The following is a 57,145-nucleotide window of genomic DNA, read 5'->3' as shown; positions in this document are numbered from 1 at the left end:
TCCCAGCGCACCCTGGTCAGCGCCCTCGTGGCGAGCGGAGTCCCGGTGATCACGATCGCGATCCGGAACCCGTACGACATCGCCCGGCTGCCCGCCCACGCGGCGAGCCTGGCCGCGTACTCCTGGACGGATGTCGAACTGCGCGCCGCGGCCCGGGTGATCGCGGGCCGCGCCGAACCGGAGGGCCGACTGCCGGTGCCGGTGCAACAGGCGGACGATCCGACGCAGGTGCTGTACCCGGTCGGCTACGGCCTGACGTATTAGACCGACCGGCGTGTGCCCGCCCCGGCGGGCCACGCCGGGGCGGACGCCCTCGGATCCGGCGGGGGTCACATGTGTGAGCGGCACCGGCTGATCTGTAGGTACGGCGGGGCGGGAAAAGGCCGGTGGGCTGCGCGCGCCGGGTCTGAAGGCATGTTCCAGACCCGGCCCGCACAGCCCACCTCACTGCTCCTGGAGCTGCTTACGGGCGCAGCGCGGGGCCCTGCCTGCGCTCGCTCGTCACGTCCCGCTTGTCGAGCCGCGCGTCGTACGGCGCGAGCGGCTTCGCCTTGGCCGGGTCCGACTGCACGGCGGCCGGGGCGACGCCCGCCCAGCGCAGGATGTCGGCGGTCGCCTTCGCCTGCTCGTCGGCGGCGAGACCGGCCACCTTGGAACCGTGGTTGCCGCCGGCCACCGTGTAGATGTAGCTGTCCTGGGCACCCTTGCCGAGGTGGAAGCGTTCCGCACCCCACGGGTCGTTCTCCCCGTACACCCACATCATCCGGGTGGCGTTGTGCTTCACCCAGGTGTCGACGTCCCGCATCGCCGACGGCTGGAACTTCATCGGGATGGAGCTCGGTACGAAGTTACGCGGCGGCTGGTACCCGTAGCGGCTGAGATTGCCGAGCCACGGCTGCTTGATGTCCGGCGAACCGAGCTGGGTGCCCGCCTGGTAGTAGTACGGCGTGTACGTGTTCAGGCCCTGGTCCGCGTAGGCGGAGAAGCCCGAGATGTTGTCGATCGAGTCCCAGATCGCCTGGTCGGGTGCGGTCTTGGCATCGGCGGGGATGGTGTCGCAGTCGGCGAGCAGGCTGTACTGCCAGTACGCCCAGACGTAGTCCATGACGACGGCTTCGTACGCCTTGTCGAGGGATCCGACGGTGTTGAAGGTGTAGCCGTTCGTTTCGGCGTACTCCTTGTACTTCTTCTCCAGCGGATCGCGGCGGATCAGCGCCTCGCGCTGCACACCCTGGAGCCGGTCGCGGCACTCCTTCGTGCCGACGTTCTCGAAGAACCGGTCGTACGCCGAGTCCTCCTTGTTGACCACGTCGTTCGGCGCGACATACGCGACGACACCGTCCATGTCCTTCGGGTAGAAGCGCTCGAAGTACGTGGCGGTCATGCCGCCCTTGGAACCGCCGGTGCTCAGCCAGTTCTCGGAGTAGATCTGCTTCAGCGCGGTGAAGACGCGGTGCTGGTCGCTGGCCGCCTGCCAGATGTCGAGCTTCGACCAGTCGGCGGGGGCGGGGCGGGACGGGGTGAAGAAACGGTACTCCAGCGAGACCTGGTTGCCGTCGACGATCCGGGTCGGCTCGGAGCGGCTGGGGTTCGTGGAGACGTTGTACCCGCTGGTGTAGAAGACCGTCGGGCGCGACGTGTCCTTGTGCAGCAGGGTGATGCGCTGCTGGAACGTGCCCTTGGACGGGTTCCGGTGGTCGATCGGCTGGGTGTAGTTGAGAACGAAGTAGCGGTAGCCCGCGTACGGCTTCTCCTCGATCAGACTCATCCCGGGTATCGCCAGGATGCGGTCCTTGATGTCCGCGGTCGCATCGGCGGACCGGTCGGCCCCGGCGGACCGGATCGCGGTCGCGTCCGCGGCACTGGCCGCACCGACCGAGGCACCCGTCGCGCTCACCGTGCCTATGAGCACCGCGAGCGAAAGGAAACCTCTGAGCGCCTTGCGCATGCACCCTCCCGGGGAATTCACCTGGATTCACAAGATTCATCGCGAATCTAGCGGTGCAACACGCGGCTGAACAGACCCTCTTGTCACATCGTCAGAAATATCAGCAGAGTATCCAGCCCGTGGCGCCGGATTTTCCGGCGACCGAACCCGTGGCCCGGACACATCGGTGCAGTGCGTGGACGGTCACCCGGCCGGTCTGCTTGGTGAACCTGCCGCGGTCGGTGACGGGCCGGCCGCCGCGCGCCTGGATCATGACGGACATCTCGCGGCGCGGGCCCGACTTCTTCGCGACCGTGATCGCGCAGGCGTAGGAGCGGCTCTTGTAGACGCGCACCTCGCCCGTGGAGAACGTCACTGTCTTCGCGAGCCGTCCGCCGCAGGACGATGCGGCGTCGGCACTGCCGGCCCCGGGACCGCCGAGCACCAGCCCGACGGCGGCCACCAGCGCCAGGACGAACACCCGGACCAGGACGAACACCCGGACCAGCGCCCGCCGTCCGGCGCCGCCGTCTCCGGCGGTTTCCCCATTCCTGCTTCCCAGCAGTTCCCTCACCGTTCCTGGGCAGTGAGCAGGAGTGAGTCCCGGCTCATCGGTACGCCCCGAACGGTCTTGGGCGCACTGGTCCTCCGCTTTCGCGTCCCGGGCGGCGACGCATATCCCGTATGCGGTCTGTCCCGGGCGGGCGGAATTCCTGCGACCTGGCCATATGGGTGTGGCCAGAGGCGACGGGGAGGCCCCGAACCATCTCGCTGGTGATACGGGGGCCCCGACTGCTGACGCCACCCCCGGCGTCCCAGATCGCACCAAATGCGTTACGCACACCCCGCCGGGCATACCCGCAGCTTGCGACATCGTTCACCCAATCGTGTCCATGTTCGCCAAAACGATGTGCTTGCTCAGCAGTTGTGAACCTCATCGAACACTCTCGCGCCCGCCCGGCTCATACGCGCACATGCGTACGACGCAAAGGGCCATCCGAAGGTTGCATACGGCGCGCTCCACATCCCGCGCAATCGAACCTCCACAGCATGGGTCAAATAGGTCAGAGACATATGAAAGGCAGGAACTGCCGTGATCCAACCCCGTAATGCGCCCAGCCCGCGCGGCCGCCGCACCGCCGGCCGCACCCTTCTCGTGACCGCTCTCCTCGCCGCCGCCTCCGTGGTCCCGGCCGCCGCTGCCGCGCCGCAGGCCCCGGTGCCCGCGACGCGGATGCGCAGCACCCACTTCATCCCCGCCCATCAGCAGGTCGCCCACTTCTACGGCGCCTATATCGACGCGGTCACGGCCGAGGGCGGCGGCAAACTCGCCACCGCCCTCCGGTCCTTCTACCTGACGCCCGGGCTCCGCTCACAGTTGCGCACCTGGGAGGCGCGCAACCACGCGGACGGGGTGCTCCGCGCCCAGAACACACCGCTCGCCCTCAAGGTCACCGCGGGCGACAGCGGCGCCGGTCACACCTGGTCGAAGGTGCGGCTGACCTGGAGCGGCGGCAAGCACCCCAGGTACACCTATCTGACCGTTCAGTCGGACCTGCAGACCGGCAGGATCTCCGGCATCCGCTGAGACCCCCGGTTCAGACTCCCGCCGGCTCGTCCTCCCCGATGAAGGTGCGCCACAGCACGGCGTAATGCCCTTCCCCGGCGAGGAGTTCGTCATGCGTGCCGTCCTCGACGACCCGGCCGTGGTCCATCACCACGACCCGGTCGGCGCGGGCTGCCGTGGTCAGCCGGTGGGCGACGACGAGGGTGGTGCGCCGGCCGGTCAGCCGGTCGGTCGCCTGGTTGACCAGGGCCTCGCTGGCGAGGTCCAGGGAGGCGGTCGCCTCGTCGAGCAGCAGGATGTCGGGGTCGACGAGTTCGGCGCGGGCGAGTGCGATCAGCTGGCGCTGGCCGGCCGAGAGGTTGCGGCCCCGCTCGGCGACCTCGTGCAGATAGCCGCCGTCCAGCGTGGCGATCATGTCGTGGGCGCCGACCGCCCGCGCCGCCGCCTCCACCTGTGCGTCGGTGGCGTCCGGCCGCCCGTACGCGATGGCGTCCCGGACCGTACCCGCGAAGAGGTACGCCTCCTGCGGTACGACTCCGAGCCGGTGCCGGTACGCGGTGAGGTCGAGGCGGCGCAGATCGGTGCCGTCCGCCGTGACCCGCCCGCCCGTCGGGTCGTAGAACCGGGCGACGAGCTTGACCAGGGTGGACTTCCCCGCGCCGGTCTCCCCGACGAAGGCGACGGTCTGCCCGGCCGGGATCCGCAGGGTGATGCCGGTGAGTGCCTCTTCCTCGTCGTCGCCGGAGCCGTACGCGAAGGTCACGTCCTCGAACGCGATCTCGCCGCGCAGCGACAGCACGTCCAGCGGCTTCTCGGAGTCGGCGGTGGAGGTCGGCTCCCGGAGGAGTTCCTGGATACGGCCGAGGGAGACCGTGGCCTGCTGGTAGCCGTCGAAGACCTGCGAGAGCTGCTGCACGGGCGCGAAGAACAGGTCGATGTAGAGGAGATACGCCACGAGGGCGCCGGTGGTGAGCGTGCCGTTGTCGACGCGGCCCGCGCCGACGATCAGTACGGCGGCCGCGGCCACCGACGACAGCAGCTGCACGAACGGGAAGTAGACCGAGATCAGCCACTGGCCGCGCACCCGGGCCTCGCGGTAGTGGTCGCTGCGGTCGGCGAACCGCTCCGCGCCGTCCTTCTCGCGGCGGAACGCCTGCACGATCCGGAGCCCGGAGACGGACTCCTGGAGGTCGCCGTTGACGACACTGATCCGCTCCCGGGCCAGCTCGTACGCCTTGACGCTCTTGCGGCGGAAGAAGAACGTACCGATGACCAGCACCGGCAGGGTCGCGAAGACGACGAGCGCCAGCTGGACGTCGAGGACGAGCAGCACGCCCATGATGCCGAAGAACGTGACGGCGGAGACGAAGGCCGTGACCAGACCGGTCTGCAGGAACGTGGACAGCGCGTCCACGTCCGTCGTCATCCGGGTCATGATGCGGCCGGTGAGCTCGCGCTCGTAGTAGTCGAGACCGAGCCGCTGGAGCTGTGCGAAGATCTTCAGCCGGAGCGAGTAGAGCACCCGCTCTCCGGTGCGGCCCGTCATCCGGGTCTCGCCGATCTGCGCCGCCCACTGCACCAGCACGACGAGCAGGGCGAGCGCGGACGCCGCCCAGACCGCACCGGTCGCCAGCTGTGTGACGCCCTTGTCGATGCCGTGCCGGATCAGTACGGGCAGGAGCAGGCTCATGCCCGCGTCGACGGCGACGAGCGCCAGGCTGGCCGTCAGCGGAAGTCCGAAGCCGTGCAGCAGCCGGCGCAGCCCGTACGACTCCTCTCGCCGGACGGCGCGTGTCTCGTCGATCCCGGGGGTGTCGGTGGCCGGGGGAAGCGCCTCGACCTGGGCGAGCAGCTCGGGCGTGGCGGGCATGCCTGCCGTGCCGGTGTCGCGGGGCTCCTCCTTGCGGACCCAGAGTCCGGGGCTGATGCCGCGCTCGGCGTCGAAATCGGCTTCCAGCTCGTCCTGGAGCGCCCGGTCGTCCTCGACGGTCGTGCCGGCCATCACCGGCTGGTGGCCCGGGGAGGTGCCGCCCAGCTCGTCCGGGTCGGTGAGCAGACGCCGGTAGAGGGCGGAGCGGCGCTCCAGCTCCTCGTGCGTGCCGATGTCGGCGAGTCGGCCCTTTTCGAGTACGGCGATGCGGTCGGCGAGGCCGAGGGTGGAGCGGCGGTGGGCGATGAGGAGGGTCGTCCGCCCCTCCATGACCCGGGCGAGGGCCTCGTGGATCTCGTGCTCGACGCGGGCGTCGACGGCGGATGTGGCGTCGTCGAGGAGGAGCAGCCGGGGGTCGGTGAGGATGGCGCGGGCGAGCGCGACGCGCTGGCGCTGGCCGCCGGAGAGGGTGAGCCCGTGCTCGCCGACCTTGGTGTCGTAGCCGTTCGGCAGATCGGCGATGAACCGGTCCGCCTGGGCGGCGCGGGCGGCCTGCTCGATCTGTTCCTGGGTGGCGTCCGGGTGCCCGTAGGCGATGTTGGCGCGGACCGTGTCGGAGAAGAGGAAGCTGTCCTCCGGTACGAGGCCGATGGCGGCCCGCAGCGAGTCCTGGGTGAGCTCCCGGACGTCGTGGCCGCCGACCAGGACGGCGCCGTGCGCCACGTCGTAGAAGCGGGGCAGGAGGAGGGAGACGGTGGACTTCCCGCTGCCGGAGGCGCCGACGACGGCGACGGTCTCGCCGGGCTCGATGGTCAGCGAGAACCCGTCGAGCACCGGGCGCTCGGGGTCGTACCCGAACCGCACGTCGTCGAACTCGACGCTCGCCGGGGCGTCGGCGGGGAGCTCCACCGTGCCGTCCTTCATGGTCGGCTCGGTGTCGATCAGCTCGATGACCCGCTCCACACCGGCGCGGGCCTGCTGACCGACGGTGAGGACCATGGCGAGCATCCGGACCGGCCCGACGAGCTGGGCGAGGTAGGTCGAGAACGCGACGAACGTACCGAGGGTGATCTCGCCGCGGGTGGCGAGCCAGCCGCCGAGCGCCAGCATCGCGACCTGGCCGAGCGCGGGGACGGCCTGGAGGGCGGGGGTGTACCTGGAGTTCAGCCGGATCGTGCGCAGCCGCCCGGCGAACAGCTTCCGCCCGACCTCGCGCAGCTTCCCGGTCTCCTGCTCCTCCTGCCCGAACCCCTTGACGACCCGGACCCCGGATACGGCCCCGTCGACGACTCCGGCGACGGCGGCGGCCTGCCCCTGGGCGTACCAGGTGGCGGGGAAGAGCCGGGAGCGGGAGCGGCGGGCGATGAACCAGAGCGCGGGGGCGACGGCGATCGCGACCAGGGTCAGCAGCGGCGAGAGCCACGCCATGATCACCAGGGAGATGAGGAACAGCAGCACGTTCCCGATGGTCATCGGGAGCATGAACAGCAGCCCCTGGATCAGCTGCAGGTCGCTGGTGGCGCGCCCGACGACCTGCCCGGTGGACAGCTGGTCCTGCCGCCTCCCGTCGAGCCGGGTGAGCGTCCGGTACATGTCGGTGCGCAGATCGTGCTGTACGTCGAGGGCGAGCCGGCCGCCGTAGTAGCGGCGGATGTAGGTCGATATGTACACCAGCACGGCGGTGGCGATCAGGAGGCCGGTCCAGACGCCGAGGGAACGCGTGTGGTTGCCGACGACATCGTCGATGATCACCTTGGTGATCAGCGGGACGACTGCCAGCACGGCCATCCCGGCGAGCGACGAACCGAGCGCCAGTAGGACATTGCGCCGGTAGCGCCATGCGTAACCGGCCAGTCGCCGCGCCCAGCCCTGCTGTGCTGTGTCCGTGTCCCCGTCCGTCACTGGTGCCTCCCGTTCGACCTCGTCTACCGGAAGGCACCAACGCGATCAGCTGCGGATTTCATCCCGCTGTTACAAAGACGGTCCCATCGGAGTAGGACCGGCGTACGTCGTCCGACGGAGCGCACCTGGGGACGGGGCGCGGTTCGGGGGCGCTCTACGACCCGGGCGTCGCCGTCAGCATCGGCACGGCGGGGGCCTCCGGCACCGCCGGGACCGCCTCCTGCGGCGTGGCCGGCGGGGCGACGGTCGTCGCGGCCAGGGCCGCCGGGTTCAGGTCCTTGTGGATGGCGCGGGCGACGGCCTGGATGGTGTTGACGCCCTCGTTCATCGTCTTGTTGTCCTGCGTGAGCACGGTGATGCCGTAGTCGTGCCCCTTCCCGGTGAACGCACCGATGCTGTGCACCCGCCAGCCGTGCGTGGCACGCGGCAGCCAGCCGTTCTTGACCTGGACGGTCACCCCGGACGGGGCTCCGGCGGGCGTTCCCCAGCGCTGCGAGGAGATCACCTTGCGCATCAGGCCGAGTTCGTACGCACGCGCGTTGTCGCTGAGTACGGAGTTCCTGGCGGTCAGCAGCGTCAGCAGCCGCAGCTCGTCCTGCGCGGTGATCTGGGTCAGTCCCCAGTAGCCACCGGAGCCGGGCACGGTGTGCGTCATGCCCGCGGCCTTCAGGAACGCCTTCACCTTGGTCACGCCGAGCTGCTTCCACAGGCTGGTGGTCGCGTTGTTGTCGGACTTGGTGATCATGGCGGTGGCGAGGTTGATCTCGCGCTGGGTGAGATAGCGATTGTGCTTCTTGTTGTCCCAGAGCAGCGTCGCGAGGACGGTCGCCTTCACGACGCTCGCGGAGTCGTACGTGCTCGTGGACCGCATGGTGCAGGACGTCTTGGTGGTCCGGTCGTAGAGCGCGATCGCCGTGGTCGACTTGCGCCCCTTGAGCGCGGCGGCGATGTCGGTCGACAGCTTGGCGGCGAGTCCCGCCTTGCCGGAGGTGCATCTCACGACCGGTGTCGCGGCTGCGGCGGGCGTGGCCGCGAGGGTCACGGGCGCGAGCATGCCGGCGGCGAGCGTGACCGCGAGCGTGGTGCGCGCGCGGCGGGATATACGAGGCTGGTCCGTCATCAGACGTGTCCCCCTGAGTGATCTGTATGGTGCGCCCCCTGCACACCTGTCAGGGATGACTCACGACTGGTCGAAAAGTTGTACGGCGGGTCCGGACCGGTGTTCCCGGTCCCGAAGACCGGGGTAGAGATGGCTTCCGTCAACGGATCGGGGAGGGATCATGTCGAACGGTCAGCCGAGCGACGCCTATCGCTGTGGGCAGTTGTACGCGGCGCTCGCGGCGCTGGAGAAACTCAGCAAGGGCGACCGTCACTCATTGGGAAGGCTGGGAGCCCGGGTGGAGGCGGCCCAGCAACCCCGCGACCGTCTGACTGGTCATCTGAAGGCGGTCGGCGAGTATGTGGTTGACGCGCGCAAGCAGGGTCGGGGCCCGGCGGCGACGGCCATACTCCGGTCGCTCCCCGATCTGTTGCCTGACGGCAGGGAGCTGCCGCACAAGCTCAACACGGCGCAGCAGGAAGAATTCTGTGACGGCCGTCATGCGCAGGAGAAGGTCTTCGAGCACGCGGAAGCCTCTCGCTGAACCCTTCGCGCACCCGTCGCCGCCGTGAGCGGCCACGGGTGCGCGCACCCGCGGCCTACAGATGCGTCGGCTCGAACATCCTCAGCAGTGCCGGAAGCACGACCACCGAAGGGCCGGGCTCCGCAAAGGACTTCGCCAGGTCGTCGGCGAGCGTCTCCGGGGTCGTACGGACCGCGGGTACGCCGAACGACTCGGCGAGGGCGACGAAGTCCGGGCGGGACAGTTCCGTCGCCGTGGCCTCGCCGAACGCACCCGTCATGTACTCGCGCAGGATGCCGTAGCCGCCGTCGTCGACGATCAGCCAGGTGACTGGCAGGTCGTACTGACGGGCCGTGGCCAGTTCCGCGATGGAGTACATCGCGCCGCCGTCGCCGGAGACCGCCAGGACCGGCTTCGTACGGTCGGCCGCCGCCGCGCCGAGCGCTGCCGGGAAGCCGTAGCCGAGGCCGCCCGCGCCCTGCGCCGAGTGCATCGTGTTCGGGTGGCGGGCGTCGAAGGCGGACCAGGCCCAGTAGGCGAGGATCGTCATGTCCCAGAAGCTGGGGGACGTGTCGGGCAGCGCCTCGCGGACCGAGGCGATGAGCTGCTGCTCCAGCGTGAGGTCCTGGCCTGCGATCCGTGTCCGTACTGCGTCCAGGACCGTTCGCACCCGGTCCGCCGCCGACTCGTCCTCGCGGCGGTCGACCGCTTCGAGGAGGTCGGCGAGGGCCTCGCGGGCGTCGGCGTGGATGCCGAGTGCGGGGTGGTTGGACTCCAGCTTCCCGGCGTCCGCCTCGATCTGGATGACCCGGCCGCGCGGGCTGAACGTGTGGTAGTTCGAGGAGAGTTCGCCGAGTCCGGAGCCGATGACCAGCAGGACGTCCGCCGCTTCGAGGAAGTCCGTCGTGTGGCGGTCCTCCAGCCACGACTGGAGCGAGAGGGGGTGCTCCCAGGGGAACGCGCCCTTGCCGCCGAACGTGGTGACGACCGGCGCGTCGATCTTCTCCGCGAGGGCGAGCAGCTTGCCGGACGCGTCGGAGCGTACGACTCCGCCGCCCGCGATGATCGCCGGACGCTCGGCGTTCGACAGCAGGTGCGCTGCCACTGCGGTCAGTTCGGGACGCGGGTGCAGAGGGCGCGGGGTGGCGTCCATCGCCGTGACGGCGGGCAGGGTGGTCTCGGCCAGGAGTACGTCCTGCGGGATCTCGATCCAGACCGGGCCGTGCGGGGCTGTCAGCGCGGACTCCCACGCGGCGGCGATCGCGGACGGGATCTGCGACGCCGTACGGACCGTGTGGACCGACTTCACGATGTCGCGGAACGACGCCTTCTGGTCCCGGAGTTCGTGCAGATAGCCGTGGCGGCCGCCGCCCAGACCCGCGGTCGGGATCTGGCTGGAGATGGCCAGCACGGGGGCGGACGCGGCCGCCGCCTCCTGGAGCGCGGCGAGGGAGGTGAGCGCGCCCGGCCCGGTGGAGAGCAGCAGCGGCGCCACTTCGCCGGTGATCCGGCCGTACGCGTCGGCGGCGAAGCCCGCGTTGTTCTCGACGCGCAGCCCGACGTACGAGAGGGAGGAGCGGCGCAGCGCGTCGAACATGCCCAGCGCGTGCTGACCGGGCAGCCCGAAGACGGTGGTCGCGCCGAGGCCCTGGAGGGTCTCGACGACGAGGTCACCGCCGTTTCGTCCGGCGGGAGGGTTCAGTGCGGCCGCGATCTGCTCCGGGGTGAGCTGCGGGCGCTCGTCGTGGTGGTCGTGGGTCACTTGCCCTGAGTCCCCTTTGCCGCCGCGATCTGACGGGACATGATCGTCGTCAGCTCATACGCGGTGTGGGATGCGGCGACGGAGGTGATCTCCGCGTGGTCGTACGCGGGGGCGACCTCGACCAGGTCGGCGGAGACCAGGTTGCAGGACGACAGGCCGCGGACGATCTCGAGGAGCTCGCGGGAGGTGAGGCCGCCCGCCTCGGGGGTGCCGGTGCCGGGCGCGTGGGCCGGGTCCAGGACGTCGATGTCGATGGAGATGTACAGCGGGCGGTCGCCGATGCGCTGGCGCAGCTGGTCGGCGATCTCGTCGACGCCGCGGCGCATGACGTCGGCGGAGGTGACGATGCCGAAGCCCATCTTGGCGTCGTCGTCGAGGTCCTGCTTGCCGTACAGCGGGCCGCGGGTACCGACGTGGGAGAGCGCGGACGTGTCGAGGATGCCCTCCTCGACGGCCCGGCGGAACGGGGTGCCGTGGGTGTACTCGGCGCCGAAGTAGGTGTCCCACGTGTCGAGGTGGGCGTCGAAGTGGAGCAGGGCGACCGGGCCGTGCTTCTTCGCGACGGAGCGCAGCAGCGGGAGCGCGATGGTGTGGTCGCCGCCAAGCGTCATCATGCGGGCGCCGGTGGAGAGGAGGTCGTCGGCCGCGGCCTCGATCGTCTCGACGGCCTCGTTGATGTTGAACGGGTTGGCGGCGATGTCACCGGCGTCGGCGACCTGCGCGAGGGCGAACGGCGAGGCGTCCTGCGCCGGGTTGTACGGGCGCAGGAGGCGCGACGCCTCACGGATCGCGTTGCCGCCGAAGCGGGCGCCGGGGCGGTAGGAGACACCCGTGTCGAAAGGCACGCCGACGACGGCGACATCGGCGGTGCCGACCTCGTCGAGCCGGGGCAGCCGCGCGAACGTCGCAGGACCGGCGTACCGCGGGACGCGGGAGGAGTCGACGGGGCCGCGCGGCGTTTCGTTGCTGCTCATGTGAAGTGCCTTCCTGAAGGGGCGATGCACGCTTTGTGGGCGTTCGTACGATATTCGAGTGTGCGGGATGCGGTGACACGCGGGGTGCCTCCCGCAACGGTTCCGTCCTCAATCTCCCCCATAGCCTTGAGGGCATGGGAGGGACCCCCTCGACGGGCTTGAATCGCCTGCCCGGCGATTGAGGACGGCGGGGGCAAAATCAAGCCCGTCCGGCGATTGAGGACACGTAGTCAGACGGTCACGGGGTCCGCGGCCGGCGTCTCGTCCGAGTCGGCGCCCCGGCCCGCCAGGCGCTCGCGCCAGGCGGCGAGCACCGCCGCGTCGGTCGGCTTCGTGGCCAGGGACACGATCACGTACACCGCGAGCGAGGCCAGCAGCCCGTAGTAGACCGGCTCGTTGGCGAGGATTCCGTACGACGCCATCAGACCGATCACCGCGAGGCCACCGACGGACACCGCGGCCAGCGCGCCGGCGGCCGTGCCGCGACGCCACAGCAGACCGCCGAGGATCGGCACGAGCAGCCCGCCGACGAGCAGGTTGTACGCGACGGTCAGGGCCTCGACGACGTTGTTGAGGGCGATGGCGATGGCGATGACGGCCACCCCCATGATGAGGATGAAGGCCCGGTTGCCCTTCACCTCGTCGTGCTCCTCGCCGCCGCTCCGGGTCACCGCGCCCCGCAGCCTCGACCAGATGTCGTTGTTGGCGACGGTGGCGCAGGCGATCAGCGCACCGGACGACGTCGACATCACCGCGGCGAGCGCGGCGGCCAGCACCAGTCCGCGTATACCCACCGGCAGTTCGTCCTTGACGATGGTCGCGAAGGCCGCGTCCGCGCTGGGCAGGTGCGGGTACATGACCTTGGCGGCGGTGCCGATGACGGCTCCGGCGATCGCGTACACCAGGCAGTACGTACCGGCGACGGTGCCGCCCCAGCGTGCGGTGCGGTCGGTGCGCGCGGTGAACACGCGCTGCCAGATGTCCTGGCCGATCAGCATGCCGAAGGTGTAGATCAGCACGTAGGTGAAGATCGTCTCGCCGCCGATGCCCAGCGGGTCGAAGTACTCGGTGGGCAGCTTCGCCTTCATCTCGCTGAAGCCGCCGGCCTTGATGACGGCGATCGGCAGGAGCAGCAGCAGGACGCCGATCGTCTTGACGACGAACTGCACCATGTCCGTGAGCGTGATCGACCACATGCCGCCGAGCGTCGAGTACGCGACGACGATGGCGCCGCCGAGGATGATCGCGACGGTGCGGTTCATGTCGAAGAGGACGTCGAAGATGGTGGCGTACGCGATGGTCGAGGTGACCGCGAGCATCAGCGTGTACGCCCACATGACGACACCGGAGATGAGTCCGGCCCGGCCGCCGTAGCGCAGGTCGAGCATCTCGGAGACGGTGTAGACCTTCAGCCGGGCGATGCGCGCCGAGAAGAAGACGGACAGGGCGAGCAGCCCGAGGCCGATGGTGAAGACCATCCAGGCGCCGGAGAGTCCGTACTGGTAGCCGAGGCCGACGCCGCCGATGGTGGAGGCACCGCCGAGGACGATCGCGGCCATGGTCCCGGAGTACATCCAGGGGCCGAGGCGGCGGCCCGCCACCAGGAATTCGCTCTTGGACTTGGCGCGGCGCATGCCCCACCAGCCCATCGCGAGCATGCCGGCCAGATAGACGATGATCACTGCGTAGTCGACAGCCATGGGCTTACCTCCGTCTCCGTGAAATGTTGCGGGTATGTGTTTTGTGAAGACGGTAGGTGGCCCACAAGCGGCGCTGAAGTGTACGTTTCATCCATTCTCGTCGTAGCCAATGGATGGACCATCCATGCCGGACACTCCCACCGGACCCACAGCCACCACCGGGTCCGCTCCCCCCACCCCGCCCGTCCCGCTCGCCGAGCTGCTCGCCCGCGAGGAGCTCCGGCTGCGCCGGATCGCGGGACCCGACCACGCGGACCTGTGGTGGGTGCACACCTCGGAGATGGCCGACCCGTACCCGTATCTGCTCGGCGGTGAGCTGCTGCTGAGCGCCGGGGTGCTGCTCAAGGACCCGGACACCTATGTCGCCCGGCTGGTGGAGGCGGGGGCGGCGGCGCTCGGTTTCGGGGTCACACCGGTGCACGACTCCGTGCCGCAGGCGCTGATCGAGGCGTGCGACCGGCACGGGCTGCCTCTGATGGAGGTGCCGCCCGAGACCCCGTTCACCGCGATCGCCCGAGCGGTGTGGCGCCTGATGGCCGAGGCCCGGCACCGGGAGCTGCGCCGGGTGACGCGCGCCCAGCAGGCCCTGGCCACGGCGGCGGCCCGGCCGGATCCGGTCCCCGCGGTGCTGCACCAGCTCGCCGCCCAGTTGTCAGGGTGGGCGGTCCTGCTCTCCACGGCCGGTGAGGAGCTGCACGCGGCGGGCCGCCGCCCGCCCCCCGAGGTGCGGGCGGCGCTGACCCGGCTGACCCGCGTGGTCTCCCCCGCCGCGCCTCCCTCCTCCCCCGCCCCCACATCCGCGACCGACACCCTCGGCGACACGCATCTCTTCGCGTACGCGCTCGGCGGCGGGCAGGGGCTCGTCCTGGCGCTGTCGACGGGGCGGCGCGAGGCGGGTGACCACACGGTCACCGGGATCGCGGTCGTCCTTCTCTCCCTGCTGGCCGCCCCGCACCAGGGCGCCGACGCCGCGGGCCGGTCCGCGGCACTGGTACGGATGCTGCTGGGCGCGGGCCCGGCGGACGTCGCCCCGCTGCTCGGCGGCACCGAACTCTGGACGGTGGTGCATGCCCGGCGCAGCGGTGGCGGCCCCGTCGACCCACTCACCGCCGGGGCACTCGGCGCCGCGCTGAGGTCGGCGCTGGTCGACGCGGGCCGGGGCGGCGACGCGGTCAAGGTCCTGGTTCCGGGTGGCGAGCGGGTCACCCCACAGCCCGGCTGGACACTCGGCACCTCCGCCCCCGTCTCCATCACCGCGCTGGACCTCGCCGACGGCCAGGCGGCCCGCGCCCTGGGCCGGGCCGTGGCCACCCGCACCCCGCTGGCCCACCACGACACCGGCGCCGGAGGCGGTCTGGCCGCCCTGATCCCTCCGGACCAGGCCGAGGCCCACGCCCGCGCCCTCCTCGCCCCGCTCACCGAGCCACTGGCCGAGACGCTGCGCTGCTGGCTGAGCCTGCACGGCAGCTGGGACCGCACGGCGACGGCCCTCCAGGTCCACCGCAACACGGTCCGCCAGCGCATCGCCCGCTGCGCGACGCTGCTGGACGCGGACCTGGACGACATGGACGTACGCACGGAGCTGTGGTTCGCGCTGCGGCAGCGGTGAGCGGCATTCATCAGCGACTGCAAACGCCTGACATGGCATCAGAAATGGCGCGTGACAGGACCGACACCATCTCACTTGTCCGGGTGCCACTCCGCGGCATGGGACCTCAGCAGGGTCAACGGGGTGCGTGCAGGCCTGTGGTGACCATGTGAATCAGTAGGTTGTAGCTCTCGTCCCGCTTCTCGGGGAGCTCGAATGCGCCTTCGGTTTCCAGGGCTGCGAAGCCGTGGACGACCGCGCGCAGGCATCGGGCTGCGTGGATCGCTGCGGAGTGCTCCATGCCGTAGGCCCGCAGGGTGGCGAGCATGATGTTGATCAGTCGCGTCCCGGCCTCGGCGGTCCGTGGCTCGGGGCTGTGGATGAGTGCCGCGTAACGGTGCGGGTGCCGCAGCGCGTAGTTCCGCCAGGCCGTCATGAGTGCACGGATCGCCTCATCGGCGGAGCGGCCGAGGACGGCATCGCCGACCTGGTCCGCGATCTCGTTCACGATTCGCGCTGACAGGAGGTCGCGCAGCTCGGCGAGGTTGCGCACGTGCTTGTAGAGGGACGGAGTGGCCACCCCTGCCCGGCCGGCGACCGCCGACAGGGTCAAAGCGGCGGGGGCCCCCTCGTCGACGATCCGCAGCGCGACATCGACCACCGCATCCGCGGAGAGCGCTGCCCTAGCCACGTGCGCCGGCCTTGAGGAAGGCCAGGATGGCCGTGGTGACTTCGGCGGGGAACTGGACGTGTGGGTAGTGGCCCGCCCCCTCGATCATCTCAAGCCGGCCGAGCCCCTCGGGCATTCCTGCCACGATGCCCTCGCCCTCGGCCGCGGGATCGGCCCAGTCGGGGTCGAGGGCGCCCTCGATGACCAGAGCGGGGCACTGGATGTCGGCGAGTACGGCACCCGCGTCGGTGGGTGCGGACATGCCCATCTTGCTGACGACGGCCATCCGGCCCGGCCTGCGCAGGTCGGCGTCGAGAGCGGCGAGACGGTCGCGGAAGCCGGCGGGCCGGATGCCCGGGTGCGCGTGGTCGAGGTAGCGCTTCCACAGCCCGACGCTGCGCAGGAGGCCGGCGCCCATGAGCAGCGTCATGCCCTTGCGGTAGCGGGCGTGGGACGCCAGAGCACCCAGGTCGATCTTCTGCGCGCGGGTGAACGGACTGATCTCGACGATGGCGCTGACCAGTTCGGGTTCCTGGGCCGCCGCGATGGTGGCGGCACCGCCGGCGAACGAGTGGCCCACGAGGACGGCGGGGCCGCCCAGGTGCCGGATGAGAGCGAGTAGATCGGCCGCCACGTCGGTGCGGGTGTAGGACGCCCAGCCGGTGCTGGACTCGCCGTGCCCGCGCAGGTCGGTGCTGGCGACGCGGAATCCTGCGCTGGTGAGGCGGGCAGCCACCTCACGGTAGGCCGCCCTGTTGTCGCCCATGCCATGGGCCAGCACGATCAGCGGGCCCTCGCCCGTCACCTCGTATGCGAGCCGCCCGTCGTCGACCTTCAAGAATTCACTCATGCCATCCCCAGAGAATTAATGACTGTAGCCATGAAGCTAATGCCATTAGCCTGTGGCGTCAACTTCGAGGATGCGCGAGTAAACGTTGAGGCCCTTGCCGGAGTCCAGAGGGGCGACCGGTGCGGCTCTCCCCGAGGGCGCTTGCCCCTACCGGGGCCACCTGGCGTACCCAGGTCGGAGTCGGCGTGCCGAGCATCACCCTGGACAGCCCTGGTGACTGCCGGGTAACTTTGACCAGAACTGAGCAAGCGCTTAGCCAACCAGCGTGGCCGATGCTCGCCCGAAGCTGATCGAAGCCGACAGAGGAGGCACCCCCGTGCGCCGTACGGTATTCAACGAGGACCACGAGGCGTTCCGGGAGACCATCCGCGCCTTCATCGCGGCCGAGGTCGTCCCCGTCTACGACGAGTGGTTCGCCGCCGGCCAGGCGCCGCGCGAGTTCTACCACAAGCTCGGCGAGCTGGGCGTCTTCGGCATCGAGGTGGACGAGGAGTACGGCGGCGCCGGCATCGATTCGCACAAGTACGAGGCCGTCATCTACGAGGAGACCGCCCGCGCCGGTGTCTCCTTCGGCGGCTCGGGTGTGCACACCCTGCTCGGCCTGCCGTACATCAAGATGCTCGCCACCGACGAGCAGAAGAAGCGCTGGCTGCCGAAGTTCACCACCGGCGAGGAGATGTGGGCCCTCGCGATGACCGAGCCGGGCACCGGCTCCGACGTCGCGGGCATGAAGACCACCGCCAAGCTCTCCGAGGACGGCACGCACTACGTCCTCAACGGCGCCAAGACCTTCATCACCGGTGGCGTGCATGCCGACCGCGTGATCGTGTGCGCCCGTACGTCCGCTCCCCGCGAGGACGACCGCCGCTTCGGCATCTCGCTCTTCGCCGTCGACACCAAGTCCGCGGGCTACTCGGTCGGCCGCAAGCTCGACAAGCTCGGTCTGAAGGTCTCCGACACCGCCGAGCTGGCCTTCGTCGACGTCAAGGTCCCCGTCGAGGACCTGCTCGGCGAGGAGAACAAGGGCTTCGGCTACCTCGGCACCAACCTGGCGTCCGAGCGCTGGGGCATAGCATTCGGCGCGTACGCGCAGGCCGCTGCGGCCGTCCGGTTCGCCAAGAGCTACGTGCAGGACCGCACGGTCTTCGGCAAGACCGTCGCCTCGTTCCAGAACACCAAGTTCGAACTGGCCGCCTGCCAGGCCGAGGTGGACGCGGCCCAGGCCGTCGCCGACCGCGCGCTGGAGGCCCTCGACGCCGGCGAGCTGACCGCCGCCGAGGCCGCCTCGGCAAAGCTGTTCTGCACCGAGGTCGCGCACCGCGTGATCGACCGCTGCCTCCAGCTGCACGGTGGCTACGGCTTCATGAACGAGTACCCGATCGCCCGCCTGTACGCGGACAACCGCGTCAACCGCATCTACGGCGGCACCAGCGAGGTCATGAAGTCGATCATCGCCAAGTCCATGGGTCTGTAGGGCGGTTACGTTCTCCTCCATGAGCACCGCACTTGAATCACTGCTCGATCTGCTCGACCTGGAGCAGATCGAGCAGGACATCTTCCGGGGTACGAGCCGTTCGGCGATCGTGCCCCGGGTCTTCGGCGGCCAGGTCGCGGCCCAGGCACTCGTTGCCGCGGGCCGCACCGTCCCTGGAGACCTTCCCCAAGCTCTCGGCTCCGCTCGAGCAGGGGAGACCCCACTGGCCCACTCGTTGCACTCCTACTTCCTGCGGATGGGCGACCCGGGCGCGCCGATCGTCTACAACGTCGACCGGATCCGCGACGGCCGCTCCTTCACCACCCGCCGGGTGGTGGCCGTCCAGCACGGGCAGCCGATCTTCCATCTCTCGGCGTCCTTCCAGACGTACGAGGACGGCCTGGAGCACCAGGCGGACATGCCGCCCGCTCCCGACCCGGAGACACTGCCCACGGCGGCGCAGATGCTGCCGCGGTACGCCGACACGTTCACCGACCCGGGTGTCATGGACCGGCTGCTGGAGGCGCGGGACGCGGTGGACCTGCGCTATGTCGGCGCCCCGCCGTTCGCCAACGTCGGCACACCGCAGGAGCCCCGCTCCCAGGTGTGGTTCCGCACCAACGGCAAGCTCGCGGACGACCCGCTGCTGCACGTCTGCATGGCCACGTACGTCTCCGACATGACGCTGCTCGACTCGGTGCTGCTCGCGCACGGGCGCGGCGGCTGGATGGTCGGCGACGTGGTCGGCGCGAGCCTGGACCACGCGATGTGGTTCCACCGGCCGTTCCGGGCCGACGAATGGCTGCTGTACGACCAGTCCTCGCCGTCCGCGTCCGGCGGGCGCGGGCTCGGCCAGGCCCGTATCTACACGCAGGACGGCCGGCTGGCGATCACCGTCATCCAGGAGGGCGTGGTCCGGGTCCCCCGGGACTGAGACCGCCCGGCACTTGAGGGGTGGGACGAGGAGCGGGGCTGGGTACGTGCAGCTGCAAGGCGGAGGACCGGGCGTCGCGGAGCGGCTGCTGGAGGCCAGGGAGGAGGGCGTGGTCCGCGTCCCGCGGTGACGAGCCGCCCGCGGAGGGAGGTGCTAGAAAGAAAGAGTGACCGGGCTCCACGGTCGGTCAAGGCACTTCCCGCGCGGCCCTCTGGGACAGCGCCTTCGCCGGATCCTGAACAGGCGCAGCATCGCCGCGCGGATGTTCGCCGTACAGGCCGTGTTCGCCCTTCTCCTCATCGTCGTCGTGACGGTGGCACTCGCGTTCCACACCCGCAGCAGCGCGGAGAAGGCAGCCGTCGACCGGTCGGTCGCCATCGCCAAGACCTTCTCGACGTCTCCCCAGGTCGTGGCGGGCCTCCGTTCCGCCGACCCGACCGCTGTGCTCCAGCCGCTGGCCGAACGGGTCCGGAAGCTGACAGGCGTCGACTTCGTCGTCGTGACGAACACGAAGGGCATCCGTTACACCCACCCTTTGGTGAGCAGCATCGGCAAACCGATCGTGGCCGACGTCGGGCCCGCCCTCAACGGAAAAGTCTCCACGGTGACCGCTCAGAGGACCACCCTCGGTCTCGTGAAGGAGGGTCTGGTGCCCGTCACGGACAGCAAGGGGAAGGTCGTCGGTGTCGTCGCTGTCGGGGTCAAGGCCGAGCATGTGGGCGGCGTGGGCGGGCAGCTCCCGCTCCTCTTGGGGGGCGCGGCCTCCGCGCTGGTGCTGTCCGCGGGCGGCACGGCACTGGTGAGTCGGCGGCTGGCGCGCCAGACCCGCGGCCTGGGCCCGGCCGAAATGACCCGGATGTACGAGCATCACGACGCGGTGTTGCACGCGGTGCGCGAAGGAGTGCTCATCGTCGGCGGCGACGGGCGGCTGCTGCTGGCCAACGACGAGGCGCGGCGGCTGCTGGATCTGCCGCCGGACGCCGAGCAGCGCCGGGTGACGGAGCTGGGTCTGGAGCCGGGCACGGCCGAACTGCTGGTCTCCGGACGGGCCGCGACCGACGAGGTGGTGTTCGCCGGGGACCGGCTGCTGGCCGTGAACCAGCGGCCCACCGCCCCCTACGGCGGGCTGCCCGGGAGCGTCGCGACACTGCGGGACACCACGGAGCTGCGGGCGCTGGCGGGGAGGGCGGAGGTCGCGCGGGAGCGGCTGGGGCTGCTGTACGACGCCGGGGTGCGGATCGGCACCACGCTGGACGTGCGGCGCACCTCGGAGGAACTGGCGGAGGTGGCGGTCCCCCGGTTCGCCGACGTCGTCACGGTCGAGCTGCTGGACCCGGTGCTGCGGGGCGAGGAGCCGCAGGGAGCGGGCACCGAGATGCGCCGTACCGCCGTCGTGGGCCTGGAGAGCGGTCATCTTCTCTACCCCGTCGGCGAGCTGATCCCGTTCGTCGCCACCCACCCGGTCGCGGCCGGGATGACCGGCGACCGTGCGGTCCTCGAGGCGGACCTGAGCACCGCCGACGGCTGGCAGGCCCAGGACCCCGAACGCGCTCGGCGCATCCTGGACCACGGCATTCGCTCTCTGATCTCGGTGCCGCTGCGGGCGCGGGGAGCGGTGCTGGGAATGGCCGACTTCTGGCGCTCCGAGAAAGACCCCTTCGACGAGGAGGACCTGTTCTTCGCCGAGGAGCTGGCCGCCCGGGCCGCCGTATGCATCGACAACGCCCGCCGCTACAGCCGCGAGCACGCCATGGCCGTCACCCTGCAGCGCAGCCTGCTGCCCCACGCTCTGCCAGAGCAGTCCGCGCTGGAGGTCGCCCACCGCTATCTGCCCGCCCGGGCCGGGGTGGGCGGTGACTGGTTCGATGTCATCCCGCTGCCCGGCACCCGGGTGGCCCTGGTGGTCGGCGACGTCGTCGGTCACGGCCTGCACGCCGCCGCCACGATGGGCCGCCTGCGCACCGCCGTCCACAACTTCTCCGCCCTCGACCTGCCCCCCGACGAGCTCCTCAGCCACCTCGACGAGCTGGTCACCCAGATCGACAGCGCCGAGGCCACCGAGGACGACGAGAACCCGGCGGTGACCGGTGCCACCTGCCTGTACGCCGTCTACGACCCGGTCACCGGGATGTGCACCCTGGCCCGGTCCGGCCACCCGGGGCCCGCCCTGGTCCACCCCGACGGCACCGTGAACTACCCGGACGTACCGGTCTCCCCGCCACTGGGCCTCGGCGGTGGACTGCCCTTCGAGGCGGCCCGGCTGCGGCTGGCGGAGGGCTCGCGGCTGGTGCTGTTCACCGACGGGCTCGTCGAGGACCGCCACCGCGACCTCGACACCGGTCTGGCCGCGCTGCGCACCGCCCTGGCCGCCGCCGCGGACCGTACCCCGGAGGAGACCTGCACCGCGGTGCTGGAGGCCGTGCTGCCCGCCCGGCCCAGCGACGACATCGCGCTGCTGGTGGCCCGTACCCGCCGGCTGGCCCCCGACAGGATCGCCGAATGGGTGGTCCCCTCCGACCCGGCGGCCGTCGCCCCCGTCCGCGCGGAGTGCATCCTCCGGCTGAACAACTGGGGGCTGGACGAGATCTCCTTCGCCACCGAACTGGTCCTCAGCGAGCTGATCACCAACGCCGTCCGGTACGGCACCCAACCCATCACCGTCCGCATGCTGTACGACCGCGCTCTGATCTGCGAGGTCTCCGACGGGTCCAGCACCTCTCCCCATCTGCGCCGGGCCGCCATCACGGACGAGGGCGGACGCGGCCTGTTCCTCGTCGCCCAGTTCGCCCGGCGCTGGGGCACCCGCTACATGGCCCGTGGCAAGGTCATCTGGACCGAACAGGCCCTCCACGACGGTGCCGCGGAACCGGATGTGGACCTCGGCGACCTGCTGCTCGCTCAGTGGGAGGACGTCGAGGGCTGACTGCTCTGGAGGAGCCCCGCCGCGTTCAGCAGATACGCGACCATCGGGTCGTAGAAACGCGGGTCGGTGACATGGTCGTCGAGCGGGACCGTCACCTGGATGGTCCCCTCGGCCTCACCGATGAAGAGCGCCGGGTCGTTGCAGTCGGCGTAGCCGACCGCGTCGAGGCCGCGCTGCCCCGCGCAGCCCGCCCAGCCGTGGTCGGCGACCACCAGATCGGGCTGCGGTCGGCCCTCGCGCTCCAGGCCGTCGAGGATCGCGGCCATCGGCGCGGGCGAATGCGTGTGCCACAGCGTGGCCCCACGCTCCAGCACCGCGACGTCCGTGAACTGGAAGACCATGGCCTCGTCGGCGGTGAGCCCGGACGGAATGCGCATGATCTCGCAGCCGGCGGCGCGCAGCGCGTCCGCGGTCTGCCGGTGCACGTCGAGCAACCCGCCCGGATGCCCGGTCGCGAACAACACCCGCTCCGCCCCGGCCGCAGCCTTGCGCAGCCGGGCCGCCATCCGCTCCAGCGCGTCGACGGTCAGCTCGGGATCGATGGTGTCCTGCCCGTGCCGGTGCTCCGGATCATCACTGACCCCACAGCGCTCGGCCATCACGGCGAGCACGTCCTGCTCGTCGGCCCACCGGTTGCCGAGCTCCAGCCCCAGCCAGTAGTGCGTGTCACCGTTGGCGAGCCTGCGGTAGTGGGTGAGGTTGTTGTCGCGGGGGGTGGCGACGTCTCCGGCGATACGCGTGCGGACGAGGTGCTCGACGAGGGCGGCGCGGCTGGGTATCGGCATGAACCCATTGTGCCGTCAGGTGTGCGCAGTGTGCCGGGTGTCTTGCACGGCGGACGGGGCGGGGCGGGACGCGCCGGACATCGGGTCCGGACCAGAACCGCCCACTCTGTTGGGGATCTTGTGACGTCAGGTCTGGTAGGGGTGCAGAGCGACGCTCTCTGATCCGACGCTGATCTGCACCCAAGAGCCATCCAGGCCGCTGGGGATGGGTGATGCCAGATCCAGCAGCACGGATCAGTGGCTCATCTGGGGATGGGCGGCGCCGTCGTCGGTCAGGTGCAGGAGACCGCTCATGATCACCCGGTCCCGCTCCTGCCGGAGCTCCGGCCCGGCGGACGAGGCCGCCCGGGCGTTCTGGCGGCCGGGTGGGCGGCCGTCCGCGCGCGACCCGCGCCAGCGGGTCGCCTTGAAGGCGTAGGGCGGCGGTGATCGCGATCATCTCCTTGCCGAGCGGCGCCCCGACCGCGATCCGCTACCCCGACCAGGACATCCGAGCTACTGTGGATGTTATGACGACGGCCTACGAGGACGTGCCCTTCAGCGAGCTGCTCCACCACCCCGCTGCCACCGCCCGGCGCCTGGACGTGGTCCGCGCACTGCGCCTGCGCCGACGCGACGCGGGCGACCTGGCGCTCATTCGCGCCGACCAGCTGGAGCAGGACTCCACCGTGGTCGACTTCACCGCCCGCCTACTCGCCGGGCTGGTCCGCACCGAGAACACCGCCGCACTGCGCCAGGCCCTGCCTGATGCTCTGCCCTGGTCGGTCTTCCTCCCCGAGGACGACATCGAGGCGATGCTCGGCGAGCTCGTGGACACCGCCCGCGGGGCTGCTGCGCTGGAGAACCTGGCACCCATTGCCCTCCTGCTGGCCCAGTGGCGGCACAGTGCCGAGATCTGCGCCGACCCGTCCCTGCACGCCATCCTCACCCGCGAGCCCGACGGCGACCTCGGCCCTGTCCCCGTGCCCGAGGGCGAGACCGCCAGGTGAGCCCCAAGCGCGGTGACCGCGCGGCCCCACCCCCGGTCGGAGATGAGTTCGACCTGCGCTTCGCCAACACCGAGGCAGCCAACGGCTGGGACCACCTCTCCCGCCATGCGGCAGGCAACCTCTGCCGCACCTTCGACAAGATCCGATCCGCCCCGCGCGCCACCGATGACCCCGAGCGCCACCACCGCCTCAAAGGCAAGCTCGGCTCCACGGTTTGGAAGGGGCAGACGCTGGAGCGCTGGCAGTACGAGGTCACCGGCGGCGGCCGCATCTGGTACCTCGTCGACGACGCCAACCGCACCGCCTGGATCACCTACGCAGGCACCGGACACCCCAAGGCCACCGACTGATCACCTCTCACCTCCTGTCCACCTGCTGCGTCCACGATCCGCGCGGGTAGGTGGGTCAAGATCGCGTCGCCACTCGTTTCCGCCACGGAAGGCTGGAGGGTCACTGTGCGGGGCGAGATTCTGGGTCTGGCGTACAGCGACCGCGACCTGGTGGTGTTCCTTGAAGGTGCTGGCGTCCTCGCCCCGGAGCTGGCTCTCGACGATCCGGGGTTGGTCGAGTGGCGGGGTGGCGGGACGCATGAGGGGTGATGGTCGGTGGCGATGAGTTCTGCGTCGCCGTGGCTGGTGGCGACGGTCAGCTCAGTGAAATTCTTGTCGTCCTTCGTAATGATGGTGGCGAGGACGATGCGCGCCTGGGTCTTTCCGGTTTCAGGGTCGGTGGCCAGTACCTTGTCGCCCGTCTCGACGTCCCCCGCCGAGGCGTGGGGGCGTGGCGCAGAGGCCCTTCCTCGTAAGACCGTGTGGGCGGAAGTGGCCCTCACCGGATCGTGACTGTCGCGACCCGGTGGGCCACGACCCGGTCGGCGGCGACGTGGTCGGCTACGACGTCAAAAGCTTTTAATTCCTTGGGAAATTACCCTTCCCAACCCCTCCCCACCTCCCGTCACCCACAAGGGTGAGGTTTGCCAACTGGGCTGGATTTCGGTCCGGTTGGCAGGCATATGCTCGCCGCGACAACCCCAGACATGCGTCGGCCCCCGGCCGGGACTGCGAATCCCGATCGAGGGCCTGACCACCGAGGAAGAAGCACCTTCCCGATGGATACCCAGCAGATTACCGCGCCCTCGCGCGCCACGGCAGGCGATCGCCGCCCTGCCACCCCTTCCGGTGTCATTCACGTCAACACCCGTCACACCAACCGCTACACCGTCATCGGCAACCACCTCGCCCAGCACCGCGAGATGTCGCTGGTCGCGATCGGCCTGGCCGTGCACATCCAGTCGCTGCCCGCCGGGGCCAAGATCGGCATCAAGTGTCTCGCCGATCGCTTCCCGGAGAGCGAGACCCGGATCGCCGCCGCCCTGCGCGAGCTGGAGAGCCACGGGTACCTGTCCCGTACGCGGGAGCGGACGCCCGGCGGTCGGGTCGTCACGCGGACCGTGTCGTACAACCAGCCGGGAGCGGGTGTCGACCGTCCGGCGCCGAGACCCGCACCCAGGGCCGAACCGGTGGCGCCTGCCCCGGCCGCCCCGGCCTCCCCGCCTGCCCCGCCCACGCCCCCTGCCCCGGCGCCTGTCCCCGAGCAGCGAACCACCTCACCCGAAGCGCCCCCGACCCCACCACTCCCCGAGCCGCAGACCCATGACCTCGCCCACCACCGCAGCGCCGTCGATCTCCTCGCCGGCCTGCGCCGTCACGATCCCCGGCTGCTGCTCTCCGAGGACGGCATCCGCCGACTGGCCCCCGCCGTCGCCGCCTGGCTCGAACGCGACGCCCACCCCGACGCCGTACGCCGCACCCTCGTCGCCGACCTCCCCGAACCTCTGAAATACCCAGCGGGACTCCTCGCCCGCCGCCTCTCCGTCCTCCTGCCACCCCCGCTCCCCGCCGTCCCGGCCCGGGAAGCCGTACGGCGCCCGGACCCGCTGCAGAACTGCGACGGGTGCGACCGCGCCTTTCGGGCGCCGGAGCCCGGCGAGTGCCACGACTGCCGATCCGACCTGCAGGAGGCCGCCTAGCATGAACGTGACGACCCTTGACCCCGGGTACAGACGAGGAGCGAGCACGATGACCATCGCCCCGGACGACGCACGGCGAGACGCCCGCCTGTACCAGGCCATGCGGGACTTCGTCTCATCCATGGACGACACCCTTCCTGGCAAATTCGAGATCACCAAGGAAGGAATCGTCCACGACATGATGGCGCCCGCCGGACCCCATGAGTTGACGACACTGCGCGTCCGGAAGCGCCTGGAGAAGGTGATGCCGGAAGAGCTGGTGGCCCACACGGGGACTCCCGACGTGGAAGATGCGCCGGAGGGCATCATGCGTCACCCCGACGTGATGGTGATCGCCGAGGTGGACATGGAGGTCGAGGGTTCCTTCGCGCCCCGCACGCTCATCGCCGCCATCGAAGTCGTCTCACGGTCCAACCCGCACAACGACTGGGTGAGCAAGATGCGGGACTACCCGCTCGTGGGCATTCCGCTCTACGCGATCTTCGATCCGCGTACCGGCTCGGGGGCCGTGCTCTCCGACATCCATCCCACGCCGAACGGGCCGCGGTACGCCACCCGCAAGGACTTCGTGTACGGGGAGGACATCACCATCGGCGAGTGGACCATCTCGACCGATAACCTGCCGCGGTACGCATAGCGCACCGCGGCCTGCCCGGTCGGCACGATCTGCGCAGGTCGGCGTTGAGCGGCCGCTCCCGATCGCCGCTGGTGCTGTGGAGGCAAACGTTCACCGGGTCGCTCGGCCTGCAGCCACGATTTTGTCCTCAATCGCCGGACGGGCTTGCAGATACTGAGAACGAACCGGCCGCCGCCTCGAACGCCCCCCGCGCCAGCCGGTGCAGCAGCGCCGCCGTCGCCGTGCGGCCCGGGAGGGCGCCGGGGCGGCCCAGGTGCGGGGTCGAGTTGAGCAGGCCGAAGACCGCGTGGACGGTGGCGCGGGCCTCGCTCTCCGGGAGGAGCGGGTAGAGCGCGCGGACCACCTCGACCCACAGCTCCACGTACTGGCGCTGGAGCTGGCGCACGCGCTTGCGGTCGGTGTCCCGGAGGCGGTCCAGCTCGCGGTCGTGCAGGGTGATCAGGGGGCGGTCGTCCAGGGCGAAGTCGATGTGGCCCTCGATGAGCGCGTCCAGGAGGGCTTCCGGGGAGCCGTCGACGGAGCTCGCGTCCTCCGTGACGCGGAGCCTTCCGCCGGCCAGGAGGCGCTCGCTGATGCCGACCAGCAGCTCGGCGAGCATCGCGTCCTTGCCGGGGAAGTGGCGGTAGAGGCCGGGACCGCTGATCCCGACGGCTGCGCCTATCTCGTCGACGCCCACACCGTGGAAACCGCGCTCGGCGAAGAGGCGGGCAGCCTCCTTGAGGATCTGCTCGCGGCGCGTGGGAGCGTCCGTCCTGGTGGTCATGGATTCGATTCTAGACAGTGGCGTTAGCGAGCGTTAACCTGAAGGAAACGTGTTAACGCTCATTAACCGGATCGGCCGGACCGGTCGACCGGGCAAGGGGGCTCGACGGATGCAGCAGGCACCGGTGCTGGCGAGTGCGGCGGATCCCGCGTCTCAGGGCTGGCTGGCCAACGAGGAGGCGCACCGCGCGCTCGGCGACGAGCTGCGGGCGCGCCTGGCCGCGGCCAGGCTGGGCGGGGGTGAGAAGGCCCGCGCCCGGCATGTGGCGCGCGGGAAGCTGCTGCCCCGGGAGCGGGTGGACACCCTGCTCGACCCGGGGTCGCCCTTCCTGGAGCTGGCACCGCTCGCGGCCGAGGGGCTGTACGGGGGCGCTGCTCCGGCGGCCGGGGTGATCGCCGGGATCGGGCGGGTCAGCGGCCGGGAATGCGTGATCGTCGCCAATGACGCCACGGTCAAGGGCGGCACGTATTACCCCATGACGGTGAAGAAGCACCTGCGGGCGCAGGAGGTGGCGCTGGAGAACCGGCTGCCGTGCCTGTACCTCGTGGACTCCGGTGGCGCGTTTCTGCCGATGCAGGACGAGGTGTTTCCCGACCGGGAGCACTTCGGGCGGATCTTCTACAACCAGGCGCGGATGTCGGGGGCCGGGATTCCGCAGGTCGCGGCGGTGCTGGGGTCCTGTACGGCCGGTGGGGCGTACGTCCCCGCGATGAGCGACGAGGCCGTGATCGTGCGGAACCAGGGGACGATCTTCCTCGGCGGTCCGCCGCTGGTGAAGGCCGCGACCGGTGAGGTCGTCACGGCGGAGGAGCTGGGCGGCGGCGAGGTCCACTCCCGTACGTCGGGCGTCACCGACCATCTCGCGGAGGACGACGCGCACGCGCTGCGGATCGTCCGGAACATTGTGGCCACGCTGCCCGCGCGCGGGGCTCTGCCCTGGTCCGTGGAGGCCGTGGAGGAGCCGAAGGTCGATCCTGCCGGGCTGTACGGGGCCGTGCCGGTCGATTCGCGGACGCCGTACGACGTACGGGAGGTCATCGCGCGGGTCGTCGACGGGTCGCGGTTCGCCGAGTTCAAGGCGGAGTACGGGACGACGCTGGTCACCGGCTTCGCCCGGATCCACGGGCACCCGGTCGGCATCGTCGCCAACAACGGCATCCTGTTCTCCGAGTCCGCCCAGAAGGGTGCGCACTTCATCGAGCTCTGCGACCAGCGCGGCATCCCGCTGGTCTTCCTGCAGAACATCTCCGGGTTCATGGTCGGGCGCGACTACGAGGCCGGCGGCATCGCCAAGCACGGCGCCAAGATGGTCACGGCCGTCGCCTGCACCCGGGTCCCGAAGCTGACCGTCGTGGTCGGCGGGTCGTACGGGGCGGGGAACTACTCCATGTGCGGGCGGGCCTACTCGCCGCGCTTCCTGTGGATGTGGCCCAACGCCAAGATCTCCGTCATGGGCGGCGAGCAGGCCGCGTCCGTTCTCGCGACGGTCAAGCGCGACCAGCTGGGCGACGACTGGAGCGCCGACGACGAGGAAACCTTCAAGGCGCCGATCCGCGAGCAGTACGAGACGCAGGGCAACGCGTACTACGCCACCGCCCGGCTCTGGGACGACGGGGTCATCGACCCGCTGGAGACCCGGCAGGTGCTGGGGCTCGCTCTGACCGCGTGTGCCAACGCCCCGCTGGGTGAGCCCGGCTTCGGCGTCTTCCGGATGTGAGGGAACAGATGACGATGTTCGACACCGTTCTGGTCGCCAACCGCGGCGAGATCGCGGTCCGGGTGATCCGGACCCTGCGCGAGCTGGGTGTGCGGTCCGTCGCCGTCTTCAGCGACGCGGACGCCGACGCCCGGCATGTACGGGAGGCCGATACGGCGGTGCGGATCGGACCCGCACCCGCCGCCGAGAGCTATCTCAGCGTGCCCGCGCTGCTGGAGGCCGCCCGGCGCACCGGCGCGCAGGCCGTGCACCCGGGGTACGGGTTCCTCGCCGAGAACGCGGGGTTCGCGCAGGCGTGCGCGGACGCGGGGCTCGTCTTCATCGGGCCGCCCGCTTCCGCGATCTCGCTGATGGGCGACAAGATCCGGGCCAAGGAGACCGTCGCGGCGGCCGGGGTTCCGGTCGTGCCGGGGTCGTCCGGCAGCGGGCTCAGCGACACACAGCTCGCGGAGGCGGCGCGCGCGATCGGGATGCCGGTGCTGCTGAAGCCCTCGGCGGGCGGCGGCGGCAAGGGCATGCGGCTGGTGCGTGACGAGGCGCTGCTCGCCGACGAGATCGCCGCCGCCCGGCGCGAGGCGCGCGGCTCGTTCGGGGACGACACCCTGCTCGTGGAGCGGTGGATCGACCGGCCGCGCCACATCGAGATCCAGGTCCTGGCCGACGGTGACGGGAACGTGGTGCATCTCGGCGAGCGCGAGTGCTCGCTCCAGCGCCGCCACCAGAAGATCATCGAGGAGGCGCCGTCCGTCCTGCTCGACGAGGAGACCCGGGCGGCGATGGGCGAGGCGGCCGTCCAGGCGGCCCGCTCCTGCGGGTATGTCGGCGCGGGCACGGTGGAGTTCATCGTCCCGGGCAACGACCCCGCCTCGTACTACTTCATGGAGATGAACACCCGCCTCCAGGTCGAACACCCGGTCACCGAACTGATCACCGGCCTGGACCTGGTGGAGTGGCAGCTGCGGGTCGCCTCCGGCGAACAACTCCCGTACAAGCAGCCGGACATCACACTCACCGGACATGCGATCGAGGCCCGCATCTGCGCCGAGGACCCGGCCCGCGGATTTCTGCCGTCCGGCGGTACGGTGCTCTCCCTCGGCGAGCCGAACGGCCCGGGCGTACGGACCGACTCGGGTCTCGGTGAGGGGGTCGGGGTCGGCAGTCTGTACGACCCGATGCTCTCGAAGGTCATCGTCCACGGACCCGACCGGGCCACGGCGCTGCGGCGGTTGCGCACCGCCCTGTCGGAGCTGGTGATCCTGGGCGTACCGACCAACGCCGGGTTCCTGCGCAGGCTGCTCGCCCACCCGCAGGTGGTGGCGGGCGATCTCGACACCGGGCTGGTGGAGCGCGCGGTGGACGGGCTGGTGCCGGACGGGGTACCGGAGGAGGTGTACGCGGCGGCGGCGCTGCTGCGGCAGCCGGCCGCCGGGGGCACCTCGCCCGGGGGCAGCTCCGGTTGGGTCGACCCGTTCTCGGTGGCCGACGGCTGGCGGCTGGGCGGCGCCCCCGCCCGCACGGTCCGCCACTTCCGGCTGCCGGGCCACGACCCGGTACAGGTCGCCGTGCGCTCCTGCCCGGCGGGCACCGAGCTGACGTTCGGTCATGTCGGTGAGGGCGCACTGCCGCCGGCGCCCGCGACGGGCACCTGCGGCCCGCTGGCCCCACTGCCCGGCGGCACGGAGACAGCCAGGGTCATCGGCGTCTCCGCGCACCGCCTCACCTTCGAACTCGCCGGTGTCACCCACACGTTCACCCACGCCACCTCCCCGGAGGGGACCTGGCTGGGCCGCGACGGCGACACCTGGCACGTACAGGACCACGACCCCGTGGAGGCATCCCTCACCGGCACCGCACACGGCGGCGCGGACACGCTCGCCGCGCCCATGCCGGGGACGGTCACCGTCGTGAAGGTGGCCGTCGGGGACGAGGTCGTCGCCGGGCAGAGCCTGCTCGTCGTGGAGGCGATGAAGATGGAGCACGTCATCTCCGCCCCGCATGCCGGGACCGTCACCGAGCTCGATGTGACGGCCGGCGCCACCGTCGCCATGGACCAGGTGCTGGCCGTGGTGGTACCGAGCGAGGAGGAAGCATGACCGCCGGCAAGCTGCCCATGACCGTGCCCGCACCGGATCTGCCCGCCCGGGTACGCATCCACGAGGTCGGCGCCCGCGACGGGCTGCAGAACGAGAAGGCGGTCGTCCCGACCGAGGTGAAGGCGGAGTTCATCCACCGCCTCGCCGCGGCCGGCCTGACCACCATCGAGGCGACCAGCTTCGTCCACCCGAAGTGGGTACCCCAACTCGCCGACGGGGAAGACCTGTTCCCCCGCCTCCGGGACATCAAGGGGGTCGCGCTCCCCGTGCTCGTACCCAACGAACGCGGGCTGGACCGCGCCCTCGCTCTCGGTGCGCGCCGGATCGCCGTGTTCGGGTCGGCGACCGAGACCTTCGCCGCCCGCAATCTCAACCGCACGATCGCCGAGTCGCTCGCCATGTTCGAGCCCGTCGTCGCCCGCGCCAAGGCGGACAAGGTGCACGTCCGCGGCTATCTGTCGATGTGCTTCGGCGACCCGTGGGAGGGGCCGGTCCCCGTCCACCAGGTCGTGCGCGTCGCCAAGGCGCTGATGGACCTCGGCTGCGACGAGCTCTCCCTCGGCGACACCATCGGCGTCGCCACCCCCGGCCATGTGCAGGACCTGCTCTCCGAGCTGAACGAGGAGGGCGTGCACACCAACACCATCGGGGTGCACTTCCACGACACATACGGCCAGGCGCTCTCCAACACTCTCGCCGCGCTCCAGCACGGTGTCGCCACCGTGGACGCCTCTGCGGGCGGCCTCGGCGGCTGCCCGTACGCGAAGAGCGCCACCGGAAATCTCGCCACCGAAGACCTCGTGTGGATGCTCCACGGCCTCGGCATCGAAACCGGGGTCGACCTCGACGCGCTCACCGCCACCAGCGTGTGGCTCGCCGAACAACTGGGCCGGTCGAGCCCGTCCCGTACCGTCCGCGCGCTCTCGGTTCAATAAACACAGTCCCACAAGGAGTGACCCCCGCCATGTCCCTGGACCACCGGCTGACCGCCGAACACGAGGAACTGCGCCGCACCGTCGAGGAGTTCGCGCACGACGTGGTCGCCCCGAAGATCGGCGACTTCTACGAGCGCCATGAGTTCCCGTACGAGATCGTGCGCGAAATGGGGCGAATGGGCCTGTTCGGGCTGCCGTTCCCGGAGGAGTACGGCGGCATGGGCGGCGACTATCTCGCCCTCGGGATCGCCCTGGAGGAGCTGGCCCGCGTCGACTCGTCCGTGGCGATCACCCTGGAGGCCGGGGTCTCGCTCGGTGCCATGCCGGTCTACCGGTTCGGCACGGAGGAGCAGAAGCAGCAGTGGCTGCCGAGGCTCTGCTCGGGCGAGGCGATGGGTGCCTTCGGGCTGACCGAGCCGGACTGCGGGTCGGACGCGGGCGGCACCCGGACGACGGCCGTGCGCGACGGGGACGAGTGGGTGATCAACGGCTCCAAGTGCTTCATCACCAACTCCGGTACGGACATCACCGCGCTGGTCACGGTCACGGCGGTGACCGGACGCAGGGAGAACGGCGCCCCGCTCATCTCGTCGATCATCGTGCCGTCCGGCACCCCCGGCTTCACGGTCGCCGCGCCGTACTCCAAGGTCGGCTGGAACGCGTCGGACACCCGTGAGCTGTCCTTCTCCGACGTCCGGGTCCCGGCGGCGAACCTGCTGGGCGAGGAGGGGCGCGGGTACGCGCAGTTCCTGCGGATCCTCGACGAGGGACGGATCGCGATCTCGGCGCTGTCCACGGGTCTGGCGCAGGGCTGTGTGGACGAGTCGGTGAAGTACGCCAAGGAGCGGCACGCCTTCGGCCGGCCGATCGGCGCCAACCAGGCCATCCAGTTCAAGATCGCGGACATGGAGATGCGGGCGCACATGGCCCGGATCGGCTGGCGGGACGCGGCATCCAGGCTGCTGGCGGGCGAACCGTTCAAGAAGGAGGCGGCGGTCGCCAAGCTGTACTCGTCGACGGTGGCGGTGGACAACGCACGCGAGGCGACCCAGATTCACGGCGGCTACGGCTTCATGAACGAGTACCCGGTGGCGCGGATGTGGCGCGACTCCAAGATCCTGGAGATCGGCGAGGGAACGAGCGAGGTGCAGCGGATGCTGATCGCCCGGGAGCTGGGGCTGCCGGCCTGACGTTCATCGGGCGGTGACCGTCGGGCCGGGAGCTGGGGCTGCCGGCCCGACGGTCACCGGGCGGGGGCCGGGTCGGCGATCAGCTCGTCGTGCCCGGCCACTCCTCGCGGAGCATGCCGAACAGCACGGTGTCGTAGCGCTTGCCCGCCACCAGCACGGTGGCCCGGCGTCGGCCCTCCTCGCGGAAGCCCGCCCTGGTGAAGGCGCGGACGGCCCGCTCGTTGCCGCTCCAGGTGTCCAGTTCGATCCGGTGCAGCCCGAAGGCCCCGAACAGGTGCCCCACCAGCAGCCGCAGTGCGTCGGAGCCGTGGCCGCGGCCCCAGCGGTCCCGGGCGCCGATGGTGACGCCCACGGTGGCCAGCCCGGTGAACGGGTCCAGGTCCCGGTAGTCCGCCATGCCGATCACTGCGCCGTCGGCCAGGTCCTCGACCGTGAAGACGGCCGACTCCCTCGGGTTCAGCCGCAGCATCGTCTCGAAGCCGAGCTCGAGGGCCTCCGCCGTGACCGGGCCGAAGCACGGGTTGCCGCCGGTGGCCCAGTGCGCCACCTCCGGATCGTTGCGCCACCGGAGGTGATGCTCCGCATCCTCCGCGCGCAGTACGCGAAGCCTTACCAACTTGCCTTCGATCATGCGCAGATCATAGACCCGGGATGATCGGTGGCGATCTTGGAGCCGGGCACGCCATTCGCTCGACAGGGGCCGCGCCGTCCCGGCAGAGTCCGTACGAGGGCTACGTGGCCGAGCGGTTGGCCGACATCACCGCTGCGGCCCGGCGGGCCCAGGACGTCGGCGGCGGGGTGCTCGTCCGGTAGCCCGGCCGGCCGGGCAGGCCGCCCTCTGGACAGTTAGTGAGGTTAGGCTAACCTTCCTTTGATCTCGTCAGCGGGCGCCCACCGGCGCGTACGAAAGCAGACACACCCATGCCCAAGGTCCGGACCACCCCCCTCTCCCGTCGCGGCCTGCTGGCCGCCGGCGGCGCCGTCGGTCTCGGCTCCGCACTCGCAGCGTGCGGCGGCAGCGACTTGAAGGCCTCCGGCTCGGGTTCGAGTGCCGGGAAGTCCGGCCCGTGGACGTTCAAGGACGACCGCGGTCAGACCGTGAAGGCCGCGAAGGTCCCGAAGAACATCGTCGCCTTCACCGGTGTCGCCGCCGCCCTCCACGACTACGGCATCGAGGTCAAGGGCGTCTTCGGCCCGACGAAGACCAAGGACGGCAAGGCCGATGTGCAGGCCGGCGACCTCGACATCAGCAAGGTCGAGATCCTCGGCAACGTCTGGGGCGAGTTCAACGTCGAGAAGTACGCGGCGCTCGGCCCGGAGCTGCTCGTGACCGCCATGTGGGAGAAGGACGCCCTCTGGTACGTGCCGGACCAGTCCAAGGACAAGATCCTGAAGCTGGCCCCGAGCGTCGCCCTGTGGGCCGCGCAGACCACCATCCCCAAGGCGATCCAGCGCCACGAGGATCTCGCCGCCTCCCTCGGCGCCGACGTCAGGGCCGCCGCGGTGACCGACGCCAAGGCCCGGTTCGAGAAGGCCGCGGCCCGGCTGCGCGCCGCCGCCAAGGCCAAGCCGAACATCAAGGTCATGATCGGCTCGGCCAGCCAGGACCTCTTCTACGTCTCGCTCGCCAAGACGTCCGCGGACACCCTGTACTTCCAGGAGCTGGGTGTGAGGTTCGTCGGACCGAAGGTCAACGCCGCAGGCTTCTTCGAGGAGCTGAGCTGGGAGAACGTCGACAAGTACGACGCCGACATCATCATGATGGACAACCGCTCCTCGGCCCTGCAGCCCGACGCCCTGACGTCCAGGCCGACCTGGGCGCGGCTGCCCGCCGTCAAGGCGGGTCAGGTCATCCCGCGCACCACCGAGCCGATCTACTCCTACGACAAATGCGCGCCGATCCTCGAGGACCTCGCGAAGGCCATCGAGGGCGCCAAGAAGGTCAGCTGACCGAGCGCCAGGCGCCCCCGCCTCCGGCCCCGCCCGGGTTGTCCCCCGGCCGGGCCGGGCCGTTTTCCTTCGCTTCCCGGTTCCTGGAAGGAGCCCTCGTATGACGACCGCCGCCGCACCCCCCGCCGCACCCTTCCGGTTCTTCGGCCTGACGGTCACCCGGACCAGGCGGCTGGGGCCCTCCATGCTCCGGATCACCTTCGGCGGTCCGGGGCTCGACGGCTTCGCCGCCGGGGGCCGCGACCAGAGCCTGTCGTTGTTCCTGCCGCACCCCGGCCAGCCGGAACCAGTCGCTCCGGTCGACAAGGACGGCAACTGGCTCGCCACCTGGCGCGCCCTGCCCGAGGACATACGGGCCGTCATGCGCTCGTACACCGTCCGCGCGCAGCGCCGCGGCCCCGACGGATCGACCGAGATCGATATCGACTTCGCGCTGCACGAGGACGGCGGACCCGCCTGCCGCTGGGCCGCCACCGCCGCCCCCGGCGATCTCCTCAAGGCGCTCGGCCCGGCCGTCGAGGACAACACGGCCGTCCGCTTCCGGCCCCCGGAGGGCACCGACTGGGTGCTGATCTGGGCCGACGAGACGGCGCTTCCCGCCGCGTCGGCAGCCCTGGAGTGGCTGCCCGTCGGCATGCGGGCCCGCGTCTGGCTCGAGGTCCAGCACACCGAGGACCGCCAGGCGCTGGACACCGCGGCCCGCGCCCGGATCAGCTGGCTCGTCCGGGACGAGGGCGCACCGTCCGCCGTGGACGCCGTACGCGCCGCCGAGCTGCCCGAGGGGACCCCGTACGTCTGGATCGCGGGCGAGTCGTCGAATGTGCGGGCGCTGCGCCGCCATCTGGTCCAGGAGCGCGGGTTCGACCGCAGGCGGGTGACGTTCGTCGGCTACTGGCGCCGTGGGATGAGTGAGGAGCAGCTGCGCGCAGAAGCGGCCGCCGAGGACGCGTAATTGGCCGTCACCCCGGTCGGAACCGCCCCGGTCGCCGGGCAGGCCCGGAAGATCAGGCCCGCCCGGCCACCGGGGACCGGGCGTCAGCAGGACGCCCGGTCACCTCACTGCTCAGGCCACGGCACCTGCGCCGACCTGTAGTAGTCGATCCCCAGCGCCGAGAACCTCGGCCCCTGCACCGCGAGCCGCACCTTGTACGTGTCCCAGTCATGCGTGGACGCCGGCGACCAGCCGAGCTCCGCAACGCCCGGCAGCCGCGGGAACGCCATCTGCTCGACCTCGTCGCTGTTCGTCACCGTCTCCGACCAGATCGGCGCCTCGACCCCGAGGATCGCGTCCTCCGGGGCGCCTTCGAGGTACGTCGCCGGGTTCCAGTCGTACGAACGCTGCACCTCGACATAGCCGGCCCAGGCCAGACCCAGCCTGGTGTCCCTGTTGTACTTCATGTCGAGGTACGTACGGTCCGCGGGGGACAGCACCAGCTTCGTGCCGTTCTTCGCCGCGTCCGCCACCTGCTTGCGCTCGGCGGCGCCCGTCCGGTCGTAACCCCAGTACTGGGCGACCGCGCCCGCGACGGGCGTGGCCCCGGTCAGCTGATGCCAGCCGACCACGGTCTTGCCGTATGTACCAACGACGGCCTGCGCCCTGTTCATGAAGGTCACATAGTCGTCGTGGCTGGTGGAGTGCGCCTCGTCGCCGCCGATGTGGAGGTACTTGCCCGGCGTCAGCGCTGCCAGCTCACGGACCACGTCGTCCACGAACGTGTACGTGATCGCCTTCGGCACGCGCAGCGAGCTGAAACCGACGCTCGTGCCGGTGTAGAGCGGCGGTGCGACCCCGTCGCAGTTCAGCTCGGCGTACGAGGCGAGTGCCGCATTCGTGTGGCCCGGCAGGTCGATCTCCGGCACGACCTCCAGGTAGCGGGAGGAGGCGTACCGGACGATCTCCTGGTAGTCGCTCTTGGTGTAGTAGCCGCCGGCTCCCCCGCCGACCTCGGTCTGCCCGCCGTACGTGGCCAGCCGCGGCCAGGAATCGATGGCGATGCGCCAGCCCTGGTCGTCGGAGAGATGCAGATGGAGCTTGTTCATCTTGTAGAGGGCGAGCTGGTCGATGTAGCGCTTGACCTCGGCGACGGAGAAGAAGTGCCGGGAGACATCGAGCATCGCGCTGCGGTACGCGTAGCGCGGCGCGTCCGTGACCGTGCCGCCCGCGACCTGCCACGGCCCCGCCTGGCGGCTGTTCTTCTCCACGTCCGCCGGGAGCAACTGCCGGAGCGTCTGGACGCCGTGGAAGAGGCCCGCCGGGCCGCGCGCGGTGATGGTGACGGATCCGTGGCTCGACTTCAGCGTGTAGCCCTCCGCGCCCAGCTCGCTGTCGTCGGAGCCGAGCCGGAGCCGGATGCCGTCACCGCCGCCGCGGTCGGTGACCGGCAGGGCATACCCGGTGGAGGGGCGCAGCACGCCCGCCAGGTAGGTGCCGATCCTCCGGGCCTCGCCGGAGTCGTCGTCGATGCGGATCTTCGTTCCCGCGGTGATGGTGTACGGGGACCCGCCCGCCTTCACCTCGGCGGGGGCGGGCACGATCTGCCCGAGCGGACGGGGCGCGGCAGCGGGGGCCTGGCCGCTGTGCGCCGCGGCTCCTCCCGGAGTCGCGCCGGCACTGGAGATTCCGGCCGCCGTGACGAGCAGCAGCGAGCCGAGCAGGCGGGGAAGTGCGGTGCGCTGTGTCCTGTGCAGTCTCACAAGCCGGGTCCCTTTCGACGGGTTCACACCTGTGGGTCTCCTGAGCGACGAACCATCACCATGCGTATCGTGCGCCTCACGCGTGGTCAAGGTGTAGACCACTTCCCCGTTCTGCGGCCGCCGGAATCACCCGGCATGCGAGGCGCCGGCCGAGGTCGCCGTCCGCGCCGAAGCGCCGCCGGGTGACTCCCGGGCGATTCTGACCCCGACCCGGGCGCGAAGGAGAGCGTGATCACACTCACCCCTGCCCGATATCGGGCAGAATTGTTGCGTTGAAGCTCCATTCACCGCAATATCGACGAGTGCCTGAACGCCGCTCGTCGCACGACGACCTCATCGATCACCTGGTGCGCTCCACCGCGCTCCAGCGCGGCGAAGCCGCCCGGGTGATCCTCGACGTGCTGGCGTACTTCGACGAGACGACCGACGACTTCGTCCGCCGCCGCCACCGCGAACTGCAGTCCGGCGGCCTGGTGAACACGGAGATCTTCGAGCGCATCGCGGCCGAGCTGCCGCACCGGGCGGTCGCGCCGCCGGAGCTCTCGCTCCGCCAGCTGCGCCGCATCGTCTACGGCTGAGCACCAGGCACCACAACGACATCGATGGAGGGGCAGAGACTCTATGTGCGGAATCGTCGGATACATCGGAAAGCGTGATGTGGCACCGCTGCTGCTGGAGGGGCTGCAGCGGCTGGAGTACCGGGGGTACGACTCCGCGGGCATCGTCATCACCGGCAAGGCAGCGGCCGGAAAGCCCGCCGCGCTGAAGATGGTCAAGGCGAAGGGCCGGGTCCGCGAGCTGGAGGCCCGCGTCCCCAAGCGTTTCACCGGCACCACCGGCATCGCCCACACCCGCTGGGCCACCCACGGCGCCCCGAGCGACGAGAACGCCCACCCGCACCTGGACGCCGAGAACAAGGTCGCCGTCGTCCACAACGGCATCATCGACAACGCCTCCGAGCTCCGTGCGAAGCTCGTCGCCGACGGCATCGTCTTCCTCTCCGAGACCGACACCGAGGTGCTGGTCCACCTGATCGCCCGTGCGCAGGCGGACACCCTGGAGGAGAAGGTCCGCGAGGCGCTTCGCTCGGTCGAGGGCACGTACGGCATCGCCGTCATGCACGCCGACTTCAACGACCGCATCGTCGTCGCGCGCAACGGCTCCCCGGTCGTCCTCGGCATCGGCGAGAAGGAGATGTTCGTCGCCTCCGACGTCGCCGCGCTGGTCGCCCACACCCGTCAGGTCGTCACCCTCGACGACGGCGAGATGGCCACCCTCAAGGCCGACGACTTCCGTACGTACACGACGGAGGGCTCGTCCACGACGGCCACGCCGACCACCGTGGAGTGGGAGGCCGAGTCGTACGACATGGGCGGCCACGACACGTACATGCACAAGGAGATCTCCGAGCAGGCCGACGCCGTCGACCGGGTGCTGCGCGGCCGCATCGACGACCGGTTCTCCACCGTGCACCTGGGCGGTCTCAACCTGGACGCCCGTGAGGCACGCGGGGTCCGCCGGATCAAGATCCTGGGCTGCGGCACCTCGTACCACGCGGGCCAGATCGGCGCCCAGCTCATCGAGGAGCTGGCCCGCATCCCCGCGGACGCCGAGCCCGCCTCCGAGTTCCGCTACCGCAACCCGGTCGTCGACCCCGACACCCTGTACGTCGCGGTCTCCCAGTCCGGTGAGACGTACGACGTGCTGGCCGCCGTCCAGGAGCTCAAGCGCAAGGGCGCACGGGTCCTCGGTGTGGTCAACGTGGTCGGCTCGGCGATCGCCCGGGAGGCCGACGGCGGAACGTACGTCCACGCCGGCCCCGAGGTGTGCGTCGTCTCCACCAAGTGCTTCACCAACACGGTGGTCGCGTTCGCGCTGCTCGCCCTGCACCTGGGCCGCATCCGCGACCTGTCGGTCGCCGACGGCAAGCGGATCATCGAGGGGCTGCGCAGGCTGCCCGCGCAGATCACCGAGATCCTCGAGAACGAGGACGAGATCAAGAAGCTGGCCGCGGAGTACGCGGACGCCAAGTCGATGATGTTCATCGGCCGGGTGCGCGGCTACCCCGTTGCCCGTGAGGCCTCGCTGAAGCTCAAGGAGGTCTCGTACATCCACGCCGAGGCCTACCCGGCGTCCGAGCTGAAGCACGGCCCGCTGGCCCTGATCGAGCCCGCGATGCCGACGGTCGCGATCGTGCCGGACGACGACCTGCTGGAGAAGAACCGCGCCGCGATGGAGGAGATCAAGGCCCGCAGCGGCCGGATCCTCGCGGTCGCGCACCAGGTCCAGGAGAAGGCCGACCACACCATCGTGGTGCCGAAGAACGAGAACGAGCTGGACCCGATCCTGATGGGCATCCCGCTCCAGCTCTTCGCGTACCACACGGCGCTGGCGATGGGCCGCGACATCGACAAGCCGCGGAACCTCGCGAAGTCCGTCACCGTCGAGTAGCCCGCCACCCGTACGGCAGGAGAGCGGCCCCGCACCACGTCAGAGAAGGTGCGGGGCCGCTCTCTCCCGTTGGCCGGTGCCGCCCCAGGTCGCACCGGCCGGTGACTGCCTCAGCCGGCGGCCGTCACACCCCGGCCGGCAGCACGCCCCGGCAGCGCCGTCGGCCACTTGGCCAGCGCCGCCGTCGCTCCGTACCAGGCGGCGAGACCGGCCACCGCGGCCAGCCAGCCGCCGACCTTGCCGAGCCCGTCGCTGCCGGCGAACTGCCCGACGCCCAGGAGCAGAAGCCCCAGGAAGAGCAGTGCGTACGTCCCCTGCGCGAGCAGACCGCCGCCGGCCGCCCCGAGGGTGAGACTCAGCGCGAACAGCGCCCAGAGCAGCAGGAACAACCCCGCCGCATGACCGGAGACATGGGCATCGGCACCGGTGCCCCAGGTGAACCAGAAGGCGCCGAGCCCGACGAAGGCCGTGCCGGTGAAGGCGCTGCCGCCGCGGAACTCCAGCAGTCCGGCGACGAACAGGGCGATACCGCCGACATACAGTGCGAGCGAGACGGCGTCGGCCGCCGTCACCCCGTCGATGACCCGGGTGTGACCGATGCCGAACGCCAACAGGGTGAGACCCAGGGCGAGATGGCCGAGAGTGGAGGTGCTGCTGCTTCCCGCAGAGACGTCAGTGTCCACGGCGGGCTCCCTTCAAAGGCAGTGGTGCTGTTTCCCAGTGACCCTTACGTACCCTTCACAAGCGCACAATTCACCTTTACGGGTGAGTAGATTGCCTGTTTTCAAGGGTGAGTTGACGCCACGTCGGCCATCCGGCCAGGACGCCCCCGCGTCAGGAAGGAAGAGCCCTAGGGAATGACCACGACCGGGCGCTGGGCACGCCGCGCCAGCCGCCCCGCCACCGAGCCGAAGATCCGGCCGACGATGCCGTGCGTGGAGCCGACGACGATCGCGTCGGCCGAGTACTCCCGGCCGACCTCCTCCAGCTCGTGGCAGATGTCGCCGCCCCGCTCGACGAGCACCCACGGCACCTCGGAGAGGTAGTCCGCACAGGCGAGCTCAAGACCGAGGACCTCGGTGCGGTGATCGGGTACATCGACGAAGACGGGCGGCTCGCAGCCTGCCCAGACCGTGGTCGGAAGCCGATTGGCGACATGGACGATGATCAGGCCGGAACCCGATCTTCGGGCCATCCCGATGGCATAGGCGAGGGCTCGCTCACTGGACGTGGAGCCGTCGAAGCCGACCACGACCCCATGCCGGAAGGCGGGATCGCAGGAGTGGCGTGGTTCTTCGACCGCCAGGGGGTCCGACGATGGGTCGGCTACCTGCTTGCGGTCCGCGGGTTCGGGGATTTCGTGACCGGCCATCGGTGTCTCGGCGAAGAGAGTCCTCGTGAGGAGAGCGGCTTGGGGAAGGTGTGTCAGCGGGCGGTGTTGTGGTGTCCGGGAATCATCTTCCCAACCCCTTACCCCCAAGGGTACGGCGCCACTCCTCCACTGCCCAGACCCCCGCAAAGCGCGTGCGACGTTCCACGGAGCATGCCCGAGGCAGCCGCAGATGGCAATGCCGGCTGCGTGGCACACCGAGGCCGGCACCGGGTGGCCGGCCCCGGCGGACACCCGCCGGCGGCCGAGTCGCACCACAGAGTCACCACCCGCAGGGTGACCACCGCACCGCATCACCGCGCCGCACCGGGGAGCGGCGCCGCGCCCGCACGCCCCGCCCGACCGACCGCGCCCGTCACCACCGCCGACCGGTCCGCGACCGGCATGGTCCGCCGGGCGGTGTTCAGCCGCCCGCCCGAACCGGCCGCCCTCGTGGCGTACGGCGCATCCGCCGTCGATGCCGGCGCCCTCGCTCCCGGCCTCGCGGGGCGGCATCGCCGCCTGCCGCCCCCCGCCCCGCCGGCCCGAACGCGTGGCCGCCCACCGGACCGAGGGGGCGCACAGGAGCAGTCGCACGGAGGGGGTCGCGCGCCGGTCGAACGACTGAATCCGGCACACGCAACCGCATGTTTTCAGCCAACTTCTCACCCCTGTCGATTCCTTGGCGAATTGGCCGATCAACCCCCTTGCCACCAGGCAAGAAGAGACCACGCGGTACGCTTCCACCCGATAGGGACGGGCCACGAACGGGAGGCGCACTTCCCTGCACGGCCCAGGGGTGGAACGCTTCGTGATCGAATGCTTCCCGCCAAGTGGCCATGTCGACATAGCGCTGGTTGGTCAACTTGTCACGACGGCACCACGAGAAGCAGTAGATTCGATCTTGGGTGCCGAAGACTGGGGACTCGTGCAAGACCGAGGGGAAATGTGCAGGAGCGACAGGCCCGTAAGGACCAGGAAGACGCGAACACCGAGGGGGGCTTAGCGTCATGAGCCAGGACTCCGCCGCCGCAACGGAGGCTGTACGAAAGCTCGGCGGACGACGACGTCGCGAAGTCGTCGCCGTCCTGCTGTTCAGCGGCGGCCCCATCTTCGAGAGCTCCATCCCGCTCTCCGTGTTCGGGATCGACCGCCAGGACGCGGGAGTTCCGCGCTACCGACTCCTCGTCTGCGGCGGGGAGGAGGGGCCGCTGCGCACCACCGGCGGGCTCGAACTCACCGCGCCCTACGGGCTGGAGGCGATCAGCAGGGCAGGCACCGTCGTGGTGCCCGCCTGGCGTTCGATCACCTCGCCACCACCCGCCGAGGCGCTGGACGCGCTGCGCCGCGCCCATGAGGAAGGCGCCCGCATCGTCGGGCTGTGCACCGGCGCGTTCGTGCTCGCCGCCGCGGGGCTGCTGGACGGCCGTCCCGCGACCACGCACTGGATGTACGCACCGACGCTGGCCAAGCGCTACCCGTCGGTCCACGTCGACCCGCGCGAGCTGTTCGTCGACGACGGCGATGTGCTCACCTCCGCCGGGACAGCGGCAGGGATCGACCTCTGTCTGCACATAGTCCGCACGGACCACGGCACCGAGGCCGCCGGGGCACTGGCCCGCCGGCTCGTCGTGCCCCCGCGGCGCAGTGGCGGTCAGGAGCGCTACCTCGACAGGTCTTTACCCGAGGAGATCGGCTCCGACCCGCTCGCCGAGGTCGTGGCCTGGGCGCTGGAGCACCTCCACGAGCAGTTCGACGTGGAGACGCTCGCCGCGCGCGCCTACATGAGCAGGCGGACCTTCGACCGGAGGTTCCGTTCGCTGACCGGCAGCGCACCGCTCCAGTGGCTGATCACCCAGCGCGTGCTGCAGGCGCAGCGGCTGCTGGAGACGTCCGACTACTCGGTCGACGAGGTCGCGGGCCGCTGCGGCTTCCGCTCGCCGGTCGCGTTGCGCGGACACTTCCGGCGCCAGCTGGGCTCCTCCCCCGCCGCGTACCGGGCCGCGTACCGGGCCCGCCGTCCGCAGGGCGGATCCATGGAGCCGGTGGCGACGGCGATCGAGACGGTCGTGCCCGCACAGGGCACATCCGCGAGCCGGAGGGCCGGCCTGACGGCGTCCCCGTCGGGCCCTCCGGCCGAAGCCTCCACAGCGGCCGGGGCGGGGCAGCCGGAGCACGGGAAGCCGGGCTCCGACGCATACGCCACCGGACGCCCGACCCTGCCGGGGCAGCGCAGCGCCCCGTAGGGTGGGACGTATGAACGATCGCATGGTGTGGATCGACTGCGAGATGACCGGGCTCTCGTTGACGGAAGACGCACTCATCGAGGTGGCCGCACTGGTCACCGACTCGGAGTTGAACGTGCTCGGCGAAGGGGTGGACATCGTGATCCGCCCGCCGGACAGGGCCCTGGAGACGATGCCCGAGGTGGTGCGGCAGATGCACACCGCCTCGGGCCTCCTCGACGAGCTGGCCGACGGCACCACGCTCGTCGACGCCGAGGCCCAGGTGCTGGCCTATGTGCGCGAGCACGTGAAGGAGCCGGGCAAGGCACCGCTCTGCGGGAACTCGGTCGGTACCGACCGGGGATTCCTGGCCCGGGACATGGCGGCCCTGGAGAACTATCTGCACTACCGGATCGTCGATGTGTCCTCGGTCAAGGAGCTGGCCCGCCGCTGGTACCCGAAGGCGTACTTCAACAGTCCGGAGAAGAACGGCAACCACCGGGCGCTCGCGGACATCCGTGACTCCATCACGGAACTGCGGTACTACCGGGAGGCGATCTTCGTACCGCAACCCGGGCCGGACTCGGAGCAGGCCAAGGCCATCGCGACACGCCTGACGGCACCGCCGTCGTAGGACCTCGGGAAGCCGCTGGTCACGGGCATTTCAAGGTCCGGGATCAGCGGCTGAACAACTGGGGCGCGAGCACCCTCTCGGACCCTGTACACTTTTTCTCGGCCGGTCAGAAAAGACCGGACACGGTGGGTATAGCTCAGATGGTAGAGCACCTGGTTGTGGTCCAGGATGTCGCGGGTTCGAGTCCCGTTACTCACCCTGAAGGGAAGGGCCCCGGTCTTCGGACCGGGGCCCTTCCCCATGTGATGCCCCCTCACCGGGGGGACGGGTGACGGTCGTCACACCGGCACCCAACCGGCTGCGGGCGTCACGACGAGTCGCGGACGATCAGCTCGGTGGGGAGCACGATCTGCGGGCGTCCCAGGTCCCCGCCCGCGATCTCCTGGAGCAGCACCCGGGTCATCTCCCGGCCCATCTCCTCGATCGGCTGACGCACGCTGGTGAGCGCGGGGTCCATGTGGCGGGCCACGACCGAGTCGTCGAAGCCGACGAGCGCCACATCGTCCGGGATACGCCGGCCCGCCTCACGGAGCACCTGACGGGCGCCCGCGGCCATCACGTCGGAGGCGGCGAAGACCGCGTCGACATCGGGCCGGCGGGCCAGCAGGTCGCGCATGGCGCGGGCGCCGCCCTCCTCGGTGAAGTCGGCGGGGGCGATCAGCCGCTCGTCCGGGACGAGACCGGCCGAGGCGACGGCCTCGCGGTAGCCGTCGAGGCGCCGCTGCGCACCGTACACATCGAGGTGTCCGGTGATCGTGGCGATGGACCGGCGGCCCCGGGAGATCAGATGGTCGACGGCGCTGCGGGCGCCCTCGAAGTTGTCCGAGTCGACCGCGGCGAGCGGTTCGGAGGCGGATCTGCGGCCGCTCATCACGGCCGGCATCCCGAGCTGCTCCAGCAGGTCGGGCAGGGGGTCGTCGGCGTGCACGGAGACCAGCAGCACACCGTCGACTCGGTGCGCGGTCAGGTACTGGGCCAGCCGTCGACGCTCGCGGTCGCTGCCCGCCAGAGTGAGCAGCAGCTGCATGTCGGTGTCGGCGAGGGCCGCGCCGACACCCCGCACGATGTCGGAGAAGTACGGCTCGGCGAAGAAGCGGCTCTCCGACTCGGGCACGACAAGGGCGATGGCGTCCGTGCGGTTCCCGGCCAGGGCGCGGGCCGCGCGATTGGGCACGTAACCCAGCTCGGCGACCGCCGCCTCCACCGCCTCACGGGTGTGCGCGCTGACCCGTGGTGAACCGTTGATGACCCGCGAGGCGGTGCCGCGCCCCACCCCCGCTCGTGCCGCGACTTCTTCGAGCGTGGGCCGCCCACCGCTCCGTACTCGCGCTACCGTCATGGCCGCCTCCCGTTTCGCGGTCAATTTCTCACAGTCGGATAACCGAACCAAGTCCCGATGTGGGATCCCTTGACACTCCACCGGGCCGGCCGCCCGCACCGCAGCATCCTTTTGGGAGCGCTCCCACTCTACGCGCGTGGTCAAGGGCCGCGCAGTGTCGGGAGGGCCCGGAGAACCGACTGCCGCGTGGAAACGGCTGAGACCCGGCACAGGACCGGGTCTCAGGGGTCCGCGCGAGTCAGGACGCGTCGGCCGGGGGAAGCGCGTGGCGGCGGATCACATCCGCGTACCAGTGGGCGCTCGCCTTGGGGGTGCGGCGCTGGGACGCGTAGTCCACGTACACCGCGCCGAACCGCTTGGAGTACCCGTACGCCCACTCGAAGTTGTCCATCAGCGACCACAGGAAGTAGCCGCGGACGTCCGCGCCGTCGGCGACGGCACGCCGCACGGCGTCGAGATGCCCGCGCAGATACGCGATCCGCTCGGGGTCCTCGACCCGGCCCTCGGGCGAGAGGTAGTCGTCGAAGGCCGCGCCGTTCTCGGTGACCATCAGCGGCAGCCCGGGGTGGTCACGGGTGACGTCCAACAGCAGGTTGTACAGGCCGTCGGGGTCGATCGACCAGTTCATCGCGGTGCGCGGCTTCCCGTCGCAGAGGTGGAAGGCGACATGTTCGGAGCCGGGCCACGGGGAGTAGTCGCTGGCGCCGTGGCCGTCGTTGCGCGAGTCGCCGACGCCCTCGGCAGGCGCGGAAACCAGCGTCGGCGTGTAGTAGTTGACGCCCAGGAGGTCGACCGGACGGGAGATCGCGGCCAGGTCCCCGTCGCGGACCAACTGCGACCAGTCGACGATGTGCGAGGTGTCGGCGATCAGGTCCTCGGGGTACTCGCCGCGCAGCATCGGCCCGGTGAACACCCGGTTGCCCACCGCGTCGATCCGACGGGCGGCGTCCACGTCGGCCGCGCTGTCGGTCAGCGGGCGGACCTGGTGGAGATTGAGGGTGACCGAGGTCTGCGCGCCGGCGGGGAGTTGACCGCGCAGCACCTCGATCGCCCGGCCATGGGCGAGGTTGAGGTGGTGGGCCGCCCGCAGGGCGGACACGGCCTCGGTGCGGCCGGGAGCGTGCACACCGGAGCCGTAACCGAGGAAGGCCGAGCACCACGGCTCGTTGAACGTGGTCCACATGCCGACGCGGTCGCCGAGGGCGCCGGCCATGATGGCGGCGTAGTCGGTGAAACGCTCGGCGGTCACCCGCTGCGGCCAGCCGCCCGCGTCCTCCAGCTCCTGGGGAAGGTCCCAGTGGTAGAGCGTGGCGACGGGGGTGATGCCGGCTTCGAGCAGCTCGTCGACAAGCCGGCGGTAGAAGTCCAGGCCGCACTCGACGGCGGGGCCCCGGCCGGTGGGCTGCACCCGGGACCAGGAGATGGAGAAACGGTAGGCCTTCAGCCCCAGTTGCTTCATCAGCCGCACGTCGTCGCGGTAGCGGTGGTAGTGGTCGGCGGCGATGTCGCCGGTGTCACCGTTGCGGACCTTGCCCGGTGTGCGGCTGAAGGTGTCCCAGATGGAAGGGGTGCGGCCGCCCTCGGCGGCGGCCCCCTCGACCTGGTAGGCGGCGGTGGCGGCCCCCCAGACGAAACCGGTCGGGAAGTCCGTTGCCTCGGGTGCCCGCTGCGGGGCGATGTCGGGTCGTACGGCAGTCATGCGGGAGCGCTCCCAGAATGGACGAACAGAGTCAGGGAAAGAGTGGGACTCCGGGTCCCGTACGGCCTGCGGTCAGGCGCAGGCCGTACGGCACGCCAGGGAAGGGTCGGGTGACGTCACGTCAGCCCTTGACGGCGCCGGACATGATCCCCCCGACGATCTGCTTGCCGAAGATCACGAACACCACGAGCAGCGGCAGCGTGCTGATCAGCGCGCCGGCCATCACGATGCTCTGGTCGGGGGTGTACGAGGCACTCAGCTGGCCCAGGGCCACCTGGAGTGTGGGGTTCTGCTGGTTCAGCGCCAGGTAGGGCCAGAAGAAGTCGTTCCACGCCTGTACGAAGGTGAGCATCCCGAGCACCATCATCGCGGGACGGGCCACCGGGAGCACGACGCTCAGCACGATACGGAAGTTGTTCGCGCCGTCGACCTTGGCGGCCTCGATGAGCTCGTACGGCAGCGCCTCGGACAGGTACTGGCGCATGAAGAACACGCCGAACGCGCTCACCAGGGTCGGGAAGATCACCGACTCCAGATGTCCGCCCCAGCCGATGTCGGACATCATCATGAACAGCGGGACGACGCTGAGCTGCGGCGGGATCGTCAGAGTGGCGATGACCGCCGTCATCAGTCCGCTGCGGCCCCGGAACCGCATCTTGGAGAAGGCGTAGCCGGCCAGCGTGCAGAAGAAGAGCGTCGCTGCCGTGATGCAGCCGGAGACGATGACGCTGTTGACGATCGCCTTGCCCAGATGTGCCTGGTTCCAGGCCGCGTCCAGGTTGTGCATGAGCCGACCGCCCGGCAGGAAGGGCGGTGTGGAGGCCAGCACTTCGTCCTGCGTGTGGGAGGCGGCCACCAGGGTCCAGTACAGCGGCAGGATCGAGCCGATGCCGACGACGGCCAGGGCGATATAGGCGAACGGACCACCCTGCAACTGCTTGCCCGCGCCCGGCTTGAACCGGCTCGGGCGCCGAGGCGCCCGGTGGGCCGTGTGCGGGACGCCGGTCTCCGGGGCTTTGGTGGGGCTGGTCATGGTCATTGGATATCGCTCCCGGTCAGACCGCGGATGTGCGTACGAAGCGGCCGATGAGCCAGTTGACCGCGGCGATGATCAGCAGGAGGGCGAGCATCGCCCAGGCCACTGCTGCGGCAGGACCGAGATGCCCGAGGTTCCAGCCGTAGTTGTAGAGGTAGACGCTGAGCGTCTCGTACTGATTCTCGTTGCCGCCCGTGGCGCCGAGCGTGCCGCCCTCCAGCAGCAGGGGCTCACCGAACAGCTGCATGGAGCCGATGGTCGAGATGACGATCGTGAACAGGATCGTGGGCCGCAGCGAGGGGATGGTCACTTTGCGGAACTGCTGCCATCGCGAGGCACCGTCGAGCGAGGCGGCCTCGTACAGATCGCTCGGCACAGCCTGCATGGCGGCGAGGTAGATCAGCGTGTTGTAACCGGTCCAGCGCCAGATCACGATGACGGAGATCGCGATCTTGGACGTCCAGTGCCCGTTGGCCCAGTTGGTGTCGCCGAAGCCGACGAACTCCAGCGCCCAGTTCAGCAGACCGCCGTCGGCCCGGAAGACCAGGGCGAAGACCAGGGCCGCGGAGGCCACGGAGGTGGCGTACGGGGTGAGGATGACCGTCCGCCAGAAGGCGCTGGCGCGCAGCTTGTAGTTCAGCAGGTGGGCCAGGCCCAGCGCGACCAGCAGCTGCGGGACCGTCGACATGACGCCGATGAGGAAGGTGTTGGTGACGGCGGTCCAGAACTCGCTGTCATGCAGGATCTTGTCGAAGTTGTCCCAGCCGACCCACTCCATCCGGTCCAGGCCGGTCATCTCCACCCGGTGCAGGGCGATCCAGCCGGTATAGAGCAGCGGATAGAGCCCGAAGACGCCGAAGACGAGGAAGAAGGGGGCTATGTAGGCGTACGGCGACGCCTTGTCGTCGAACCGCCACAGCCGACGCCGCCACGCCTGCCGGCGGGGGTCGGCCTGCGGCTGCTGGGAGCCGCCGGGTGGCGGGGCATATGCGTCCCGGGTGGGAGTCGAGGTGGCCACGGGCGGGAGTCCTTCCCTGGTTGCTTGGGGTACCCGGGTACGGGGGCGCCCCGGTAGGGGCTGGAGTGTGGGTGGTTGCTCACGGTCGTGGATGTCCACGGGGTGGCCGGAGGTGCCTCGGGCCGGACCGGACGGGTCCACGGCGTGCCCGGGAGGTACCCCGTGGTGCGTCCGGGCACGCCCGTGGAGGGGCCGATGAGCACCCGGCACACCGGACAGCGGAGGCGGGCCGGGTGGCCGGGAGCGCGCAGGTGCGGGCGGCCCGGTGGCCGCCCGCTGCTGCGACGGTCAGCCGATCGCCTTGTCGATCGCGCCGGTCGCGGCCTTCCACGCGTCGTCCGGGCTGGTGCCGCGCTGCTCCATGTTGTTGATCTGGGTGGAGATGGTGTCCTTGATGACGCCGTCCTTCGGGCCGAGAACGGTCTCGGGGATCGACGTGGCCTCGCCGGCGTAGATCTGGCCGATCGGGGCGTCGTTGAAGTACGGCAGCGTCGCGTTCTTCACGTCCGGCAGCTCGTACGCGCCCTTGTTGGACGGGAAGCTGCCGATCGCCTTGAAAACGGCCGCCTGCTGCTCGGGGGCGGTCAGCCATGTGACGAGCTTGGTGGCCTCGTCGACGTTCTTGCCCGACTTGGGCACGGCGAGGAACGAGCCGCCCCAGTTGGCGGCGGTCGCACCGGGCGCGGTGGTGATGTTCCACTTGCCCTTGTTGCCGTCACCGGCGTTGATCGAGATCTGACCGGCCATCCATGCGGGGCAGGCCACGGTGGCGACGGTGCCCTTGCGCAGTGCGGCCTTCCACGGGTCGGTGAACTGGGCGAGGCCCTGGGTCAGCTTCTTCGACGCCGCCTCGGCCGCAAGGTCCCAGCCCTGCTTGACGCTGGGGCTCTCCTTGTAGATCGGCTTGCCGCTCTCGTCGTAGTACTGCTTCGCGTTGGAGCTCACCACGGCGTTGAACATCGCGCTCGCGGAGTCCATGAAGAAGGTGCCCTCGGGTGCCTTCTTCATGTACTCCTCACCGAGCTTGAGGTAGTCCTCCCAGCCGCCGGCGACCCTCTTGGCGACCTCCTCGCGGTCGGTCGGCAGACCGGCCTGCTTGAAGAGGTCGGTGTTGTAGCAGAGGGACATCGGACCGATGTCGGTGCCCGCGCCGATCACCGCGCCGTCTGCCGTGGTGGCCTGCTTCTCCTTCCAGGAGACCCAGTCGTCGACGTTGATCACCTTGCTGAGGTCGGCGAACGAGGACGCCTTGGTGTCGACGATCTCCTTGATCCGGCCGACCTCGATGCCCTGGACGTCCGCCAGACCGCTGCCCGAGTTCAGCTGCTGGAGCAACTTGGGGTAGTAGACCTTCTCATCGGAGGTGACGTCCTCCTTGACCGTGATGTTCGGGTGCAGCTCGTGGTACTTGGCGAAGAGACCGGCTTCCTTGTAGCCGAACTGCCCGAAGTCGGCAACGGTCAGCGTGATCTTCCCATTCGCGCCGGAGCCTGTGTTGTCCGATGAATCCGAGTCGCTGCTGCAGCCGGTCAGCAACAGGGCCGTGGCTGTCAGGCCCGTGGTGGCCAGAACCGCGGTTCTGCGGCTTCGACCGGCGACGGTGCGGGTGATGCGCATTCCACTACTCCTTGTTCCAGGGTGGGACTGGCGTTCTGACTGCGCGGCATACGCGCTGGCGTGTGCGGGTGCCGGGGGTGCAAGGGGGGAGGACACGGGCAGTGCCGTTCGCGCGAGAAAGCCTCAAGCGATGTGGGAGCGCTCCCATGCATCGATGCCGGAAGGTTCCTGCCTTGAAGGGGTGAGTGTCAAGAGTTGAAGACGCTTCCGTTGCCCGAGTGTGTCCGGCAAGTCACGCGACCGTGTCCCGTCGAAGGCTTGCCAAAGGAGGCGCACGCAATCCCCAGGCTGACAGGCTCTTGAATTCCCGCAGGTCAAAGGCTTGTTGCCGAACGATCACCGAATCGGCCGGCGGAAGCCCCCGCCGGCGCGCCACCGGCGCCCCGGCTCCGGGAAACGGTTCCCGTTCCACCTCGTTCGCACGGGAGGGCCCGCCGGAAGGTGAACGATGGGCGGCGTCCGAGGGCGGCTCCGGTCCGCCTGCGCGTTCTTTCCCCGAAGCCGACACCCGGGACATCGCCCGGCGGTACGCGAGGGATGGCGGTCTCAGGTGCGCAGAGAGCTGACCCTCGTGCCCACGGGCAGGTCGAATTCGAGCGTCCGGTCCGACCGCGTGGTGCGACGCGGAGTCACTGGAACGCGGAGGACGGCGGTGCCGGTGACGGACGGGCGTCCGCATCGCGCACCGCAACCGCGCCGCCGGTGAAGTCAGCGAGTTCCCGGCCGTGTTCGACGCGTCCTGGGTGCGGGTCGGTGGCGACCCTCCGGGTCAGTTCGGCGACCTTGAGCGGCAGCCCGGAGGCGAGCAGCACGGCGTTGCCGAAGCGCCGGCCGCGCAGCACCGCCGGGTCGGCGGCGAGGGCCAGTTCGGGGAAGACGGCGGCGGCGGTGGCGATCTGGCCGCGGAGATGGGCCAGCGGCGGGCCGTCGGTGAGATTGGCCACGTACTGCCCGGTGGACTTCAGCACCCGGCGTACGTCGGTGAGGAACTCGGTGCTGTTGAGGTGGGCGGGGGTGCGGGATCCGCTGAACGCGTCGGCGATGACGAGGTCCGCCCAGTCGTCGGGGATCTTCCCGAGCCCGGCGCGGGCGTCAGTGGAGCGGACCCGGATCCGGGCCTGCGGGTCCAGGGGCAGCTCCCGGCGGACCAGTTGGACGAGCGCCGCGTCCAGCTCGACGATCTGCTGGGTGGAGCGGGGGCGGGTCGCGGCGATGTAGCGGGCGAGGGTGAAGGCGCCGCCGCCCAGGTGCACGACGTGCAGGGGCTGCTGCGCGGGAGCGACGAGGTCCGCGATGTGGCCGATCCGGCGCTGGTAGGAGAAGGAGAGGTGCGAGGGGTCGTCGAGGTCGACATGGGACTGAGGGGCGCCGTCGAGGTTCAGCGTCCAGGCACGCGGGCGCTCCCGGTCGGGTATCAGCTCGGCGAGACCGCCGTCGACCGCCTCGGCGAGGGTCTCCGGCCTGCGGTCGGAACGCCTCCGGGCGTTCTCGCCACCGCTGGATGCTCCTCGACGTGCCACCGCTGTTTCCCCTGCTCGCTGCTGATCGCTCCGGTGCCGGACCGGCACCGGTGGGGAACACGCCCCCGGCCATTATGAGCTCAGCAGCAGTTGTCGGCTGCCTCGATCAGCCGGGCCGCCTGGTCGAGGGCGGCCCGCAGCGCGGCAGGGTCGGTGACCGGGGCGTCGGCGGCGGGCGGCAGCAGCCAGCCGCTGCCGGAGACCGGCGGCTCGGCGGGAATGCGGAGCCCACGGCCGCCCGTCTGCGTACAGGCACTGCCCGGTACGTCCCAGGCCTCGGCGGTGCCCGGCGGCACCAGGAAGCCGAGGGTGTCGCAGGTGCCGTCGTGCAGGACCGGGCCGACTGCCTCCTGATCGGCGCCGCGGCGCAGGATGTCGACGGCCTCGAGGCCCTGGCGGGCGGGGACGGTCACCAGCTCGCAGGGCCCGGGGGCGGGGAACGGCATGTGCTCCGCCACGGCGGGCTCGGAGGCCGGGGGTTGGGGTGTGGCGGGTTCGGGGGTGGCGGGTTCACGCTCCGCAGCCCCGGAACCGGTCGTCGTCGCAGTCGTACGCGAGCCGGTCTCCGTGCCGAGATGCAACAAGGGACCTCTCCTCTCATCGCCGGGCGGAGCCAGACTCCGTCTCCACATGAACCAACGCGTCGACTACGTCAAGGGCTACGGTGCCACGCCGCCGCAAAGGATGGCAGTTCATGGCAAATCACGGGCGAGATATCCGTTTTATGGGCAAACACTGCGTGTGCGGTCCGTCACAGCAGGTACCTTCTTGCTCCGCCGGGACACCGGAAACAGGCCCGGCTTGCACCAGAGAGGGCCCAGCCATGGTGTCGACAGGGGCAGTTCCCAACCTCGCCTTCCGGCGGCTGCGCGGACCGCGCTCCGCCGGGGAGTTCGCTGCCGCGGTGCGCAGATCCGCCCGCGAGATCGGCGAGCAGGTCGCGTGCGACGCCCGGTACATCGGACGCGTGGAGTCCGGCGAGATCCGCTGCCCCAACTACGCGTACGAACGAGTCTTCCTGCACATGTTCCCCGGGGCGACCCTGGCGGACCTGGGCTTCTCGTCGCGCGAGACCGTACGCGGCCGAGGGGCGCGCGCCACCGCCGAGATCCCCGACACCCCACTGCCCCCCACACTCCACAGCGACACCGACGAGGAGAGCGACGTGCTGCGTCGCGTATTCATGACCAGCGGCACCGCCGCGATGGCGGCCGCATCCCTGGGCTTCGGCCTCGGCACCGCCGCCACTGCCGTACCGGCACAGCGCCCCGCACAGCGACGGGTCGGCGAGGCCGAGGTGACCGCCGTCGAGAAGGCGGTACGGCAGATCAGACTGCTGGACGACCGGCACGGCGGCGACGGCCTCTACCGGCGGGCCGCGCAGCCGCTGAGGGCGGCGTACGCGCTGCTGGACGAGGGGACGACCACCCGCCGCTCCACGTCCGACCGGCTGCATGCCGGGGCGGGTGAGCTGGCCATCTCGGTGGGGTGGCTGGCGCACGACTCGGGACGTTTCGAGGACGCCCGCTCGCACTACGCGGAGGCGCTGGCGACGGCACGGCTGGCCGGTGACGCGGCGCTGGAGGCGCATGCGTTCTGCAACGCGTCGTTCCTGGCGAGGGACACGGGGCGGCCGCGGGAGTCGGTACGGGTGGCGGAGGCCGGGCAGCGGGCGGCGACGCCGCTGGGCTCACCGCGACTGCTGGCGCTGCTCGCACTGCGGGAGGCGGGGGGCCGGGCGGGGCTCGGTGATCGCAGCGGCTGCGAGCGGGCGCTGGGGCGGGCGCACGAGGCCTTCGGACGGGGGACGCGCGATGCCGACCCGGAGTGGATGACGTTCTTCCGGGAGGCGGAGCTGGAGATGCTGGAGGCGCAGTGCTGGTCGGCGCTGGGTGACTGGCCGCGGGCGGCACGTCATGCACGACGGGCCACACAGCTGCAGGACCCGCACTTCACCCGGAACCTGGCCCTGTACCGGGCCGAGCTGACGACGGACCTGGCGCATGCCGGGGCCGCGGCGGAGGCGGCCGCGACGGGGCACCAGGTGCTGGACCTGCTCGACCGGGTGCAGTCGTCCCGGATCCGGGCGATGCTGTCGGGGGCGGTGCGGGTGTTGGGTGCACAGCGCGGGTCACCGGAGGTGGCGGGGCTGCTGGAGCGGTGCGGAGAGATGGGGGTGCAGGGGCACACGGCGGGGTGAGGGCGCCCCTCACCCCGCCGACGTTTCCGTCCTCACACGCAGGACGGGCTGGAATTCTCCGGCGCCGCCCCACGCGAAGCGCCCCCGCCCCGGGCGACCGGTTCCGTCCTCGAACGCCGGACAGGCTGGGTTTCCCGCAGCTCGTCCCCGTTGCATGGCCGGGTGCTGAGCCCGTCGAGGGTTCCCCGCATACCTGTGAGGCCTCGGGAAGATCGAGGACACCGCACCTCCGGGCAGCGGCGGGACCTACCGGTCCAGGTGGCCCGTGTCGTTCCAGCGTTCCAGCGCCGGCGCCCCGTACGCCCACCCCAGGACCGACAGCGACGTCGGGTCCAGCCGGATGCGGGACGCGAACGACACGTCCTCGCCCAGCCACCGCGCCCCCAGCGCCCGCAGGATGTGGCCGTGCGCGAAGACCAGCACGTCGCGGTCGGCCGAGCGCGCCCAGGCCACGATCTCGTCCGCACGGGCGGACAGCTCGGAGAGGGTCTCGCCCTCCGGCACCCCGTCGCGCCAGATGAACCAGCCCGGCCGGATTGCCTGGATCTCGGCCGGGGTCATGCCCTCGTACGCCCCGTAGTCCCACTCCATGAGCGCGTCCCACGGCTGCGCCCGGTCCGCGAAGCCGGCTATCTCGCAGGTCTCCCTGGCGCGGACGAGCGGGCTGGTCCGGACCTCGAGGCCCGGCAGGTCCGCCCACGGTTTCCGGTGCAGCCGCTCGCCCAGCAGCTTGGCGCCCTCGCGGCCCGCGTCGAGCAGAGGGATGTCCGTCCTGCCGGTGTGATTGCCCTTGACGGACCATTCCGTCTGGCCGTGCCGGGCGAGCAGGATACGCGGTGCCATGACGGCTCCCCCTGAGATGTGGATCGGAGAAAACGACAACAGGAACGGGTCATCCGCCTTTGTCCATCATCGCTCACGTGCCCGGGAGGCAACCTCCGGGGCCGCATCGGCGTCCCTTCCCCCGCGGAGAAGGCTCCGCACGCACGGGGCATCCACAGGGGACCCCCCGGGGGATTCGCCACCGACCCGCACCGTACGGTTGAACGCCCGCCGCCTGACGCATGAACACATGATGGAGAGCATCCGGATGTCGCTTGCCACCGCCGCGCCCGCGTCCCGGCACCGGCCTCGATGGTGGGCCGAGCTGCCGCTGATCGCGATCGTGTACGCGATCTACTCGGTGGGCCGGCTGCTGGTCCGCAGCGATGTGTCGACCGCCGTCGACCACGGGCTGCGCATACTTCATCTGGAGAAGACGCTCTTCCTCAACGCCGAGCACCCGCTCAACCGCTTGATGACGGCCCATCCGGTGCTAGGCATACCCTCCGACTTCATATACGCCTCACTGCATTACGTGGTCACCCCGGCTGTCCTGGTCTGGATCTACCGGCGGCGCGCGGCCGCGTACCGCGCCGCCCGCACCTGGCTGATGACGTCCACACTGCTCGGCCTGATCGGTTTCGCGCTGATGCCGACCTGCCCGCCGCGGCTGCTCCACGCCACACACGGATTCGTCGACACCATGGCCCAGTACAGCTCGTACGGCTGGTGGGGCGCCGAGGCGAGTGCGCCGCGCGGCATGGGCTGGATGACCAACCAGTACGCGGCGATGCCGAGCCTGCACGTCGGCTGGGCGCTGTGGTGCGGCATCCTGCTGTGGCGCCACGGCAGGCATCCGCTGCTCCGGGCCGCAGGTGTCGTGTACCCGCTCCTCACCACGTTCGTCGTGATGGGCACGGCCAACCACTACTTCCTCGACGCTGTCGCGGGCGCCGCGGTGATGGGCGTCGGGGCGCTGCTCGCCACGCCGGTGATGCGGCTCGTCGACCGGATCAGGGCAGCGGTAGGGGGCCGCACCACTGCGGCCGTCCCGGTCACGAAGTCCCCTGTTGTCAGTGCCGGATGCAAGACTTCCACGGGTGAGCGAATCCCCGGCCAGCGGACCTCCTCCGCAGACTCCATCGATGTCGCAGCATCGGCCGACCCAGCAGGCGACGACACTCCGGCAGCGGCTCGCTGAACTGCGCGGTCCCGCCGTCGCACCGCATCCGCTCGATGCCCGCGCGCTGGCCGCCCTCGCCGCCAACCCCGGCTGCAAGCGGCGCGCCCTGCTGGACGGCGCCGGGGTGGACAAGGCCGCGCTGGCGGCCGCGCTCGGCTCTCCCGCCGCGTTCGGTCAGTCGCAGTTCGCTTTCATGCGGGGCAACGCGTTCGAGGCGAGGGTCAAGGCCGACGGCGGCACGGAGCTGATGCGCCTGCTGTACGAGCGACTCGGCGGGGGCGGCGAGGCGCCGCGCGAGGTCCGGCTGCCGGATCTCGCGGCGGCGGGTCCCGAGGGCCGTGCGGCGCGTACGGCACTGGCGCTGCGGGAGGCGACCGAGGCGGGTGGTTGGGCTCTGCTCGATCACCCGATGCTGGCCCTGGAGGTGGCGGGCTCGCCCGCCTATCTGGAGCCGGACGCGGTGGTGGTGCACCCCGACGGCCGGTGG

49 protein-coding genes and 1 tRNA gene (2 of these 50 only partly in view) are annotated in these 57,145 nt (G+C 70.6%); 27 read left to right on the top strand and 23 right to left on the bottom strand.

Annotated features, from left to right (window positions below):
- On the top strand, positions 1–264 hold the final stretch of the coding sequence (locus ACGFSA_RS02750) for a glycoside hydrolase family 3 protein (RefSeq protein ID WP_393298672.1). It extends 1,563 nt beyond the left edge of the window; 264 of the gene's 1,827 nt are visible here — the last part of the coding sequence; its start codon lies off the left edge, out of view; the stop codon is at positions 262–264.
- A gap of 199 nt (positions 265–463) precedes the next feature.
- Here the strand turns inward: ACGFSA_RS02750 and ACGFSA_RS02745 are convergent, their stop codons facing one another.
- Positions 464–1,948, bottom strand: a complete 1,485-nt coding sequence (locus ACGFSA_RS02745; protein WP_393298669.1) for a S28 family serine protease — start codon at positions 1,946–1,948, stop codon at positions 464–466.
- A gap of 100 nt (positions 1,949–2,048) precedes the next feature.
- The gene (locus ACGFSA_RS02740; RefSeq protein WP_393298666.1) at positions 2,049–2,501 is read right to left on the bottom strand and encodes a hypothetical protein; all 453 of its coding nucleotides are present in this window, start codon (positions 2,499–2,501) and stop codon (positions 2,049–2,051) included.
- A 519-nt stretch (positions 2,502–3,020) separates the two neighbouring features.
- Here ACGFSA_RS02740 and ACGFSA_RS02735 point away from each other — a divergent pair.
- Positions 3,021–3,515: a hypothetical protein gene (locus ACGFSA_RS02735; protein ID WP_393298663.1), complete on the top strand. Its 495-nt coding sequence runs from the start codon at positions 3,021–3,023 to the stop codon at positions 3,513–3,515.
- Positions 3,516–3,525: 10 nt separating this feature from the next.
- Here ACGFSA_RS02735 and ACGFSA_RS02730 read toward each other — a convergent pair whose 3' ends face one another.
- Together ACGFSA_RS02730 and ACGFSA_RS02725 are read right to left on the bottom strand one after the other, a co-directional pair.
- The gene (locus ACGFSA_RS02730; protein ID WP_393298660.1) at positions 3,526–7,266 is read right to left on the bottom strand and encodes an ABC transporter ATP-binding protein; all 3,741 of its coding nucleotides are present in this window, start codon (positions 7,264–7,266) and stop codon (positions 3,526–3,528) included.
- A gap of 154 nt (positions 7,267–7,420) precedes the next feature.
- The gene (locus ACGFSA_RS02725) at positions 7,421–8,320 is read right to left on the bottom strand and encodes a serine hydrolase (protein WP_393299448.1); all 900 of its coding nucleotides are present in this window, start codon (positions 8,318–8,320) and stop codon (positions 7,421–7,423) included.
- Between the two features lie 226 nt (positions 8,321–8,546).
- Here ACGFSA_RS02725 and ACGFSA_RS02720 point away from each other — a divergent pair, with 226 nt between their 5' ends.
- Complete coding sequence (locus ACGFSA_RS02720; RefSeq protein WP_393298657.1) at positions 8,547–8,909, top strand: hypothetical protein; 363 nt, start codon at positions 8,547–8,549, stop codon at positions 8,907–8,909.
- A gap of 55 nt (positions 8,910–8,964) precedes the next feature.
- Here ACGFSA_RS02720 and ACGFSA_RS02715 read toward each other — a convergent pair whose 3' ends face one another.
- From ACGFSA_RS02715 to ACGFSA_RS02705, 3 genes are all read right to left on the bottom strand, one after another.
- Positions 8,965–10,650 (bottom strand): thiamine pyrophosphate-binding protein, encoded by a 1,686-nt coding sequence (locus ACGFSA_RS02715; protein ID WP_393298654.1) that lies wholly within the window; start codon positions 10,648–10,650, stop codon positions 8,965–8,967.
- The gene (gene speB, locus ACGFSA_RS02710; RefSeq protein WP_345518034.1) at positions 10,647–11,624 is read right to left on the bottom strand and encodes an agmatinase; all 978 of its coding nucleotides are present in this window, start codon (positions 11,622–11,624) and stop codon (positions 10,647–10,649) included. Before speB ends, ACGFSA_RS02715 begins: the two co-directional genes overlap by 4 nt.
- Positions 11,625–11,854: 230 nt before the next feature.
- Positions 11,855–13,324, bottom strand: coding sequence for a sodium:solute symporter (locus tag ACGFSA_RS02705; protein ID WP_393298651.1), 1,470 nt, complete (start codon positions 13,322–13,324; stop codon positions 11,855–11,857).
- Between the two features lie 124 nt (positions 13,325–13,448).
- On the opposite strand from ACGFSA_RS02705, the gene ACGFSA_RS02700 reads away from it, so the two are divergent.
- On the top strand, positions 13,449–14,933 hold the full coding sequence (locus ACGFSA_RS02700) for a PucR family transcriptional regulator (protein ID WP_393298648.1): 1,485 nt from the start codon (positions 13,449–13,451) through the stop codon (positions 14,931–14,933).
- 115 nt (positions 14,934–15,048) lie between these two features.
- Here ACGFSA_RS02700 and ACGFSA_RS02695 read toward each other — a convergent pair whose 3' ends face one another.
- Positions 15,049–15,603 carry a TetR/AcrR family transcriptional regulator gene (locus ACGFSA_RS02695; protein ID WP_393298645.1) on the bottom strand — a complete coding sequence of 185 codons (555 nt, stop codon included), beginning with the start codon at positions 15,601–15,603 and terminating at the stop codon, positions 15,049–15,051.
- Entirely contained in the window at positions 15,596–16,432 is an 837-nt protein-coding gene (locus ACGFSA_RS02690) for an alpha/beta fold hydrolase (RefSeq protein ID WP_393298642.1), read from the bottom strand. Before ACGFSA_RS02690 ends, ACGFSA_RS02695 begins: the two co-directional genes overlap by 8 nt.
- A 316-nt stretch (positions 16,433–16,748) precedes the next feature.
- Here ACGFSA_RS02690 and ACGFSA_RS02685 point away from each other — a divergent pair, with 316 nt between their 5' ends.
- The 3 genes from ACGFSA_RS02685 to ACGFSA_RS02675 all read left to right on the top strand — a co-directional run bounded on the left by ACGFSA_RS02685 (position 16,749) and on the right by ACGFSA_RS02675 (position 21,763).
- Positions 16,749–17,906, top strand: a complete 1,158-nt coding sequence (locus ACGFSA_RS02685; RefSeq protein WP_266985418.1) for an acyl-CoA dehydrogenase family protein — start codon at positions 16,749–16,751, stop codon at positions 17,904–17,906.
- Positions 17,907–17,925: 19 nt separating this feature from the next.
- On the top strand, positions 17,926–18,840 hold the full coding sequence (locus ACGFSA_RS02680) for an acyl-CoA thioesterase (RefSeq protein WP_393298639.1): 915 nt from the start codon (positions 17,926–17,928) through the stop codon (positions 18,838–18,840).
- A 262-nt stretch (positions 18,841–19,102) separates the two neighbouring features.
- Positions 19,103–21,763, top strand: a complete 2,661-nt coding sequence (locus tag ACGFSA_RS02675; protein ID WP_393298636.1) for a SpoIIE family protein phosphatase — start codon at positions 19,103–19,105, stop codon at positions 21,761–21,763.
- Here the strand turns inward: ACGFSA_RS02675 and ACGFSA_RS02670 are convergent.
- Entirely contained in the window at positions 21,739–22,548 is an 810-nt protein-coding gene (locus ACGFSA_RS02670) for a phosphatase (RefSeq protein ID WP_393298633.1), read from the bottom strand. The two genes, ACGFSA_RS02675 and ACGFSA_RS02670, sit on opposite strands and share 25 nt — an antisense overlap.
- A gap of 509 nt (positions 22,549–23,057) precedes the next feature.
- Here ACGFSA_RS02670 and ACGFSA_RS02665 point away from each other — a divergent pair.
- From ACGFSA_RS02665 to ACGFSA_RS02645, 5 genes are all read left to right on the top strand, one after another.
- Positions 23,058–23,537: a hypothetical protein gene (locus tag ACGFSA_RS02665; protein ID WP_393298630.1), complete on the top strand. Its 480-nt coding sequence runs from the start codon at positions 23,058–23,060 to the stop codon at positions 23,535–23,537.
- Entirely contained in the window at positions 23,534–23,887 is a 354-nt protein-coding gene (locus ACGFSA_RS02660) for a hypothetical protein (protein WP_393298627.1), read from the top strand. Before ACGFSA_RS02665 ends, ACGFSA_RS02660 begins: the two co-directional genes overlap by 4 nt.
- Positions 23,888–23,992: 105 nt before the next feature.
- On the top strand, positions 23,993–24,136 hold the full coding sequence (locus tag ACGFSA_RS02655) for a hypothetical protein (protein WP_393298624.1): 144 nt from the start codon (positions 23,993–23,995) through the stop codon (positions 24,134–24,136).
- A gap of 509 nt (positions 24,137–24,645) precedes the next feature.
- A complete protein-coding gene (locus tag ACGFSA_RS02650; protein WP_393298621.1) occupies positions 24,646–25,566 on the top strand; it encodes a helix-turn-helix domain-containing protein in 921 nt (306 codons plus the stop codon).
- 49 nt (positions 25,567–25,615) lie between these two features.
- Positions 25,616–26,203, top strand: coding sequence for a Uma2 family endonuclease (locus ACGFSA_RS02645; RefSeq protein ID WP_393298618.1), 588 nt, complete (start codon positions 25,616–25,618; stop codon positions 26,201–26,203).
- 127 nt (positions 26,204–26,330) lie between these two features.
- On the opposite strand, the gene ACGFSA_RS02640 is transcribed toward ACGFSA_RS02645, so the two are convergent.
- Entirely contained in the window at positions 26,331–26,966 is a 636-nt protein-coding gene (locus ACGFSA_RS02640; protein ID WP_393298615.1) for a TetR/AcrR family transcriptional regulator, read from the bottom strand.
- Between the two features lie 109 nt (positions 26,967–27,075).
- Here ACGFSA_RS02640 and ACGFSA_RS02635 point away from each other — a divergent pair, with 109 nt between their 5' ends.
- Genes ACGFSA_RS02635 through ACGFSA_RS02620 form a run of 4 tightly spaced genes read left to right on the top strand, consistent with a single transcriptional unit; the run spans position 27,076 to position 32,901 of the window.
- Positions 27,076–28,683: a carboxyl transferase domain-containing protein gene (locus tag ACGFSA_RS02635; protein ID WP_366689206.1), complete on the top strand. Its 1,608-nt coding sequence runs from the start codon at positions 27,076–27,078 to the stop codon at positions 28,681–28,683.
- A 14-nt stretch (positions 28,684–28,697) separates the two neighbouring features.
- On the top strand, positions 28,698–30,776 hold the full coding sequence (locus ACGFSA_RS02630; protein ID WP_393298610.1) for an acetyl/propionyl/methylcrotonyl-CoA carboxylase subunit alpha: 2,079 nt from the start codon (positions 28,698–28,700) through the stop codon (positions 30,774–30,776).
- Complete coding sequence (locus ACGFSA_RS02625) at positions 30,773–31,711, top strand: hydroxymethylglutaryl-CoA lyase (RefSeq protein WP_393298607.1); 939 nt, start codon at positions 30,773–30,775, stop codon at positions 31,709–31,711. The genes ACGFSA_RS02630 and ACGFSA_RS02625 overlap by 4 nt, the downstream gene beginning before the upstream one ends.
- Before the next feature lie 29 nt (positions 31,712–31,740).
- Complete coding sequence (locus ACGFSA_RS02620) at positions 31,741–32,901, top strand: acyl-CoA dehydrogenase family protein (protein WP_393298604.1); 1,161 nt, start codon at positions 31,741–31,743, stop codon at positions 32,899–32,901.
- Positions 32,902–32,980: 79 nt separating this feature from the next.
- On the opposite strand, the gene ACGFSA_RS02615 is transcribed toward ACGFSA_RS02620, so the two are convergent.
- On the bottom strand, positions 32,981–33,532 hold the full coding sequence (locus tag ACGFSA_RS02615) for a GNAT family N-acetyltransferase (RefSeq protein WP_393298601.1): 552 nt from the start codon (positions 33,530–33,532) through the stop codon (positions 32,981–32,983).
- Between the two features lie 20 nt (positions 33,533–33,552).
- Between ACGFSA_RS02615 and ACGFSA_RS02610 the strand changes: the two genes are divergently transcribed.
- The 3 genes from ACGFSA_RS02610 (at position 33,553) to ACGFSA_RS02600 (ending at position 35,803) form a co-directional block, all read left to right on the top strand.
- Positions 33,553–33,714: a hypothetical protein gene (locus tag ACGFSA_RS02610; protein WP_393298598.1), complete on the top strand. Its 162-nt coding sequence runs from the start codon at positions 33,553–33,555 to the stop codon at positions 33,712–33,714.
- 108 nt (positions 33,715–33,822) lie between these two features.
- Positions 33,823–34,851: an ABC transporter substrate-binding protein gene (locus tag ACGFSA_RS02605; RefSeq protein WP_393298595.1), complete on the top strand. Its 1,029-nt coding sequence runs from the start codon at positions 33,823–33,825 to the stop codon at positions 34,849–34,851.
- A gap of 100 nt (positions 34,852–34,951) precedes the next feature.
- Positions 34,952–35,803 (top strand): siderophore-interacting protein, encoded by an 852-nt coding sequence (locus ACGFSA_RS02600; protein WP_393298592.1) that lies wholly within the window; start codon positions 34,952–34,954, stop codon positions 35,801–35,803.
- 104 nt (positions 35,804–35,907) lie between these two features.
- Here ACGFSA_RS02600 and ACGFSA_RS02595 read toward each other — a convergent pair whose 3' ends face one another.
- Complete coding sequence (locus tag ACGFSA_RS02595) at positions 35,908–37,545, bottom strand: beta-N-acetylhexosaminidase (RefSeq protein ID WP_393298589.1); 1,638 nt, start codon at positions 37,543–37,545, stop codon at positions 35,908–35,910.
- A gap of 302 nt (positions 37,546–37,847) precedes the next feature.
- Here ACGFSA_RS02595 and ACGFSA_RS02590 point away from each other — a divergent pair, with 302 nt between their 5' ends.
- Both ACGFSA_RS02590 and glmS read left to right on the top strand, forming a co-directional pair.
- Entirely contained in the window at positions 37,848–38,123 is a 276-nt protein-coding gene (locus ACGFSA_RS02590) for a hypothetical protein (RefSeq protein WP_384951187.1), read from the top strand.
- Between the two features lie 43 nt (positions 38,124–38,166).
- A complete protein-coding gene (glmS, locus tag ACGFSA_RS02585) occupies positions 38,167–39,996 on the top strand; it encodes a glutamine--fructose-6-phosphate transaminase (isomerizing) (protein WP_393298586.1) in 1,830 nt (609 codons plus the stop codon).
- Positions 39,997–40,106: 110 nt separating this feature from the next.
- On the opposite strand, the gene ACGFSA_RS02580 is transcribed toward glmS, so the two are convergent.
- Both ACGFSA_RS02580 and ACGFSA_RS02575 read right to left on the bottom strand, forming a co-directional pair.
- Positions 40,107–40,679, bottom strand: a complete 573-nt coding sequence (locus ACGFSA_RS02580; protein WP_393298583.1) for an acetate uptake transporter — start codon at positions 40,677–40,679, stop codon at positions 40,107–40,109.
- A gap of 167 nt (positions 40,680–40,846) precedes the next feature.
- The gene (locus tag ACGFSA_RS02575; protein ID WP_358862478.1) at positions 40,847–41,368 is read right to left on the bottom strand and encodes a universal stress protein; all 522 of its coding nucleotides are present in this window, start codon (positions 41,366–41,368) and stop codon (positions 40,847–40,849) included.
- Between the two features lie 1,007 nt (positions 41,369–42,375).
- On the opposite strand from ACGFSA_RS02575, the gene ACGFSA_RS02570 reads away from it, so the two are divergent.
- The 3 genes from ACGFSA_RS02570 (at position 42,376) to ACGFSA_RS02560 (ending at position 44,422) form a co-directional block, all read left to right on the top strand.
- Positions 42,376–43,611, top strand: coding sequence for a helix-turn-helix domain-containing protein (locus ACGFSA_RS02570; RefSeq protein ID WP_393298580.1), 1,236 nt, complete (start codon positions 42,376–42,378; stop codon positions 43,609–43,611).
- A gap of 10 nt (positions 43,612–43,621) precedes the next feature.
- A complete protein-coding gene (orn, locus tag ACGFSA_RS02565) occupies positions 43,622–44,224 on the top strand; it encodes an oligoribonuclease (RefSeq protein ID WP_393298577.1) in 603 nt (200 codons plus the stop codon).
- A gap of 125 nt (positions 44,225–44,349) precedes the next feature.
- A tRNA-His gene (locus ACGFSA_RS02560) sits at positions 44,350–44,422 on the top strand.
- A 109-nt stretch (positions 44,423–44,531) separates the two neighbouring features.
- Here ACGFSA_RS02560 and ACGFSA_RS02555 read toward each other — a convergent pair.
- The 7 genes from ACGFSA_RS02555 to ACGFSA_RS02525 all read right to left on the bottom strand — a co-directional run bounded on the left by ACGFSA_RS02555 (position 44,532) and on the right by ACGFSA_RS02525 (position 53,037).
- Positions 44,532–45,563, bottom strand: a complete 1,032-nt coding sequence (locus tag ACGFSA_RS02555) for a LacI family DNA-binding transcriptional regulator (RefSeq protein ID WP_393298575.1) — start codon at positions 45,561–45,563, stop codon at positions 44,532–44,534.
- A 238-nt stretch (positions 45,564–45,801) separates the two neighbouring features.
- Complete coding sequence (locus ACGFSA_RS02550) at positions 45,802–47,262, bottom strand: GH1 family beta-glucosidase (RefSeq protein ID WP_393298572.1); 1,461 nt, start codon at positions 47,260–47,262, stop codon at positions 45,802–45,804.
- Between the two features lie 121 nt (positions 47,263–47,383).
- Entirely contained in the window at positions 47,384–48,301 is a 918-nt protein-coding gene (locus tag ACGFSA_RS02545; RefSeq protein WP_393298569.1) for a carbohydrate ABC transporter permease, read from the bottom strand.
- A 16-nt stretch (positions 48,302–48,317) separates the two neighbouring features.
- A complete protein-coding gene (locus tag ACGFSA_RS02540; RefSeq protein ID WP_393298566.1) occupies positions 48,318–49,316 on the bottom strand; it encodes a carbohydrate ABC transporter permease in 999 nt (332 codons plus the stop codon).
- Positions 49,317–49,604: 288 nt separating this feature from the next.
- On the bottom strand, positions 49,605–50,933 hold the full coding sequence (locus ACGFSA_RS02535) for an ABC transporter substrate-binding protein (RefSeq protein WP_393298563.1): 1,329 nt from the start codon (positions 50,931–50,933) through the stop codon (positions 49,605–49,607).
- 629 nt (positions 50,934–51,562) lie between these two features.
- A complete protein-coding gene (locus ACGFSA_RS02530; protein WP_393298560.1) occupies positions 51,563–52,453 on the bottom strand; it encodes a spermidine synthase in 891 nt (296 codons plus the stop codon).
- A gap of 80 nt (positions 52,454–52,533) precedes the next feature.
- Positions 52,534–53,037, bottom strand: coding sequence for a hypothetical protein (locus ACGFSA_RS02525; RefSeq protein ID WP_393298557.1), 504 nt, complete (start codon positions 53,035–53,037; stop codon positions 52,534–52,536).
- A gap of 239 nt (positions 53,038–53,276) precedes the next feature.
- Here ACGFSA_RS02525 and ACGFSA_RS02520 point away from each other — a divergent pair, with 239 nt between their 5' ends.
- Positions 53,277–54,653 carry a tetratricopeptide repeat protein gene (locus ACGFSA_RS02520; protein WP_393298554.1) on the top strand — a complete coding sequence of 459 codons (1,377 nt, stop codon included), beginning with the start codon at positions 53,277–53,279 and terminating at the stop codon, positions 54,651–54,653.
- Positions 54,654–54,899: 246 nt separating this feature from the next.
- On the opposite strand, the gene ACGFSA_RS02515 is transcribed toward ACGFSA_RS02520, so the two are convergent.
- Complete coding sequence (locus ACGFSA_RS02515) at positions 54,900–55,496, bottom strand: histidine phosphatase family protein (protein ID WP_266985341.1); 597 nt, start codon at positions 55,494–55,496, stop codon at positions 54,900–54,902.
- A 247-nt stretch (positions 55,497–55,743) separates the two neighbouring features.
- On the opposite strand from ACGFSA_RS02515, the gene ACGFSA_RS02510 reads away from it, so the two are divergent.
- Together ACGFSA_RS02510 and ACGFSA_RS02505 are read left to right on the top strand one after the other, a co-directional pair.
- On the top strand, positions 55,744–56,676 hold the full coding sequence (locus tag ACGFSA_RS02510) for a phosphatase PAP2 family protein (RefSeq protein WP_393299445.1): 933 nt from the start codon (positions 55,744–55,746) through the stop codon (positions 56,674–56,676).
- Positions 56,576–57,145, top strand: the 5' end (the start) of a protein-coding gene (locus ACGFSA_RS02505) for a hypothetical protein (protein ID WP_393298551.1). 624 nt of this gene lie beyond the right edge of the window; only the first 570 of its 1,194 coding nucleotides appear in the window; the start codon lies at positions 56,576–56,578; its stop codon lies off the right edge, out of view. The genes ACGFSA_RS02510 and ACGFSA_RS02505 overlap by 101 nt, the downstream gene beginning before the upstream one ends.

It is taken from the genome of Streptomyces sp. NPDC048496, from assembly GCF_043200055.1.
Lineage (GTDB): Bacteria > Actinomycetota > Actinomycetes > Streptomycetales > Streptomycetaceae > Streptomyces.
Note: the sequence above shows the minus strand (reverse complement) of the source record. Positions and strands in the feature narration are given on the sequence as shown.

Excerpts from the sequence above, each read along its gene's own strand:
- ACGFSA_RS02745 (WP_393298669.1), bottom strand. The coding sequence starts at position 1,948 with ATGCGCAAGGCGCTCAGAGGTTTCCTTTCGCTCGCGGTGCTCATAGGC.
- ACGFSA_RS02725 (WP_393299448.1), bottom strand. The coding sequence starts at position 8,320 with ATGCTCGCGCCCGTGACCCTCGCGGCCACGCCCGCCGCAGCCGCGACA.
- ACGFSA_RS02720 (WP_393298657.1), top strand. The coding sequence starts at position 8,547 with ATGTCGAACGGTCAGCCGAGCGACGCCTATCGCTGTGGGCAGTTGTAC.
- speB (WP_345518034.1), bottom strand. The coding sequence starts at position 11,624 with ATGAGCAGCAACGAAACGCCGCGCGGCCCCGTCGACTCCTCCCGCGTC.
- ACGFSA_RS02705 (WP_393298651.1), bottom strand. The coding sequence starts at position 13,324 with ATGGCTGTCGACTACGCAGTGATCATCGTCTATCTGGCCGGCATGCTC.
- ACGFSA_RS02700 (WP_393298648.1), top strand. The coding sequence starts at position 13,449 with ATGCCGGACACTCCCACCGGACCCACAGCCACCACCGGGTCCGCTCCC.
- ACGFSA_RS02690 (WP_393298642.1), bottom strand. The coding sequence starts at position 16,432 with ATGAGTGAATTCTTGAAGGTCGACGACGGGCGGCTCGCATACGAGGTG.
- ACGFSA_RS02680 (WP_393298639.1), top strand. The coding sequence starts at position 17,926 with ATGAGCACCGCACTTGAATCACTGCTCGATCTGCTCGACCTGGAGCAG.
- ACGFSA_RS02675 (WP_393298636.1), top strand. The coding sequence starts at position 19,103 with ATGTTCGCCGTACAGGCCGTGTTCGCCCTTCTCCTCATCGTCGTCGTG.
- ACGFSA_RS02670 (WP_393298633.1), bottom strand. The coding sequence starts at position 22,548 with ATGCCGATACCCAGCCGCGCCGCCCTCGTCGAGCACCTCGTCCGCACG.
- ACGFSA_RS02665 (WP_393298630.1), top strand. The coding sequence starts at position 23,058 with ATGACGACGGCCTACGAGGACGTGCCCTTCAGCGAGCTGCTCCACCAC.
- ACGFSA_RS02650 (WP_393298621.1), top strand. The coding sequence starts at position 24,646 with ATGGATACCCAGCAGATTACCGCGCCCTCGCGCGCCACGGCAGGCGAT.
- ACGFSA_RS02645 (WP_393298618.1), top strand. The coding sequence starts at position 25,616 with ATGACCATCGCCCCGGACGACGCACGGCGAGACGCCCGCCTGTACCAG.
- ACGFSA_RS02640 (WP_393298615.1), bottom strand. The coding sequence starts at position 26,966 with ATGACCACCAGGACGGACGCTCCCACGCGCCGCGAGCAGATCCTCAAG.
- ACGFSA_RS02635 (WP_366689206.1), top strand. The coding sequence starts at position 27,076 with ATGCAGCAGGCACCGGTGCTGGCGAGTGCGGCGGATCCCGCGTCTCAG.
- ACGFSA_RS02630 (WP_393298610.1), top strand. The coding sequence starts at position 28,698 with ATGTTCGACACCGTTCTGGTCGCCAACCGCGGCGAGATCGCGGTCCGG.
- ACGFSA_RS02625 (WP_393298607.1), top strand. The coding sequence starts at position 30,773 with ATGACCGCCGGCAAGCTGCCCATGACCGTGCCCGCACCGGATCTGCCC.
- ACGFSA_RS02620 (WP_393298604.1), top strand. The coding sequence starts at position 31,741 with ATGTCCCTGGACCACCGGCTGACCGCCGAACACGAGGAACTGCGCCGC.
- ACGFSA_RS02615 (WP_393298601.1), bottom strand. The coding sequence starts at position 33,532 with ATGATCGAAGGCAAGTTGGTAAGGCTTCGCGTACTGCGCGCGGAGGAT.
- ACGFSA_RS02610 (WP_393298598.1), top strand. The coding sequence starts at position 33,553 with ATGATCGGTGGCGATCTTGGAGCCGGGCACGCCATTCGCTCGACAGGG.
- ACGFSA_RS02605 (WP_393298595.1), top strand. The coding sequence starts at position 33,823 with ATGCCCAAGGTCCGGACCACCCCCCTCTCCCGTCGCGGCCTGCTGGCC.
- ACGFSA_RS02600 (WP_393298592.1), top strand. The coding sequence starts at position 34,952 with ATGACGACCGCCGCCGCACCCCCCGCCGCACCCTTCCGGTTCTTCGGC.
- glmS (WP_393298586.1), top strand. The coding sequence starts at position 38,167 with ATGTGCGGAATCGTCGGATACATCGGAAAGCGTGATGTGGCACCGCTG.
- ACGFSA_RS02575 (WP_358862478.1), bottom strand. The coding sequence starts at position 41,368 with ATGGCCGGTCACGAAATCCCCGAACCCGCGGACCGCAAGCAGGTAGCC.
- ACGFSA_RS02570 (WP_393298580.1), top strand. The coding sequence starts at position 42,376 with ATGAGCCAGGACTCCGCCGCCGCAACGGAGGCTGTACGAAAGCTCGGC.
- orn (WP_393298577.1), top strand. The coding sequence starts at position 43,622 with ATGAACGATCGCATGGTGTGGATCGACTGCGAGATGACCGGGCTCTCG.
- ACGFSA_RS02555 (WP_393298575.1), bottom strand. The coding sequence starts at position 45,563 with ATGACGGTAGCGCGAGTACGGAGCGGTGGGCGGCCCACGCTCGAAGAA.
- ACGFSA_RS02550 (WP_393298572.1), bottom strand. The coding sequence starts at position 47,262 with ATGACTGCCGTACGACCCGACATCGCCCCGCAGCGGGCACCCGAGGCA.
- ACGFSA_RS02545 (WP_393298569.1), bottom strand. The coding sequence starts at position 48,301 with ATGACCATGACCAGCCCCACCAAAGCCCCGGAGACCGGCGTCCCGCAC.
- ACGFSA_RS02535 (WP_393298563.1), bottom strand. The coding sequence starts at position 50,933 with ATGCGCATCACCCGCACCGTCGCCGGTCGAAGCCGCAGAACCGCGGTT.
- ACGFSA_RS02520 (WP_393298554.1), top strand. The coding sequence starts at position 53,277 with ATGGTGTCGACAGGGGCAGTTCCCAACCTCGCCTTCCGGCGGCTGCGC.
- ACGFSA_RS02515 (WP_266985341.1), bottom strand. The coding sequence starts at position 55,496 with ATGGCACCGCGTATCCTGCTCGCCCGGCACGGCCAGACGGAATGGTCC.
- ACGFSA_RS02510 (WP_393299445.1), top strand. The coding sequence starts at position 55,744 with ATGTCGCTTGCCACCGCCGCGCCCGCGTCCCGGCACCGGCCTCGATGG.